Source organism: uncultured Tateyamaria sp., assembly GCF_947494755.1.
GTDB lineage: Bacteria > Pseudomonadota > Alphaproteobacteria > Rhodobacterales > Rhodobacteraceae > Tateyamaria.
In genome coordinates this window covers 112,534-158,387 of record NZ_CANLVZ010000010.1, presented here as the reverse complement: position 1 = coordinate 158,387, position 45,854 = coordinate 112,534, and the positions used below count along the sequence as shown (strand labels likewise).

At 60.8% G+C, this 45,854-nt stretch carries 43 protein-coding genes (1 of these 43 running past the window's edge); 16 read left to right on the top strand and 27 right to left on the bottom strand.

Annotated features, from left to right (window positions below; all coding sequences use genetic code 11):
* Nucleotides 1–363: 363 nt before the first annotated feature.
* The 3 genes from Q0908_RS13835 to Q0908_RS13825 all read right to left on the bottom strand — a co-directional run bounded on the left by Q0908_RS13835 (nt 364) and on the right by Q0908_RS13825 (nt 5,625).
* Complete coding sequence (locus Q0908_RS13835) at nt 364–2,136, bottom strand: ABC transporter ATP-binding protein (RefSeq protein ID WP_299285459.1); 1,773 nt, start codon at nt 2,134–2,136, stop codon at nt 364–366.
* A gap of 193 nt (nt 2,137–2,329) precedes the next feature.
* Nucleotides 2,330–4,810, bottom strand: coding sequence for an alginate lyase family protein (locus tag Q0908_RS13830; protein ID WP_299285456.1), 2,481 nt, complete (start codon nt 4,808–4,810; stop codon nt 2,330–2,332).
* Nucleotides 4,811–4,971: 161 nt separating this feature from the next.
* The gene (locus Q0908_RS13825; protein WP_299285454.1) at nt 4,972–5,625 is read right to left on the bottom strand and encodes a peroxiredoxin; all 654 of its coding nucleotides are present in this window, start codon (nt 5,623–5,625) and stop codon (nt 4,972–4,974) included.
* A 143-nt stretch (nt 5,626–5,768) separates the two neighbouring features.
* Between Q0908_RS13825 and Q0908_RS13820 the strand changes: the two genes are divergently transcribed.
* The gene (locus Q0908_RS13820; protein WP_299285452.1) at nt 5,769–7,208 is read left to right on the top strand and encodes an aldehyde dehydrogenase family protein; all 1,440 of its coding nucleotides are present in this window, start codon (nt 5,769–5,771) and stop codon (nt 7,206–7,208) included.
* Nucleotides 7,209–7,335: 127 nt separating this feature from the next.
* Here Q0908_RS13820 and Q0908_RS13815 read toward each other — a convergent pair whose 3' ends face one another.
* Nucleotides 7,336–7,983 carry a pseudouridine synthase gene (locus Q0908_RS13815; protein ID WP_299285449.1) on the bottom strand — a complete coding sequence of 216 codons (648 nt, stop codon included), beginning with the start codon at nt 7,981–7,983 and terminating at the stop codon, nt 7,336–7,338.
* Between the two features lie 106 nt (nt 7,984–8,089).
* Here Q0908_RS13815 and Q0908_RS13810 point away from each other — a divergent pair, with 106 nt between their 5' ends.
* Nucleotides 8,090–8,887: an alpha/beta fold hydrolase gene (locus Q0908_RS13810; protein ID WP_299285446.1), complete on the top strand. Its 798-nt coding sequence runs from the start codon at nt 8,090–8,092 to the stop codon at nt 8,885–8,887.
* Here Q0908_RS13810 and rarD read toward each other — a convergent pair.
* The 9 genes from rarD to Q0908_RS13765 all read right to left on the bottom strand — a co-directional run bounded on the left by rarD (nt 8,884) and on the right by Q0908_RS13765 (nt 19,019).
* Nucleotides 8,884–9,780, bottom strand: coding sequence for an EamA family transporter RarD (rarD, locus tag Q0908_RS13805; RefSeq protein WP_299285443.1), 897 nt, complete (start codon nt 9,778–9,780; stop codon nt 8,884–8,886). The genes Q0908_RS13810 and rarD overlap by 4 nt on opposite strands.
* A gap of 45 nt (nt 9,781–9,825) precedes the next feature.
* Nucleotides 9,826–12,273 (bottom strand): FAD-dependent oxidoreductase, encoded by a 2,448-nt coding sequence (locus tag Q0908_RS13800; protein WP_299285440.1) that lies wholly within the window; start codon nt 12,271–12,273, stop codon nt 9,826–9,828.
* A 12-nt stretch (nt 12,274–12,285) separates the two neighbouring features.
* Complete coding sequence (locus Q0908_RS13795) at nt 12,286–13,179, bottom strand: homocysteine S-methyltransferase family protein (RefSeq protein ID WP_299285438.1); 894 nt, start codon at nt 13,177–13,179, stop codon at nt 12,286–12,288.
* 66 nt (nt 13,180–13,245) lie between these two features.
* Nucleotides 13,246–15,693, bottom strand: coding sequence for an FAD-dependent oxidoreductase (locus Q0908_RS13790; RefSeq protein WP_299285435.1), 2,448 nt, complete (start codon nt 15,691–15,693; stop codon nt 13,246–13,248).
* A gap of 3 nt (nt 15,694–15,696) precedes the next feature.
* Nucleotides 15,697–16,068: a GFA family protein gene (locus Q0908_RS13785; RefSeq protein ID WP_299285432.1), complete on the bottom strand. Its 372-nt coding sequence runs from the start codon at nt 16,066–16,068 to the stop codon at nt 15,697–15,699.
* A 1-nt stretch (nt 16,069) separates the two neighbouring features.
* A complete protein-coding gene (locus Q0908_RS13780) occupies nt 16,070–16,690 on the bottom strand; it encodes a LysE family transporter (protein ID WP_299285429.1) in 621 nt (206 codons plus the stop codon).
* Nucleotides 16,690–17,262 (bottom strand): helix-turn-helix domain-containing protein, encoded by a 573-nt coding sequence (locus Q0908_RS13775; protein WP_299285427.1) that lies wholly within the window; start codon nt 17,260–17,262, stop codon nt 16,690–16,692. The genes Q0908_RS13780 and Q0908_RS13775 overlap by 1 nt, the downstream gene beginning before the upstream one ends.
* Nucleotides 17,263–17,328: 66 nt before the next feature.
* Nucleotides 17,329–17,781, bottom strand: coding sequence for a GAF domain-containing protein (locus tag Q0908_RS13770; RefSeq protein WP_299285425.1), 453 nt, complete (start codon nt 17,779–17,781; stop codon nt 17,329–17,331).
* A 65-nt stretch (nt 17,782–17,846) separates the two neighbouring features.
* On the bottom strand, nt 17,847–19,019 hold the full coding sequence (locus tag Q0908_RS13765; RefSeq protein WP_299285422.1) for an acetyl-CoA C-acyltransferase: 1,173 nt from the start codon (nt 19,017–19,019) through the stop codon (nt 17,847–17,849).
* 92 nt (nt 19,020–19,111) lie between these two features.
* Between Q0908_RS13765 and Q0908_RS13760 the strand changes: the two genes are divergently transcribed.
* The 3 genes from Q0908_RS13760 (at nt 19,112) to Q0908_RS13750 (ending at nt 21,806) form a co-directional block, all read left to right on the top strand.
* Nucleotides 19,112–19,450 carry an STAS domain-containing protein gene (locus Q0908_RS13760; RefSeq protein ID WP_299285419.1) on the top strand — a complete coding sequence of 113 codons (339 nt, stop codon included), beginning with the start codon at nt 19,112–19,114 and terminating at the stop codon, nt 19,448–19,450.
* Between the two features lie 28 nt (nt 19,451–19,478).
* Entirely contained in the window at nt 19,479–19,928 is a 450-nt protein-coding gene (locus Q0908_RS13755; protein WP_299285415.1) for an ATP-binding protein, read from the top strand.
* 303 nt (nt 19,929–20,231) lie between these two features.
* Nucleotides 20,232–21,806: a gamma-glutamyltransferase family protein gene (locus Q0908_RS13750; RefSeq protein ID WP_299285412.1), complete on the top strand. Its 1,575-nt coding sequence runs from the start codon at nt 20,232–20,234 to the stop codon at nt 21,804–21,806.
* Between the two features lie 30 nt (nt 21,807–21,836).
* Here Q0908_RS13750 and hspQ read toward each other — a convergent pair whose 3' ends face one another.
* Nucleotides 21,837–22,163: a heat shock protein HspQ gene (hspQ, locus tag Q0908_RS13745; protein WP_299147116.1), complete on the bottom strand. Its 327-nt coding sequence runs from the start codon at nt 22,161–22,163 to the stop codon at nt 21,837–21,839.
* 85 nt (nt 22,164–22,248) lie between these two features.
* On the opposite strand from hspQ, the gene Q0908_RS13740 reads away from it, so the two are divergent.
* The gene (locus tag Q0908_RS13740) at nt 22,249–23,130 is read left to right on the top strand and encodes an AEC family transporter (protein ID WP_299285408.1); all 882 of its coding nucleotides are present in this window, start codon (nt 22,249–22,251) and stop codon (nt 23,128–23,130) included.
* A gap of 69 nt (nt 23,131–23,199) precedes the next feature.
* Nucleotides 23,200–23,775 carry a lytic transglycosylase gene (locus Q0908_RS13735; RefSeq protein ID WP_299285405.1) on the top strand — a complete coding sequence of 192 codons (576 nt, stop codon included), beginning with the start codon at nt 23,200–23,202 and terminating at the stop codon, nt 23,773–23,775.
* A 6-nt stretch (nt 23,776–23,781) separates the two neighbouring features.
* Here Q0908_RS13735 and Q0908_RS13730 read toward each other — a convergent pair whose 3' ends face one another.
* The 4 genes from Q0908_RS13730 to Q0908_RS13715 all read right to left on the bottom strand — a co-directional run bounded on the left by Q0908_RS13730 (nt 23,782) and on the right by Q0908_RS13715 (nt 30,103).
* Nucleotides 23,782–24,369, bottom strand: coding sequence for an outer membrane lipoprotein carrier protein LolA (locus tag Q0908_RS13730; RefSeq protein ID WP_299285465.1), 588 nt, complete (start codon nt 24,367–24,369; stop codon nt 23,782–23,784).
* Between the two features lie 128 nt (nt 24,370–24,497).
* Nucleotides 24,498–27,365, bottom strand: a complete 2,868-nt coding sequence (locus tag Q0908_RS13725) for a DNA translocase FtsK (protein WP_299285402.1) — start codon at nt 27,363–27,365, stop codon at nt 24,498–24,500.
* Between the two features lie 13 nt (nt 27,366–27,378).
* The gene (locus Q0908_RS13720) at nt 27,379–28,560 is read right to left on the bottom strand and encodes an aminotransferase class I/II-fold pyridoxal phosphate-dependent enzyme (protein ID WP_299285400.1); all 1,182 of its coding nucleotides are present in this window, start codon (nt 28,558–28,560) and stop codon (nt 27,379–27,381) included.
* 214 nt (nt 28,561–28,774) lie between these two features.
* Nucleotides 28,775–30,103 (bottom strand): amidase family protein, encoded by a 1,329-nt coding sequence (locus Q0908_RS13715; RefSeq protein ID WP_299285397.1) that lies wholly within the window; start codon nt 30,101–30,103, stop codon nt 28,775–28,777.
* A gap of 80 nt (nt 30,104–30,183) precedes the next feature.
* On the opposite strand from Q0908_RS13715, the gene Q0908_RS13710 reads away from it, so the two are divergent.
* Nucleotides 30,184–31,410, top strand: a complete 1,227-nt coding sequence (locus tag Q0908_RS13710) for an FAD-dependent monooxygenase (RefSeq protein WP_299285394.1) — start codon at nt 30,184–30,186, stop codon at nt 31,408–31,410.
* Between the two features lie 34 nt (nt 31,411–31,444).
* On the opposite strand, the gene Q0908_RS13705 is transcribed toward Q0908_RS13710, so the two are convergent.
* The 4 genes from Q0908_RS13705 to Q0908_RS13690 are packed head-to-tail and all read right to left on the bottom strand — an operon-like array spanning nt 31,445 to nt 34,046.
* A complete protein-coding gene (locus Q0908_RS13705; protein WP_299285391.1) occupies nt 31,445–31,621 on the bottom strand; it encodes a Trm112 family protein in 177 nt (58 codons plus the stop codon).
* Nucleotides 31,618–32,259, bottom strand: a complete 642-nt coding sequence (locus tag Q0908_RS13700) for an LON peptidase substrate-binding domain-containing protein (RefSeq protein ID WP_299285388.1) — start codon at nt 32,257–32,259, stop codon at nt 31,618–31,620. The genes Q0908_RS13705 and Q0908_RS13700 overlap by 4 nt, the downstream gene beginning before the upstream one ends.
* A 27-nt stretch (nt 32,260–32,286) precedes the next feature.
* The gene (trxA, locus tag Q0908_RS13695) at nt 32,287–33,204 is read right to left on the bottom strand and encodes a thioredoxin (RefSeq protein WP_299285384.1); all 918 of its coding nucleotides are present in this window, start codon (nt 33,202–33,204) and stop codon (nt 32,287–32,289) included.
* Between the two features lie 53 nt (nt 33,205–33,257).
* Nucleotides 33,258–34,046, bottom strand: coding sequence for an exodeoxyribonuclease III (locus tag Q0908_RS13690; protein ID WP_299285380.1), 789 nt, complete (start codon nt 34,044–34,046; stop codon nt 33,258–33,260).
* A gap of 289 nt (nt 34,047–34,335) precedes the next feature.
* On the opposite strand from Q0908_RS13690, the gene Q0908_RS13685 reads away from it, so the two are divergent.
* On the top strand, nt 34,336–34,542 hold the full coding sequence (locus Q0908_RS13685; RefSeq protein WP_005851393.1) for a cold-shock protein: 207 nt from the start codon (nt 34,336–34,338) through the stop codon (nt 34,540–34,542).
* Between the two features lie 226 nt (nt 34,543–34,768).
* Here Q0908_RS13685 and Q0908_RS13680 read toward each other — a convergent pair whose 3' ends face one another.
* The gene (locus tag Q0908_RS13680) at nt 34,769–35,455 is read right to left on the bottom strand and encodes a response regulator transcription factor (protein ID WP_299285377.1); all 687 of its coding nucleotides are present in this window, start codon (nt 35,453–35,455) and stop codon (nt 34,769–34,771) included.
* Between the two features lie 188 nt (nt 35,456–35,643).
* Here Q0908_RS13680 and ribA point away from each other — a divergent pair, with 188 nt between their 5' ends.
* Both ribA and Q0908_RS13670 read left to right on the top strand, forming a co-directional pair.
* Nucleotides 35,644–36,732, top strand: coding sequence for a GTP cyclohydrolase II (gene ribA, locus Q0908_RS13675; protein ID WP_299285374.1), 1,089 nt, complete (start codon nt 35,644–35,646; stop codon nt 36,730–36,732).
* 34 nt (nt 36,733–36,766) lie between these two features.
* The gene (locus Q0908_RS13670) at nt 36,767–37,261 is read left to right on the top strand and encodes a L,D-transpeptidase family protein (protein ID WP_299285462.1); all 495 of its coding nucleotides are present in this window, start codon (nt 36,767–36,769) and stop codon (nt 37,259–37,261) included.
* On the opposite strand, the gene Q0908_RS13665 is transcribed toward Q0908_RS13670, so the two are convergent.
* Both Q0908_RS13665 and Q0908_RS13660 read right to left on the bottom strand, forming a co-directional pair.
* Nucleotides 37,262–37,918 (bottom strand): YggS family pyridoxal phosphate-dependent enzyme, encoded by a 657-nt coding sequence (locus tag Q0908_RS13665; RefSeq protein ID WP_299285371.1) that lies wholly within the window; start codon nt 37,916–37,918, stop codon nt 37,262–37,264.
* Between the two features lie 126 nt (nt 37,919–38,044).
* The gene (locus Q0908_RS13660) at nt 38,045–39,103 is read right to left on the bottom strand and encodes a porin (RefSeq protein WP_299285368.1); all 1,059 of its coding nucleotides are present in this window, start codon (nt 39,101–39,103) and stop codon (nt 38,045–38,047) included.
* A gap of 250 nt (nt 39,104–39,353) precedes the next feature.
* Here Q0908_RS13660 and Q0908_RS13655 point away from each other — a divergent pair, with 250 nt between their 5' ends.
* From Q0908_RS13655 to holA, 4 genes are all read left to right on the top strand, one after another.
* Nucleotides 39,354–39,854 carry a DUF3576 domain-containing protein gene (locus Q0908_RS13655; protein ID WP_299285365.1) on the top strand — a complete coding sequence of 167 codons (501 nt, stop codon included), beginning with the start codon at nt 39,354–39,356 and terminating at the stop codon, nt 39,852–39,854.
* Nucleotides 39,855–39,944: 90 nt separating this feature from the next.
* Nucleotides 39,945–42,482 (top strand): leucine--tRNA ligase, encoded by a 2,538-nt coding sequence (gene leuS / locus Q0908_RS13650; protein ID WP_299285362.1) that lies wholly within the window; start codon nt 39,945–39,947, stop codon nt 42,480–42,482.
* Between the two features lie 2 nt (nt 42,483–42,484).
* Complete coding sequence (lptE, locus tag Q0908_RS13645) at nt 42,485–42,952, top strand: LPS assembly lipoprotein LptE (protein ID WP_299285359.1); 468 nt, start codon at nt 42,485–42,487, stop codon at nt 42,950–42,952.
* Nucleotides 42,949–43,950, top strand: a complete 1,002-nt coding sequence (gene holA, locus Q0908_RS13640; protein ID WP_299285356.1) for a DNA polymerase III subunit delta — start codon at nt 42,949–42,951, stop codon at nt 43,948–43,950. The genes lptE and holA overlap by 4 nt, the downstream gene beginning before the upstream one ends.
* Nucleotides 43,951–44,039: 89 nt before the next feature.
* On the opposite strand, the gene Q0908_RS13635 is transcribed toward holA, so the two are convergent.
* Nucleotides 44,040–44,477 carry a GFA family protein gene (locus tag Q0908_RS13635; RefSeq protein ID WP_299285353.1) on the bottom strand — a complete coding sequence of 146 codons (438 nt, stop codon included), beginning with the start codon at nt 44,475–44,477 and terminating at the stop codon, nt 44,040–44,042.
* A gap of 138 nt (nt 44,478–44,615) precedes the next feature.
* On the opposite strand from Q0908_RS13635, the gene Q0908_RS13630 reads away from it, so the two are divergent.
* Nucleotides 44,616–45,206, top strand: coding sequence for a glutathione S-transferase family protein (locus Q0908_RS13630; RefSeq protein WP_299285350.1), 591 nt, complete (start codon nt 44,616–44,618; stop codon nt 45,204–45,206).
* Nucleotides 45,207–45,222: 16 nt separating this feature from the next.
* On the opposite strand, the gene Q0908_RS13625 is transcribed toward Q0908_RS13630, so the two are convergent.
* Nucleotides 45,223–45,854: the 3' portion of a TIGR03862 family flavoprotein gene (locus Q0908_RS13625; protein ID WP_299285347.1), read on the bottom strand. It continues 547 nt past the right edge of the window; 632 of the gene's 1,179 nt are visible here — the last part of the coding sequence; the start codon falls outside the window, past its right edge — the gene reads right to left on this strand; it ends in the stop codon at nt 45,223–45,225.

Below are 45,854 nucleotides of genomic sequence, written 5' to 3'. Positions count from 1 at the left end.
ACGCGCATCGGCCAAGGCCGCTACGCTGAGTACAGCGGTTCGATCCCGCTATGCTCCACCATTCTTGTTCGTTCCAGCATCAAGATCAGCACATTTCAGAACCCGTAGGCGCTGACTGACGCGCATCGGCCAAGGCCGCTACGCTGAGTACAGCGGTTCGATCCCGCTATGCTCCACCATTCTTGTTCGTTCCAGCATCAAGATCAGCACATTTCAGAACCCCTAGGCGCTGACTGACGCGCATCGGCGAATACCTACATCAACCCGCTCCCATCACGATCAGACCAACATACCGCTTGAAAGGTGAGGCCTGTGCAGAGGCTGCTGCATGACCTAATCAAAAGGTCAACAGGTCTGCACCCATCAGCTTCCCTTCATCGCAATATTTAGCAAGGCGCGGTACTGCTCACTTCCGCTTTCCAGCTCTTCCTTGGTGCCGATAGAGACCAGGCGCCCATCGTCCAGCAGCAAAATACGGTCGACATAGTCAAGCGTCGCCGGACGATGCGTGACAAACAGGACGGTCTTGTTTTCAAGCTCCTTAGTCACACTTTCCAAGACTTGCTGTTCGGTTTCGACGTCGAGGGCGCTGGTGGCCTCGTCAAAGACGCAAATGTCCGCATTCTTGACCAAGGCCCGCGCGATCCCGATCCGCTGTTTCTGACCACCTGACAGCGCCGAGCCATTCGGGCCAACGACGGTTTGCAGACCAGCGGGCATGTTGTCCAGTGTTTCGGTCAAGGCCGCGCGACGGGCGGCACGCTCCACATCCTCGTCAGAGGCACCGGCATTGCCGTCGCGGATGTTCTCAAGGATCGTACTGTCAAACAGAAAGACGTCCTGGCTGATCAGCGCCGTGGACGCGCGCATGGATTCGTTGGAGATGTCAGTCGCGTTGTATCCCCCGATGCGGATGGTACCGCTTGTTGGGTCATAAAACCGCAGTACAAGATCGATCAGCGTGCTTTTGCCAGAGCCGGAGCGTCCGATGATGGCAACTTTTTCCCCCGCCTTGATATCAACAGACACGTTCCGCAGGGCAGGCGCGCCCTTCTCGTATTCAAAGCTTACATCTTCAAACGAAATGGAGTTTTCGCCCGGTGCAAGAACCTCGGCACCGTTGGATTGCAGGGGGATGGGCCGATCCAATATCTTGTACATGCGACCGGTGTGTACCAGCGATTTCTGAATATCGACCCAGACTTTGGACAGCCGAGAGGCTGGCTGGTAGGCCATCAGGAAGGCTGTGATAAAGGCGGTGAATTCCCCCGGTGTCTTGCCAAAGGTCATCGTCTGCCACGCGGCATAGATCACGAAAAGACCAATCACGATCCCGCCCAGAAATTCCATCAGCGGGCTTGTCGCCGACGTAATCCGGGCGATCGACAGCATCCGGTCTTCCAGCGCCGTCACGGCCCCTTCGAAACGGCCGACCGATTTGCTTTCCAGACCATAGACCTTGACGGTCTTGATCCCTTCAAAGGTCTCGGCCCCCACGGCGAAATAGGCACCATCCAGCGCACGCTCCGCGCTTGCCAGCTCACGCACCCGACGGGACAACAAAGTCACCGTCAAAAAGATCACTGGCAGAATCATTGAGCATAACAGCGTCATCAGGGGGTCCTGAAAGAACATGACACCAAACAGGACGGTCACGGTCATGATGTCGGTGAACATCGTATTGGTTACCCCAACGACGGTCGATCCACACGCGTTCCCGAACAGCTTGAGCTGCGCCATCTGCATACTTGCATGAGTGTCCGCAAAGAACCGGGTTTCCTGCAATACCAGTCGCCGGAACGTCAGCTTTTGATAGTGCGATATGACGGATCGCTTGAACACGGTCTTGACGACCGCATTTGCATAGACCGAGAACGCCTTGCCAAAGGCCACGGCCACCACAAGCAAGGCGACCGAGTAAGCCGCCTTTGCGTCCCCCGCCACAAAGACGTCGTTCACGATAAGGCGGGTGGAATATGCGAGCGCGCCCGTGAACCCGGCAACGCCAAGCATGCAGATGACGGACAGTGCATACAGCTTCCAGCGTGGTGGCAGCGCCTCGCGGATCAGGCGGATGCCTGTCGCTGTGGTTTCCTGCCCCGTGATACCCTTGGAACTGCTTTCAGGTTCGATCATGTTGCACTCTGCATTCTGACTGGAGTTTGGGCGCTACGCATCGCACGAACTCAGGGCGATGGCTATGGCTGGAGGTTTGTATCGTTGATCTGATCCGACGACATCCGCTGTCCGCTTGCGCTATATATCAGCTTCCTGCCCCCTGACGTCAATGCGCGTGACCTCACGGAAGTCATAACCGCGGAACACGATGCTAAGGTAACGCCTTGGCTGTACCTTCGACTGCGTCCACGTGCTGAGGCGTGGCGGGCGTCCGACCCATGACTGAACCGGCACGGTCTGCACCCAACATCAGCGGCCAAAAGCCGGGAAGCCCGTCATGGGGGTGAAACCGGGGCTTTTGGCGCGCAATGTCGCTGTCGCCCGCCCGCACCGCCACTTCGATGCCAACGCCGCCTGCGAGCATCGCGAGTGCCGTGCATCGGTCCTCATCAAAATCCGAACCTTGAGCATGGGGCCACTCAGCCCCCCGATGCGACAGAAACCATGCCACCCCTTTGTGCAATCTTGCGAACTCCGGCTGATGTTCGAGTGCAAACCCACACGATTGGTACAAGCGGTAGAGGCTTAGCCATCCACCGAGGTTAAAGGCACAATGATGTTGCCCCCCCGGGCGCTGTAGTTCCTGAGGCTGCCCCCCCTCATCATCAAAATGCGTTTTCAGACGGGCGGTCGAGTTCAGATAGCAGTCCATCAGCGTATCGGCATCGTCAAGAAAGGCCGCGATTGAGCCAAGCTGAAGGTCATAGAAGACACCAAGGCTGTTCGCACTGCTGCGCGCGCCCTTGCCCTGCGCGCTGTTCAAAAGCCAGTCGCGATAGGGTCGCAGCCAGTCCGCCAAGTCCGCGCTCAGGTCCGGATCATCCAACATCCGCACCCCGTCCAGCAAATACCCGATATCCTTGAACGCGATGATCCCGGCTTTGTCGCCCGTGTTCCCGTTGTGCCCGCGGCGCACCTGAGCATAGCGCAGATGCGGCGTCATCGCGGTCTCCTGTTTCAGGAACCACGCCTTGATCAATTGGCGGGCATGATCGCGGTATTGCGGTGCGCCAGATACCGCCCATGCGAGACTGCACGCTGTTGCATCATCAAACACATGCTGCAGGCGGGTACGATCAAAGGCGTCACTTTCCGGAGCATAAAGGACCGTGTCTGGCAGTCGCTCTTCGGTGCGCCGGATATAGGGGGTACCATCCTTACGCTGCGAGTCGGGCCACCAATAAGGCGCAAGCTCCAGATAGTCAGCCTTGTCGCCACTCGGCGCAGTCTCGGTTTTGTCAAACACCGAAAACGGGCCACGGCCAAGCGCGGTATCGGCCGCCTCACGCAAACGCTTTCTATGATCTAAGGTCGGCTCCTGCCCAAGGCGCGCCAAAGTCTCCGTGTCGTAAAACACTGGAACTCGGGGATCGAAACCGCGACGCTCGATAACCTGGTGATCAAGCGACTTCAGTTGCGCAACAATTGCATCATTGCGGGCATAGGTTCGGTCTCTTTGCCCCTGAGCGCCGCCCACTTCCAATTGCGCCTGACCAGATGCAAGGCGGCGGACCATGCCAGCATTACCCACCAAATGAGAGCCAGGCACGAGCGGCGTGCTATCCAGGTCCCACGGGTCCATCCGCCCGGTGCTCCAAGGCCCCTTCACGCCGAGCCGAACCAACAGCTCGACTTTAGGACGGCGGCCATAGGGGAAACGCTCGTCAAACCGCTCTTTGGCATCGAAACGGAAGGCGATTTGGGGCTCTTCCGAGGCGTCTCTAGGGTCCCATGTGTCAAAGGCTTTCTTGTTCGATCCCAATCGGGCCATAGGAACAACGAAATACCGACACGCTTGCTGTTCTTGGATATCCTTTACAACGCTCGCCCAGTCCTCGACGGTGAGAAAGCAGTTTCCGTCCCAAGGCAAAACCCATTTCGCATTTTCACGCCCCCAATCCAGCGCAATGTTGCGTGACCCGTTGTTGTGCATCACGTGGATATTCTTGTGGCGATAGATGGACGCGATAGCCCGGTGCTTTTGCTCTTCTTCAAGTTGCTCAAATGCATCCGTGAAGATGTAGTCGGCTGACGGAAGCTTTGTCAGATCAAGTGGCACCTCTGCGTAGTCATCAAGAACAAAGGGTAGTCGCTTGTAGGCATGGCCCGCAGCCTCGAACGCGGCGATAAGACGACGTTCCTGATCCGCGTCGCGGATACGGTTGAGCACCCACATCTTTTGACAGTTTTCAAACTCCGGTTCGTTTTCCAGGATGAATTCAACGTTCTGTAATGACTGTCCCAGAGCATGCCGCGGAGGCAGGTCGTTGCCGACGATCCGGATCAAAGCATAGGTGTCAGGGAGCGCACGCGCAGCGTCCTCGGCAACCGGATCGATATCGGGTGCGGATGCTGTTGCACGTTTGACAAAATAAGGCGCATTGCCCCGATAGTAGTCCGGAAACAACCGGCTCAGCACAGCCTTTACCAGCATCTTTGCGATCAAGATTGGCAAGGCCACCGGCAAGAGCAAGACAAGCACCGCAATCCAGCCAATGCGCTCTACGCCCTGCTTTGATCGGACGTTGCGAAGAAGCTGATAGAAAAAGGTCTTGGCCTTGGACGCCATACACTTACCTCGGGTCACAGTATGACCCGGTCCATAGTCAATGTCGGGCCAAGGGTCCAGCATCGCCCGGCCCACAACATTAACATAGCTGTTTTTCAGAAAAGACTTCGGGACGGCCTCGGCAGTCGCTGGTCCATACCGGCAATTTCAGTTTTCGGACCACCAGAAGGGATGATCAAATGGGATGGGCGGTCCAAAGACGCGGACCGCCCCAGTCGATGTGATTAGCTCGGTGCCTTGGTCGTCCGCAAATAAGGCAGCACGGTTGTGAATTCGCCAAATTTCGCTTTGGCATCTTCATCCGACACAGTCGCGGGGATAATCACATCATCGCCCACATTCCAGTTGGCGGGCGTTGCGACGCCCTTGCCGGTCGACGTTTGCAAACCGTCAAGCGCGCGCAGCACCTCGGCAAAGTTGCGGCCAACCGTCATCGGATAGGTCATCGACAGCTTCAATTGCTTGTCAGGGCCAATGATGAATACGGACCGGACAGTCGCGCTATCAGCAGGTGTGCGGCCATCGGGCAGGTAGGCTTCGGCGGGCAACATGTCGAACGCCTTTGACACCTCAAGGCCGGAATCGGCGATGATCGGGAATCCCGCCGTGGTGCCAGCGACCTTTTCAATGTCACCTTTCCATTTCTTGTGATCCTCTACACCGTCCACCGAAACGCCGATGACCTTTGTGCCGCGCTTGTCCCACTCATCAGCCAGTTGCGCGACCGCGCCGAATTCGGTTGTGCAGACCGGAGTGAAATCCTTGGGATGCGAAAACAGGATCGCCCAGCTGTCCCCGATCCAGTCATGCAGCGAAATCGTCCCGTGGTCTGTTTCGACCGTCAAATCCGGGATCGTGTCGTTAATGCGCAAACCCATGGTGTCCTCCGTCGGGAATGGTTGATGTTGCGAAGTATCCTAAGACATCGCGTCGGCGTTTTCATCCCCTGATGTGTGGGCCCACTTGTGGGCGCGTCCCAGCGGTGTCAGAGTTTCGCCAAACGTCAACGAAAGGCACAGCCATGCTCGAGAAACGCGATTTTTACATCAACGGCCAATGGGTCGCTCCGCAAAACGGCAAGGACCATCACGTGATTGACCCCTCGACCGAGGAACCAGCGGCCGTGATCTCGCTTGGGGGTGCCGAAGATGCAGAGGCTGCGATTGCGGCGGCCAAGGCGGCGTTTCCTGCATGGATGGCGACCCCTGTTGCCGAGCGAATCGCATTGGTCGAAAAACTGATCAGCGTGTACGAAGCCCGCGCCGAGGACCTGGCAGGCGCAATGTCCGCCGAAATGGGCGCGCCGATAGACATGTCGCGCAGCCAGCAGGTCGGCGCAGGCACATGGCACCTGAAGAACTTTATTGATGCGGCCAAGGGGTTCGACTTCAACCATGCTTTGGGCGATCACGCCCCCAACGACCGGATCATCCACGAACCGGTGGGGGTTGCGGCCCTCATCACGCCTTGGAACTGGCCGATGAACCAGATCACCCTCAAGGTCGGGGCAGCCGCCATTGCGGGATGCACGATGGTTCTGAAGCCAAGCGAAGAGTCGCCGCTGAATGCCATCATCTTTGCCGAGATGATGCACGAGGCGGGCTTTCCGCCGGGTGTCTTCAATATGGTGAACGGTGATGGCCCCGGTGTGGGCACCACCCTGTCGGGTCACCCGGATGTCGACATGGTCAGCTTTACCGGTTCGTCCCGTGCGGGCCGCCTGATTTCCAAGAACGCGGCTGAGACACTGAAACGCGTCCACCTCGAATTGGGGGGCAAAGGGGCCAACCTGATTTTCGAGGATGCGGACGAAAAGGCCGTCAAACGCGGTGTGCTCCATATCATGAACAATACCGGGCAATCCTGTAACGCGCCCTCGCGGATGCTGGTGCAACGCGCCAAATATGAGGCGGCGGTGCAGGAGGCCGCGGAGGTGGCAGGCAAGGTCACTGTCGGCCCCGCGAGTGAGGCGGGCCGCCACATTGGGCCTGTCGTGAACGAAGTGCAATGGAACAAGATCCAGGATCTGATCCAGAAAGGCATTGATGAGGGGGCCAAGCTTGTCGCCGGTGGCACGGGCCGCCCCGAGGGCTTCAACAAGGGGTTCTATGTGCGCCCCACAGTGTTCGCGGACGTCAACAACGACATGACCATCGCGCGCGAAGAGATTTTTGGGCCCGTCCTGTCCATCATCCCCTTTGATACCGAAGAAGAGGCTGTCGAAATCGCCAATGACACGCCCTACGGCCTGACCAACTATGTCCAGACACAAGATGGGGCACGACTGAACCGGATGGCCACGCGGTTGCGGTCCGGCATGGTGGAAATGAACGGCACCTCCCGCGCGGCCGGATCGCCGTTCGGTGGGATGAAGCAATCGGGCAACGGGCGCGAAGGCGGCATTTGGGGGATCGAAGATTTCCTCGAAGTGAAGTCCGTATCGGGTTGGTCGACAGACTGACGGGATAAGGGGGCGCTGCCCCCGCCCTGCGGGCCCCCCGAGGTATTTTTGGCGAAAGGAAGGGGCGGACGATGCTTTCGTCTGCTCCGGCCTGCCAAGGTGGGGTGATTGCGCAAGTGGTGGCGGGTCAGAACGGTGCGGATTGTCGGAACCGCATCATCTTGCCGCTGTCGGGATGTTTGATCCGCAACTCTTCGGAATGCAGCATCAGCCGCTCGAAGGCCAACGCCTCTCCTGTGGCGTAGAACGGGTCGCCCAGGATCGGGTGCCCCAGTGCGAGCATGTGGACCCGCAACTGATGACTCCGTCCGGTCTTGGGCATCAGCCGCACGCGGCTTTCGCGCGCGCTGTCGCGCAGCACCCGCCAATCGGTGATCGCTGCTTTGCCCGTCTCGTGGTTCACATGCTGTCTTGGCCGGTTTTCCCAGTCCACGATCAGGGGTAAATCGACACGGCCCGTCTTGGGCGTCAGCCGCCCCCACACCCGCGCCACATAGGTTTTCTTGGCGGCCCGCAGTTCAAATTGCTTGGACAGGAACCGCTGCGCGTGGGGCGTGAGCCCGAACACCATGACCCCGCTGGTGTCCCGGTCCAGCCGATGCACCAGCAGCGCCTGCGGCCACACCGCCTGCACCCGCGCGATCAGACAATCGGCCAGATCCGCACCCTTGCCCGGCACCGACAACAGCCCCGAAGGTTTGTCGACCACGAGCATCTCGGCGTCATCATGCAGCACCACCAATGGGTCCTGCGGCGGGGTATAGGCGTCATCCATGCCGTTCGCCTGTCAAATGTGCGCCCCTAGCGCAAGAGCCTTCACAATTCAGCGACATCTGCGCGCTGTGCCTGTCAACGGTTGCGCACATGTGCACTGTGCATCCATGCGTTACATTATTGCCCTGTTATCCGTCCTTCCCTCCCTGTCCCATGCGGCCTGTGGGCCAGATGCTCCGTGCGAGATTGCGGGCGGGTCCTATCACATGCTTGTGCCTGACGATGTGGCAGAGGATGCACCCGCGCTTGTGTTCTTTCACGGGCACAATGCGACCGGGCAGATGATCTTTCGCGGCGGTTTGCGGTCCGAGTTTGCGGGTGCGGGGTACGTGCTGATTGCGCCGAATGGCACCCCGATTGAGGGGCGCAGTACTCGTCGGTGGGCGGGCCGCGAGGGCAGCAGTCGCGATGATGTGGCCTTTACCCTTGATGTGATTGCCGATGCGGCGGCGCGCGCCTCGATTGATCTGGACCGGGTCTATGTCGCGGGTTTTTCGGCTGGTGGCTCAATGGCCTGGCTGATGGCGTGCAAGGCCGCAGGGCAGTTTGCGGGGTTTGCATCCGTCTCAGGCGCGTTGCGCCAACCCAATGACACCACCGACTGCCCCTCTGCGCCTGTCAACTTCCTCCAAATCCATGGCTTTGCGGACAATCAGGTCCCCTTCGAGGGGCGCGCCATTCGTGACTGGCATCAGGGCAGCCTGTGGGACAGCCTGTCCCTTGCCCGCGCCGCCAATGAGTGTCGCAGCCATCCTGACGCCATCACGATCGATGATCAGTTCCGGTGCCGCACATGGGATGACAGTTGCGGCGCAGGTGCGATCCGGTTTTGCGAGCATGATGGCGGTCATGGCCTGCCGCGCGGTTGGACGACCCTGGCCCGCGACTGGTTCGAAACCCGCTAGGCGCGTGCCGCGCGCATCTGGCGGACCATCGATACTGAATAGATGACAAGCGCCGTCCAGATCATCGGGAATGCGATCATGCGCGCCTGCCCGAAGGGTTCCTTGAACACGATCACGGCACAGAGGAAAATCATCGTCGGCGCGATGTATTGCAGGATCGCAATGGTGGTCAGACGCAACCCTTTGGCTCCGTTCGCATAGAGGATCAGCGGAATGGCCGTGACCGCACCGCACCCCAGCAAGAGCCAGTTCGTTTCGGCATCTCCAGACAGAAACACCCCCTGCTCCTTCCACCCGAGCCAAGCGACATAGGCCAGCGCCGGGATCAGGAGGATCAGGACCTCAAGCAGAAACCCCTGGTTCGGTCCGATCGGCAGTTGTTTCTTGGCGAGCGCATAGAACCCCCATGACACCGTCAGCCCGATGGCCGCCCATGGTACCGACCCGGCAGAGATCGCAAGGACCGCGACCGCACAGGCCGCAAGCGCGATGGCCACCAGTTGTGCGCCGGTCAGCCGCTCGCGCAGCAAGAGCGCCCCCAACGCCACCGAAAACAGCGGATTGATGTAATAGCCAAGCGCCGCATCAAGGGTGCGGTCCGACGTGATCGCCCACACGTATATGCCCCAGTTCACAGTGATCAGCGCCGCTGTCACGCAGCCCATCGCCAGCGTGCGCGGGCTGGAAAACGCAGCGCGCAGATCGCCCGTCCGCCGCAATGCAATCAGCAGAGCCCCTGCCAAAGGCACCGACCAGATAACGCGGTGCGCAACCACCTCGGCCGGGCCGACATGGCTGAGCAACTTCATGTAAAGTGGAAGGAACCCCCAGAGGACATAAGCCCCAAGCGCAAAGCCAAGGCCCTGCGGTGTATCACCAGATGTCTGCGTCATGGGAGGGTCCTTTCGCCCCCTGACTAGCACCCCGTCACAGGGTCGTCACGCTTTCACCCGTTCGGATTTGGGATCATACATCGGCTTCAGCGATGCCTCCGCCTTGACGCGCGTGCCCGCCACGTCGATCTCGTAGGACGACGCAAGAACGTCCGCTGCCGTCTCGCCTTTGCACGGCACATAGCCAAGGCCCATGGCCCCACCGAGGTGGTGCCCATACGCCCCTGAACTGAGATAGCCGACAATCTCGCCGTCCCGCACAATCGGCTCGTTGTGATAGAGCAGCGGCTCGGGGTCGGTCAGCCTGAACTGCACAAGGCGGCTCGCCAGTCCCTCATCCTTCTTGCGCAGCACCGCGTCCCGTCCGATGAACGACCGCTTGTCGGTCTTGACCGCAAAGCCAAGGCCCGCCTCGAGCACGTGATCCTCGCAGGTGATATCGTGGCCGAAATGGCGAAAGCCCTTTTCGATGCGGCAGGTGTCCATCATGTGCATCCCGCACAGCTTTGCGCCCATCCCCTCGCCAGCCGCGTGCAGGGTTTCGAACACGTGCCCGCACTGATCCGCGCTGACATAGACCTCCCAACCCAGTTCGCCCACGTAGGTGACGCGGTGGATGCGGGCGAGGCCCATGCCGATCTCGATCTCCTGCGCGGTGCCGAAAGGGTTCACGGCATTGGACAGGTCCGCCGGGCTGACCGCGTTCAGCAACTTGCGCGCGTTGGGGCCCATCACCGCCAGCACACCCTCGCCTGCCGTCACGTCCGTGATCACCACGTTGAACTCGCCCACATGGCGCTGCATCCAAGTCTGATCCGCCAGCCGTGTCGCGGCAGGGGTGACCACCAGATAGGCGGTTTCGCTCAACCGGGTGACGGTCACGTCCGCCTCGATCCCGGCGCGCTCGTTCAGGAATTGGGTATAGACGATTTTGCCATTGGGCACCGAATAGTTGCCCCCGCCCACAAAGTTCATGAACGCCTCGGCGTCGCGCCCCTCGACCCGGATTTTGCCAAAGGATGACATGTCATACATGCCCACATTCTCGCGCACCGCCTGGTGTTCGGCGGCCACGTTCTCAAAGAAGTTCTGCCGTTTCCATGAATACGCATAGGCCGCCTCCTGATCCTCCCGCGCAAACCAGTTGGCGCGTTCCCAGCCCGCAAGCTCGCCCATCACCGCGCCGTTTTGCAGCAGGTGGTGATGGAACGGGGTGCGCCGCACCCCCCGCGCCGTCGCCTTTTGGCGGAACGGAAAGTGGTCGGCATAGAGCAGGCCCAAGGTCTCGGTCGAGCGTTCCGCCAGGTAGGTCTTGTTGCCCATGAACGGCTGCATCCGGGAAATGTCCACGTCGCCCAGATCAAAGGGTTTTGCGCCATCCTCCATCCATTGCGCCAGCGCCATGCCTGCACCGCCTGCCGACTGGATACCAATGGAGTTGAACCCGCAGGCCACCCACACATTGTCCATCTCAGGAGCAAGACCGAGGTGATAGGCGTCATCGGGCGTGAAACTTTCGGGGCCGTTGAAGAAAGTGTGAATGCCCGCCTCGGCCAGCATCGGCATCCGGTTCACCGCCGCCTCGAGGATCGGTTCAAAGTGGTCGAAATCCTCGGGCAGCTGGTCGAATTCAAAGTCGCGCGGGATGCCCTTCACCGCCCAGGGTTTTGCATTCGGCTCAAACGCGCCCAGTAGCATTTTGCCCGCGTCTTCCTTATAATAGGCGCACTCGTCCGGCACGCGCAGCACGGGGAGTTGCTGCAAATCCTTGATCGCTTCGGTCACGATATAGAAGTGTTCGCAGGCTTGCAGTGGGACGTTCACGCCTGCCATACGCCCGACCTCGTGGCCCCACATGCCCGCACAGTTGACCACATGGTCGCAGGTGATGTGACCCTCAGTCCCATCCTCGCCAGTCCAATCGACGCCCGTGACCCGTCGCCCCTCGTGGGCTATCCGCGTCACGGCCACCCGTTCCTGCACCTTGGCACCGCGTTGCCGTGCGCCCTTGGCCAAGGCCAGCGCGATATTGGCCGGATCGCCCTGCCCGTCGAGGGGCAGGTAAACGCCGCCCGTCACATCATCAATGTTGAGGTGTTCGTATTTCGCCTTCACTTCCGCGGGCGAGATTTCCTCGACCTCGACCCCAAAGGCGCGCGCCATGCCCGCCTGGCGGCGCAACTCCTCAAGCCGTTCATCCGTCAGAGCCGCCGTGATGGACCCCACCCGTTTAAAGCCCGTGGCAACCCCGGTTTCCGCTTCCAGATCGCCATAAAGTTCCTGCGAATAGCGGGCCAGTTTGGTCATGTTCGCCGTGGCGCGCAGTTGCGCGATCAGCCCTGCCGCATGCCATGTCGTACCACTGGTCAACTGCTTGCGCTCCAACAGCACCACATCTTTCCAGCCCAGCTTGGTCAGGTGATAGGCCACAGAACAGCCAATAACGCCCCCACCGATAATGACGACGCGTGCAGAGTTGGGAAGGTCGGGCATTGGTGTGGTTCCTCAGACGATGGTGTGGCCCGCGTCGCGCAGACGACGGGCGATTTCAGCGATATGGGCTGGGCTGACTTCGCAGCATCCCCCCACGATGGTGGCCCCCGCTGCGACCCAAGTCATGACCTGATCGGCGTAAAGCTCGGGGGTGAAGTCGCGGCGCAGCGTCAGGCTATCCACGGTAGGTTTGTCCTCAAGAAAGCCGTCAGCGATCTGTTCAAATCCATTGGCATAGGCCCCGAATGGCAGCGAGGTGTGGGCGACGGAGGCCAGCGCCGCCGGGATCACTTCCGGCGTCGAGCAGTTCACCAGCAGCGCAGTTGCACCCGCTTCGGCGATAGGGACCACATCCGCAATCGGCTCACCCGAGCGCAGTTTTGTGCCGTCGCGGTCATCCACTGTCATCGCCAACCACACGGGGATGGCCGCGTCTGCACAGCCCGCAAGAATGTCACGCGCATGGTCGATGGAGGCCACCGTTTCGCAGATCAGCAAGTCGCACGCAGGAGCAAGCAGGGCCGTGACCTCGGCAAACAAGGGCACCGCTACATCCGAGGCAGGATGCAGGTCAGGCCGATAGCTGGCCACAAGCGGCCCAATCGCACCGGCAATTCGTCCCGTTCCATGCTCGCGCCGCGCGGTCCGCGCCTCAAACAATGCGCTTTGGTGCAAGGCCGTGAACGCACCCTCGACCGGTGTGCCCGCCAGACGGTCGTGATGAATCGCGTAGCTATTGGTTGTCGCTACCGTCGCTCCGGCTGCAAAGAAATCCGCGTGGACGCTGGTGACCATGCCGGGGTGATCCAGCATGATCTGGGTCGACCACAGCGGGGTCAGCTTGTCGCCTGCCCGGTGGACCAGTTCTTGTCCCATGCCCCCGTCCAGAAGGGTGATGTCAGCCATAGCGTTTCTCCTTGCGCGCACAGGCACCGGCGCAGTGCCCGTTTCGTTTCCCGTGTCGGAAAACGATCACGCCCGCAAGCGTTCGTTGGCAGGGTCCCACAAAGGTTGATCGGGTTGCACGGTCGCCTTGTAGCGTTGGCCAAAGATTTCGACCTCAACGTCGGTGCCCGGCTCGGCCAAGTCGGTGCGCACGACACCCAACGCGATCGAGGCATCAATCCGGTATCCCCAGTCACCCGACGTGGTTTCGCCCACAACCTCATCCCCGCTCCAGATGGTCGACATATAGGGCGCGTCCTGATCGCCCGCGTCCACCAGCATCGTCACGAACCGCTTCTTCGACCCTTGCTGCTTTTCGTTCTGCAGCGCGGCCTTGCCGGGGAAGTCCTGCGGTTTGTCGAGCTTGATGAACCGGTCCAGCCCGCCCTCGAACAAGGTGTAGTCGGTGCTGAGGTCACCTTTCCACGCCCGATACCCTTTTTCCATCCGCATGGAGTTCAGCGCGTACATCCCAAAGGGCGTCGCCCCTGCCCCGATGATCGCATCATAAAGGGCGGGAATGTCGGCCATCGGCGCGTGCACCTCCCAGCCCAATTCGCCCGCAAAGGACACCCGCAGCAACCGACATTTCACTCCGGCGACAACGGCGTCCTGATGGGTCAACCAGCCAAGCGACAGGTCCGCTTCGGTGCTGAGACTTTCGAACAATGCACGCGATTTCGGCCCGCTCACGATCAGCGTCGACAGTTCGGTCGTGTGATCCGAGAGGCTCAGCCCCTCGGGCAGCGCGTCGTTCAGCACATCCCAATCGTGCCATTGCGCGGTCGCGGCGGTGATGAGCGTAAAGTGATCCTCGGCGTGCCGGACCAGCGACATTTCCGTCAGGATGCGCCCCCGGCTGTCGGGGAAATAACCAAGCGTCATGCGGCCCGCCTTGGGTAAGGCACCTGCGATGCGGCCCCGCAGCCATTCCGCAGCACCCTCGCCGCTCAACTCAAAGCGCGAGAAGCCCGGCAGGTCCAGCACGCCGACCCCGTCGCGCACGGCCTCGACCTCGGCCTTGACGCGCGGAGCCCATGGGCCGCTGCGATCCCATGTGTGCGTCGCGTCCTCAGACGTGTCGTCGCCGTCCTTGGCGAACCAGTTGGCCCGTTCCCATCCGTTATAGGCACCCATCTGCCCCCCCGCGGCCCGGATGCGGTCGTCGATCGGCGAGAGTTTCTTGTCGCGTCCCGCAGGCCATTCGTGATGCGGGAAATGCATCGCGTATTCGTGCCCATAGGTCTCAAGCGCCTTGGCCAGGGAATAGTCGTGATCGGCATAGTCGGTGTAGCGGCGCGGGTCAGTCGCCCACATGTCCCACTCGGTTTCGCCGTGCATAATCCATTCTGACAGAACCTTGCCCGCCCCGCCGCCTTGGGCGATGCCGAAGGTGAACGAATGGCCCTCGAACGCGTTTTTGACGCCCGGCATTGGGCCGATCATCGGCAAGCCATCGGGCGCATAGGGGATGGGGCCGTTGATGTTGCGCCCGACCCCGGCAGTGCCAAGCGCGGGCACCCGCTCCATCGCGTCTTCAATATAGAATTCAAGCCGTTCGAGATCGTCGGGATAAAGCTGGAACGAGAAGTCCTCGGGCATCGGATCGGAGGGTGTCACCCAATGCGCCTTGCAGTTGCGCTCGTACGGACCAAGGTTCAGCCCGTTCTTGTCCTGGCGCAGATAATAGCTGATGTCGACGTCGCGGATGATGGGAAGCTTGTGCCCCTTCTCCTTGGTCCATGCGGCGACTTCGGCGATCTCGTCGGTCAGGAAATACTGGTGGGACATGACGACCATCGGCACGGTGCGTCCGCCGAAGGGTTTGAACATCTCGCCCACACGCTGCGCATAATAGCCTGCGCAGTTGGCGACATACTGGCAGCGGATGTCGCCCTTGTCGGTCTTCACGACCCATTCGTCGCCGTCCCGCTCGATCCCCGTCGCAGGGCAGAACCGTTCGATATGTGCGCCAGCGTCCCGCGCGCCCTTGGCCAAGGCTTGCGTCAACTGGGCGGGGTCGATGTCACCGTCCAGCGGATCCCACATGCCGCCCGCAAGGTCGTGGGTTTCCATGAACGGGTGGTAGTCCTGCATCTCGGCAGGCGTCATGATTGGCATCTCGAGCCCCTGATAGCGGCCCATGCCCGACACCCGCTCGAATTCCTGCATCCGTTCCTTGGAATGGGCGAGACGCAGCGATCCGGTGACGTGGTAGTTCATCGGATAGTTCACATCGTCCGCGAGGGTGCGATACATTTCCAGCCCGTAGCGCTGCATGTTCATCACAGCCCAGGACCCCGAGAAGTTGGGGCAGTTGCCCGCCGCGTGCCAGGTGGACCCGGCCGTCAACTCGTTCTTTTCCAGCAGCACGCAGTCGGTCCAGCCGGCCTTGGCCAGATGATACAGCGTCGAGGTGCCCACCACGCCGCCGCCGATGATGACCACGCGGGCCGTCGTTGGAAAATCGCTCATCCCTTAGTCCTTTCGTTGCGGCACGTTGTCCGCGATGTCGTAGTAGTCGCCCTTGTCGGCGGTAAAGATATGTCGGTCGAGGCGCAGGCCCGTTGCCCCATCGATGGTCCCAAGCGAGAAGCTGATCTTGGCCTCGCCTTCCATTTTCCAGAACAGGAAGCAGCCGCAGGTCGGGCAAAAGCCGCGCTTGGCGGTTCGGCTTGAGGCGAACCAGGTGACTGGCCCCGTGATGGTCACATCGCTGTCATGGGCAAGGCCCGACGCCCAGTGGTGCCCCGACTGCTTGCGGCACTGCCCGCAATGGCACGCGCTGGCGCGGATGGTATTGGCCACTTCGAAGGTGATGGCTTTGCAGTTGCACGATCCAGTCAGCATATCAGGCCCTCGCCGGTGCAGTAGACGCGCCCAAAAGCACACCGTAGATAACAAAGCACACGGCCATCACGCGACGCACCCAGATGTTGAACACCGCGCCCAAGGCCGCCCGTCCGATCCCTGCCCCAAGGGCGGTGAACCCGGTATAGCTGAGCGCGGTGATCGTCAGTGCCGTGGGCATGATCACCCACATCTGATCCCAGCCGGGCATGCCCGGCTGGATGAACTGCGAAAAGGCGGCCAGGTAGCCCGCCACGCTTTTGGGATTGATCGTCGCGATCGCAAAGGCGCGCAGATAGATGGATCGGCCTGTCTGATCGGCGACCTCAGGCGGTATGCCAGCCCGCATCCAGCCGCGTACGCCGAGATAGATCAGGACCCCGGCTCCGATCAGTTTGGCGATCCAGAAGGCGGTAGGTGAAGCGGCGATCAGGGCCGTAACGCCCAAGGCTGACAGGATCAGAAACAGGGTCGCTTGGGTCAGGATCGCCAGCACACCCGGCATCGCGCGACGCATCCCCAATGTCATTCCGTTTGAGATGCAATTCACCGCATTCGGGCCCGGTGTGGTCACGAACACCACCCAGAACAGCGCGAATATGATCCACCCTTCAAACGGCATCAGTAGACCGGCGGCGCGATGACCCAGATCGCCACGGCAGGCTGATCATAGGGGTTTTTCCAACGGAACGGCTCGCCCCGCACCCGAAAGCTGTCGCCGGGCCCAATCGAAAAGGTCTGGCCCGAAATCTCAAGGTCCAGCCTGCCCGAGATCAGATAGCCCACCTCTTGCGTGGGGCGCGTGACGGCATCACTGATTTCGCTATGCGCCTCAAAGGTCGAGTGGACCATTTCGAAATCATCGGTGAGATCAGGGGATAGCAGTTCTTCGACCAGCCCGGCGGCGCGGGATCCGATGGGACGGCGGGCACCATGGCGCACCACGTAACCCTCTTCGGAGGCAGGCGCAGCCCCGCGGCGAAACAGGGTGGACACCGCGATATCCAGCGTGGCCGCGATATGGCGCAAGTCCGTGATCGAAGGTTCGGAAAGGTCCCGCTCCACCTGGCTAAGCCACCCAACCGAGCGCCCCAGCACATCCGCCATATCCTGCAAGGTCAGCCCCCGCGCTTTGCGCAGCGCACGCAGGTCTGCGCCAAGGCTGTGTGCGGTGGTTGGGCTGGTCTGTAGCATGGTTCGTGAAAAATCCCGTTCGAATTTCACGTAAATCCAAGCCGCGTGAAAAATCAAGCCCGATTTTCAGAGCCGCCCGAAAACGCCCGTCAGAATTGCGTCCAATTGTTCTGCATCGTGCTCAGTGAATGCGCTCGGTTGATCGCTGTCGATATCGAAGACGGCGATCAGCTCCCCCGCCCCGTTTCGTACCGGTATCACCAGTTCGGATCGTGTGGATGTCGCGCAGGCGATGTGGCCCGGAAAGGCGTCTACGTCAGCCACCAATTGCGTCTGCCCCGTGCGGGCCGCCGCCCCGCAAACCCCACGCGAAAACGGGATGTGCAGGCATCCATGCCCACCCTGATAGGGTCCGATCTTGAGCATTTCAGGGCCGGTGACGCGGTAGAATCCGGTCCAGTCGAAGCGGGCATCGCTGTGGTGCACTTCGCAGGCAACGGTGGCCATCAGCGCGATCACGTCATCCTCGCCGTCGGTCAGGCTTTGGACTGTTTGGGACAGGGTGGAATAGGCGGGCATGCGTCACTCGATGTTGCAGCGGTGGTGGTATTTTCAAACAGACCGGTGTTCTTTTGGGGGAAGGATCAGACCCGCTCAATCGCGATGGCCGTGCCTTCGCCGCCACCGATGCAAATCGCCGCCACCCCTCGTTTGAGGTTTCGCGCCTCGAGGGCGTGCAGCAACGTGACCATGATCCGCGCGCCTGATGCGCCGATTGGATGGCCCAAAGCGCAGGCACCACCGTTCACGTTCACGATCTCATGGCTCAACCCCATTTCATGCATGAATGCGAGGGGCACGACGGCAAAGGCTTCGTTCACCTCCCACAGGTCGACGTCCTCTTTGCGCCACCCGATCCGGTCCAGCAGTTTTTGCGCCGCAGGGATGGGGGCCGTTGTGAACAATCCGGGGGCCTGCGCGTGGCTCGCATGGCCCACAATATGCGCGCGGATGTTCAGGTTTTGCGCCTTTGCGGCATCTTCGCTGGCCAACAGCAAGGCCGCCGCCCCGTCCGAGATCGACGAAGAGTTGGCGGCCGTAACCGTGCCGCCCTCGCGGAAAGCTGGTTTGAGATGCGGGATTTTATCAGGGCGTGCGGTGCCTGGCTGTTCATCCTGATCGACGGTTACGGATCCTTTGCGTGACGTGATGCCGACGGGTGCGACTTCGGCCGCGAACGCGCCAGTTTCAATCGCAGCCTGCGCCCGCGCGAGCGAGGCCAGCGCATAATTGTCCTGAATGTCGCGGGTGAACTGGTAGGTTTCGGCGCAATCCTCGGCGAAAGTGCCCATCAGACGGCCCTTGTCATAGGCATCCTCAAGCCCATCAAGGAACATGTGGTCGATGACCTGCCCATGACCCAGCCGCGCCCCACCCCGCATTTTGGGCAGGACATAGGGCGCATTTGTCATGCTCTCCATACCGCCGGCGATCATCGTATCCGCCTGGCCCAAGGCGATCTGATCATAGGCGAACATCGCCGCCTTCATGCCCGATCCGCACATCTTGTTAAGGGTGGTGGCTGGCACCTCTTCGCCCAGACCTGCGGCGAACCCGGCCTGCCGCGCAGGGGCCTGCCCTTGGCCCGCAGGCAAGACGCAACCCATCAGCACCTCATCCGCCGTGTCGGTTCCTGCGCCATCCAATGCGTGTTTGATCGCGATACCGCCAAGGTCGGAGGCTGTCATGTTGGACAAAGCACCCTGAAAACCGCCCATGGGCGTACGGGCCGCACCCGCTATCACGACTGGTTTCATGCTCTGACCTCCGATCTTGGCGAATAGAAACTGATTGGTAACGATTGGAGCCTACACACGCAATGTAACCAGACAATTGCAAGAGGGCATACATGGATCTTCGCAGCCGATCAGAGGATAACCTGCAAGTGGTGTCGGTGCATGATGCGCGCATTGATGCAGCCGTTGCGATTGAATTCAAGGACGCCATGCGCGCCTCGACGGATGGGGGCAGTGAGACCGTCATTCTGGATCTGAGCGAGGTGCAGTTTATCGATTCAAGCGGGCTTGGCGCGATTGTCGCCGCGATGAAGAATATGGGACAGGCCCGCACCCTCGCACTGGCCGGTCTGACGCCGACGGTCGACAAGGTATTTCGCCTGACCCGCATGGACAGCGTGTTCCCCGTATTTCCCACTCTCGACGGTGCCCTGACCGAATTGAGAGCCTGATGTGTCGATCCTGATGAAAGAAAGCGTTATGTCATTCGTTTCACAGATGCCCGATATCCGAGTGTGCGTTCAAAGTAGCGAGTTGGCGGTGCGTGCAGCACTCAAAGAGCTTTTGGCGGGGCTTGGGCCACTCGACCTGGATGTGGAAGAAATCGGAACAGTCGAACTGGTCATGGCCGAAGCGTTGAACAACATTGTCGAGCATGCCTATCCCGAAGGCGATCCTGCAGGTCCGATCAATATCGCATGCAAACACGCAACCGACGGCCTGCACCTGACCGTCATTGACGAAGGCCGCGGCATGCCAAATGGGCGCACACCGCTAGGGCAAGCTGCGAATCTGGACGTGGATTTTTGTGACATCCCCGAAGGCGGGTTTGGCTGGTTCCTGATCAAGGATCTGGCCAAGGACGTGACCTATCAACGGATCGCGCCGCAGAACCGCCTGACATTGCGGCTTGCGGTGGCGATGGCCTAAGTAAGCAGGATACCAAGCCTGATACCTAGCAAAACGGCGACAGTTGGCCCATTGGGCCAAGCCGCAGCAGCACATTCTCGCCACTTGCAAAAACTTCGCAAAACGGCCCCGCCCTGATCACATTTCTGCCCTGATTTACGGCGATACATCTCAGTGTAGCTGCATATAGCTTCCCTCGGTGCCGCGTGTAATAGCCCCCACCCAGTGCGCGGCACCGAGGAACTTTCTTTTCCGACATTCGAGTAGACAACAGACGCCCCTCGAGTAGGGTGCCCGCGTCTACCATCGCCGGAGAGGTCTTTCATGCGCGATTTCCACTTGCCGGGCCGTTCGCCTGTCCTTGCGACGTCAGGGATGTGCGCAACATCGCATCCGCTGGCCGCACAAACCGCAATCGAAATCCTGAAATCAGGCGGCAACGCTATGGATGCCGCAATCGCGGGGGCCGTTCTGCTTGGCATATGCGAGCCGCAAATGACCGGCATTGGTGGCGATTGCTTTGTCTTGTGGTCCGGGCCGGACGGTCAGATCAAGTCGATGAACGGGTCGGGGCGCGCGCCCGCGGCACTGGATGCCGCAGATTTGCGCAGTCGCGGTGACACGGTGGTCCCCCCCTACAGCGCGGACGCCGTGACCATTCCCGGTGCCATCGACGCCTTTTGCACTCTGGCAGATACAGTTGGCACACTTGGCCTTGATGCGATTCTGGCACCAGCGATCCACTATGCCGAAACCGGAGTGCCGGTGGCCCCCCGCGTTGCCTTCGACTGGGCCAAGGACGCAACCGTCCTGCAGGGTGCCGCCCGCCTGCATTATTCGATCAATGGCAAAATCCCTGCGGTGGGCCAGGTATTTGCAGCCCCCGGTCAGGCCGAGGTACTGCGCCGTATCGCAAAAGACGGGCGGGATGCATTCTACGCTGGCGAAGTCGCGGACGATATGCTCGCCGCGCTCAGCGCCCTTGGGGGCAAGCACAGCGCACGGGACTTTGCGGATCACACCAGCACGCCAACCACCCCGATCAGCGCGGCATACAAAGACGTCGATATGGTCGAACATCCGCCAAACGGGCAAGGGGCCACTGGCAATCTGATGCTGAACATCCTTGCGCAATTTGACATCGCAGGCATGAACCCTTGGGGCAGCCAGCGCGCCCATATCGAGGCCGAGGCCGCCAAACTCGCCTATGATGCGCGCAATCGATTCCTCGCGGATGCGGATTACACCAACCGGCTCGACCACATGCTTGCGCCGGAAACGGCGTCTCAATTGGCCGCATTGATCGATCCGCGCAAAGCGATGACCGCAGCCGCTCCGATCAGCGAACAGGTCCACAAGGATACGATTTATATCACCGTGGTGGACCGCGACGGGATGGCCGTGTCCCTGATCTATTCGATCTTTCACGGTTTTGGCTCCGGCATTGCGTCTGAAAAATTCGGTATCCTCCTGCAAAATCGCGGGGCCGGGTTCACGCTGGAAGAAGGGCACCCGAACGAGCTCAAGGGCGATAAGCGGCCGATGCACACGATCATTCCGGGCATGCTGGCCAAAAACGGCAAGCCGTTCATGCCGTTTGGCGTGATGGGCGGGGCCTACCAGCCCAACGGTCATGCGCGTCTTGTGTCCAATCTGGTGGACTTTGGACTTGATCCGCAGGGCGCGATCGATGCACCGCGCGCGTTTTCCGATCAGGGCGATATGAAGGTCGAGCGAGGGTATTCGGATGCTGTACGCGCCGAGTTAAGCGATCTTGGCCACAAGGTCAGCATCCCTGACACCGCGATTGGCGGGGCGCAAGCGATCCTGATGCGGGATGATGGCGTGCTGGAAGGTGCAAGTGATCCGCGCAAGGATGGCTGCGCGCTTGGGTACTGAGGCGTAAGGCGGGCGTGTCGCCCGCCACCGTCAGTTCAGCTGGAAGTGCAACGGATAGGTGCCGTCCTCGAACGGGCCGAACAGATCCGGAATGTCCGGGTGATCCACAGGCTCGCCGGAATAGTCCGCAACAAGGTTCTGCTCGGACACGTAGGCCACGTAATAGCTTTGATCGTTCTCGGCGAGCAGGTGGTAAAACGGCTGCGCCTTCTTGGGGCGGCTGTCTTCGGGGATCGCTTCGTACCACTCGTCCGTGTTCGAAAACTCGGGGTCCACGTCAAAGACCACCCCGCGAAAGGGGTGTTTCTTATGCCGCACGATCTGGCCCAGATGATATTTTGCGCGTGTTCTCAGCATAGCGTTGCGCCCCCTATCGACCGTGACTACACGTTGCAAGGGACAGTTGTCCAATAATTGAGCACATTTTTGCTGGAAACAGTCTGTGAACCTTATCTTAACAGTGCTGGAAATCGTCGCGCCCGTCTTCCTTTTGGCGGGGATCGGCTTTGCGTGGGTCAAGGCGGGTCTTGAGTACCGCATCCAGTTCGTGACGCAACTGGCGATGACCCTGTCATTGCCCTGCCTGATCTTCGTGTCGCTGATGCGGACCCAGATCGACCCCGCCGCCCTGAGGGCGCTTTCGCTGGCGTCGGTGGTATCCTACGTCGCTGTAACGGTGGTGTTTCTCGTCCTCGTCAAGGCCCTGCGCCTGCAAACGCGCACCTACACCGCGCCGCTGATCTTTGGAAACACGGGCAATTTGGGCCTGCCCCTGGCCCTTTTCGCGTTTGGAGAGATCGGGCTCAGCTATGCGATCATCGTCTTCGCGATCATGGCGCTGTGGTCCTACACCTTCGGGATCTGGCTGGTTGCGGGTGCCGGATCCTTTAGCAAGGTGCTGCGTGAGCCGCTGGTCTGGGGCACGGTGCTGGGCGCGCTGTTCTTGTGGCAAGGCTGGCAAATCCCGCCATTCCTGACGAACACGCTGACCCTTGTGGGGCAAATGGCGATTCCGATGATGCTGATCACCCTTGGCGTTGCCGTCGCACGACTGTCGGGGCGGGGTCTTGCGTTCGCCGCTCTTTTGTCGGCGATCAAGCTGGCCTTGTGTGTCGCGATTGCCTGGGTCGTCGGACGCCATTTTGCGCTCGATCCCATCGCCTTCGGCGTGCTGGTCCTCCAGGTGGCGACCCCGGTGGCGGTGACCTCGTATCTGCTGGCCGAGAAATACGGGGCCGATGCGCAATCGGTGGCGGGGCTGGTGGTCGCCTCGACGTTGATGTCCGTCGGCGCGCTGCCGCTGCTTTTGGCGGCCGTTCTCTAGAAAACGTGATTCCCACCCGTCGATTTTTTCGCTACACTTCAAAAAAACATAAAAAAGCGAGTGAGGCAGATGAGCAAACTCTTTCGCGCTTTGGCATTGGTATTGTTGGCGGCCAGTTGCGGCGGCGGGTCGGGTACGGCCCCCAATCAGCTGGACAACGCATGTTCCATTGTCCGCGAGCGCCCGGAATATCTGAGGGCCTTCAAGGCCACCGAACGCAAATACGGCGTACCCGTCCACGTGCAGATGGCGACCATCTATCAGGAAAGTAAGTTCATTTCCGACGCACGCACCCCAAACCGCTATGCCGCCGGGGTGATCCCGATTGGCCGTCAGTCCAGCGCCTTCGGCTATAGCCAGGCGCTTGACGGCACGTGGGAGGAATATCAGCGCGAGACCGGCAAACGGTCATCCCGCCGGGATCGGATCGGCGATGCGACGGATTTCATGGGCTGGTACATGACCAAAACCTATGAAGGACTGGGCGTGCCGTTGACCGATACGCGCAACCAGTACCTTGCCTATCACGAGGGGCGGACGGGCTTTGCCCGAGGCAGCTATAATTCGAAGCCGTGGCTGTTGCGTGTCGCGGGCGAAGTGGACGCCCGCTCGGACATGTATGCGATGCAGCTGCGGTCCTGCTGAGCGGGATCAGTTGCTGCGCCCGCGTGGTGCATCAAACAGGCGGTTCGACAGTGAGCCGCCTGTACTCAACTCACCCAGTACGACTGTAGTTTGCCCGCCACCGCTGTCATTCACGACCCATTGGCGCAGCTGCACCGGGCTGTCGGTGAACTTCATCTGGATGTTGCCGTATTCGGGGTTTTCGGGATCCTGCGCCGTCACAATCGTCGCCGTCCCGTCAAAGCTGTGCCCCGTGACCATGTTGGCTCGGCCCAGGTTTACATTGCGCGCCAAAATCAGCGACAGCGGCGTGCGCCGCAACGGATAGGTTTCGGGCGGCTGGTTCGATTTGGAATCTGCAATATACACCGCGTTGGCACTGGCCACGACCAGCGATGTGTTGGGGGCGTTGTACTCAAACCGCATCTTGCCCGGGCGCTTGATATAGACCGTGCCGGTATCAATCGTCCCATCATCATTGATCTGGGTAAAGCTGCCTTGGGCCGTCTTCAGGTCATTGAGATAGCTTGAAATGCTGTTAAGAGGCAGTTTGTCTGCCCATGCCGTTTGTGCCGTCAGGGCCGCAATGGCCATTGCTGCGATCCGTGTCATCATCTTCATATCGCGCACCTTTCCTGGTCGTCGCCTGTTGTCCCGGATATAGGGCGCGGGCGGGTGTTATGCGATAGCAACGGTGATCAAGGCCCGGCAGTTCCCTGCCGGGCCCGATTATTTCAGCGGGCTCAACCTTGCTCAGGCACCAGGATGTCGCGCTTGCCCACGTGGTTGGCCGGGCTCACCACGCCCTCGTCCTCCATCTGCTCGACAAGGCGCGCAGCCTTGTTGTAGCCAATGGCCAGCTTGCGCTGGATATAGCTGGTCGAGCACTTGCGATCCTTGATTACGATGGCGACGGCAGTGTCATAAAGCGCATCTTCGCCATCCGTGTTCCCGCCAAGACCAAGCACCGCGTCGATGTTGTTTTCCTTGTCCTCATCCGGCCCTTCCACCACGCCGCTAACATAGTCCGGCGCGCCAAAGGCCTTGAGGTGGTTCACGATCTCCTCGACCTCTTCGTCCGAAACGAACGGCCCGTGGCAACGGGTGATCTTGGCCCCACCGGCCATATAGAGCATGTCGCCCATGCCGAGGAGTTGTTCGGCCCCCATCTCGCCCAGAATCGTCCGGCTGTCGATTTTGGAGGTCACCTGGAAACTGATCCGCGTGGGGAAGTTTGCCTTGATCGTGCCGGTGATCACATCGACTGACGGGCGCTGTGTGGCCATGATCAAATGAATGCCCGAGGCCCGCGCCATCTGCGCAAGACGCTGGATGCACGCCTCGATTTCCTTGCCCGCAACCATCATCAGGTCGGCCATCTCGTCCACGATCACGACGATATAGGGCATCGCTTCGGGCGCGAATTCCTCGGTCTCAAAGATTGGCTCGCCCGAGTCATCGTCAAAGCCGGTCTGCACGGTGCGACTGAACATTTCGTCCTTGGCCAGCGCCTCTTTGACCCGGCCATTATAGCCGTCGATGTTGCGCACGCCCATCTTGGACATCTTGCGATAGCGTTCTTCCATTTCACCCACGACCCATTTGAGGGCCACAACCGCCTTCTTGGGGTCTGTCACAACGGGCGACAGCAGATGTGGGATGCCGTCATAGACGCTCAATTCCAGCATCTTGGGGTCGATCATGATCAACCGGCATTCCTCGGGCGTCAGCTTGTAAAGCAGGCTGAGGATCATCGTATTGATTGCGACCGACTTACCCGACCCGGTCGTCCCCGCAATCAGCAGGTGAGGCATCTTGGCAAGGTTGGCGACAACAGGATCACCGCCAATGTCTTTCCCTAGGGCAAGGGGTAGCTTCTGGTTGCCGTCGCCGAAATCACGCGTCGACAGGATTTCGCGCAGCACCACCTTTTCGCGGTTCTCATTTGGCAGTTCGATTCCGATCACAGACCGGCCGGGCACGGTCGACACGCGCGCCGACAGCGCCGCCATGGACCGCGCGATATCATCCGCCAGACCGATTACGCGGCTGGCTTTCAGACCCGGTGCCGGTTCCAGTTCATACATCGTAACCACAGGCCCGGGACGCACGGCGACGATCTCGCCCTTGACGCCGTAGTCATCCAGCACGTTTTCCAGCATCCGCGCATTTTCTTCGAGGGCCTCGTCACTTAGATGATGGCGCTGCACTTCGATCGGATTTTCAAGCAGGTTTAGCGGCGGCAGTTCAAAGCCGGGATGCGTGTCTTCGAATTTCAGCGCAGGTTGCGCCTCGGCCTGGGCGCGGCTGCTCGGTTGCACGGGTTTGCGCGCAGGCTGCTGCACCACTTTGCGCGGTTCGGCTACTGGAATTGCAGGCGCTGCGGCCAAGGGTGAGGGCACGTCCGGTTCCTTCGGCGTATCGTCAAACTCAACCACTTGATCGACGTCCGCGTATGCAGGCGCGGATGGCGACGACAGAGGGGGCTCAATCCGGCGCAAGGACGCCGCAGCCGTCAGCGGAGGTTCGGGCGGCAACGTCGTGTGCGGCGTCGTGTTCAAGACCAGCGGATCCGGGCCGCGACCCCGCCCTTTGGTCAGGGGTGCCACCGATTCTGCTTGCACCGCCGGGTTCGACCGCACGCGCGATTTGATCACATCGGTGATCTTGTTCTTGATGCGATCCGCGCCCGGCGCTTCGACCCCATCGACATCGTGATAGGGCTGCACAAGCTCCATTTCCGGCAGCTCTTGCGAGGTCGGCTCAGGGCGCTTGATCAATGCGGGCATCCGCGCGAGCAAGCCGGTTTTGACAGGCTCTTCGTAGTTCGCTTCTTCATATTCCGGGATCGGGGGCACGCTGACCGCATAGGCCTCGGCCTCCGCCGCAAGGGCGGCACGCTCAGCCTTGCGCGCGTTCTGGCGGTCCTGCATGGCGCGGGCGGCTTGCACGGCCCCACTCGCCCCGCGACCCAGAACCGTCATGATACCTGCATAGGCCATCACCAGACCGACCAGCATGAACCGAATGCAGCGCGCGATTTCGGGCCGGGTAAAGCCCAGCACAAAGGCCCCGAATACCACGATGCCTGCCGCCATGATCAGCGACATCAGCTTGACCGTGAATGTCGACCCGACCGGCAGCGCCGTCAGGATAAAGGCCATGACCGTATCGCCAAACAGCCCGCCCAGGCCAAAGCCGTGGGTGGCCTGCCATGCGGCCTCGGGTTGCAGCGTGGCGGCGTAGATCGAGCCGAATGCAATGGCGATGGGGGCAAAGATCAGGCGGCCAAGTGCGCGTTCTGTCCCGCGATGCAGGACAAACCGCGCGCCCCAGACCAGCAGGACAATCGCAATCCCGAACACGCCCCAACCCGCAATCATGAACATCGGGGCCGCCAGCGACGCGCCCGTACGCCCCATCCAGTTCTGCACAGGTGCGTCCGTCGAAGCCATCCAGTTGGGATCATCCGGCGTATAGCTCAGCATCATGGCCGCCGCCATAAGGCCCACCACAAACAGTCCGATCCCGATCAGCTCGCGGCTGCGTTTTTCAATCGCCGCCTGCATCGTGTGGTCAAAAAGCGGATCACGCCGTGTCTGATATGCCATGCTTCGTCCCTCGTTATTGCGCGGCATAGAGCGTATCGCGAATAGCCGTCAGCCCCCGCTCCGTCTGTGCCTTTGGGGCGACCAGTGCCGCCCGGATATATGTGTCACCGGGGTTCACCCCGTCGATTGCGCGCGCCAGATACGCGCCGGGTAGAACCCGAACCCCCGTGGCCTGCCACAGCTTCAGCGCCGCCGCCTCGCCATCCTCGACCGGCAGCCAAAGGAAGAACCCGGCCTCGGGCGCGCTGTATCCGGGCACATGCCCAAGGATGCGATCGGCCATGTCGTATTTCTCGTGGTACTGCGCGCGGTTGTCGATCACATGATCCTCGTCCGCCCAGACCGCAGCGGCCGCATGTTGCAAGGGGGTGGGCAAGGGCGTGCCCGCATAGGTGCGCAACTGCTTGGCCTCGGCAATGGTGGCAGGCCCGCCAACAATGAAACCAGACCGCAAGCCCGGCAGGTTCGACCGTTTGGACAGCGAATGAAAGGCCACCACCCGCTCGGGGTCCGCATCGCCGATACATTCCAGAACGCCCACAGGCGGGACATCGCGGTAAATCTCGGAATAGCACTCATCGGCGAAAATCTGGAAATCATAACGCTCGGCCAGTGCAATCAGGTCGCGCCAATACTCAGCACCCGCAACAGCGCCTTGCGGATTGGCAGGCGAGCACATGTAACAGGCAACGGTGCGGTTCAAAATCTCGGGGTCGACAGAGGCGTAATCCGGCAGATGCCCCGTCGCGGCTGTGGCGGGCACCAGCACAGGCTCCGCCCCTGCCGAAATCGCGGCCAGCATATAGACCTGATAAAACGGATTGGGCATCAGCACCGCGGGGCGCTGGCCGTTCTTGACCTCAGGACACAAGGCCATGCCCGCATTATAAAGCCCCTCGCGGGTCCCGTTCAGCGGCATCACGTTTGCATCCGGGTCCATCTCAATGCCGTAGCGTCGGTCAAGCCAGTCACAAAACGCCAGGCGCAACTCCGAAATGCCTTCATTGGGGGGGTAGTTGTTGAACCCTGCCGCATGCTCGGCAATCACATCCGTCACCCAGGCCGGAAAGGCATGCTTGGGCTCGCCAATGGTCATATGAACGACATCACCACCGGCTGCGTGCACATCCAACAATTCGCGCAAACGCGGGAACGCATAAGCCGGAAGGTTCGAAAACCGCTCGGGAAACTTCATAAAACTGCCTCAGGTTCGGGATCATTTACGCCCCGGTTGTCCAATCCTACCCCAAGGCCCTGACTCTCGTCCAGAAAAACCACGCCAAATGCGCAGCTTGTGGCAAATCCGCCAGCACGCAGCTTTCATTGTTCAAAAAAAATGCCGGGGGGGAGTCCGCAAGGACGGGGGGCTGGCCCCCTTAAACATCGCGTCGCGGCACGCGTCCTTGGGATTACGCCAGTGCAGCCTCTGCCGCGACACCGACGCGCAGCAATGCCTCTTCGCAGTCAGGCGCACCCATCAGCATGATGCCGCAACTGGGCGTCCCCGTCGGCAAAGTCAGCGCGCAGATGCCCATCAGGTTGCCAATTCGGGTGTTGCGCAGAGCCAGCAGGTTCTCGGTCTTGTAATACGCGCTATCGGTGTTCAACCGCTCGAGGTTCGGAGGCAGGATCGGTGCCGTCGGCGCAAGGATGGCGTCAAACCCTGTGGCGGCGGCGTCCCAAGCGGCGCGCGCACCATCCAATTGCGCCCAAGCTGCATTATAATCCGGCGCGCTGAAAGCCCCTCCAAGGCGGAAGCGTTCCAGAATTTCGGAATACATCGCATCCGGATTGGCCTCGATCACATCGCGCCACAGCCCATAGACTTCACCGGGCAGCAAGGGGCCCGCGTTCTCCATCGCGCCGATAACTTCAGGCACTTCAAGGGGTTCGATGGTCGCCCCCGCCGCCTGCAACCGCTCAAGCGCGGAGTGATAGGCTGCCATTGGCGCGTCTCGGATATCCTCCAGAACCACCGTCTGAAGCGCCGCAAACCGCTTGCCACGCAGATCGGCACCGCGCAAATCAGCGGCACGCCCCCCTTCCAGAATGGCAAGCAGTGCGGCGGCATCCTCAACAGTACGGGTCAACGGGCCTACCGTGTCGAATTTGAGGCTCAGCGGCACACAGCCTTCTATCGAGATGCGACCAGCCGTCGTCTTCAACCCCACCATGTCATTCCAGGCCGCCGGAATGCGTACGGACCCACCCGTGTCAGACCCAATCGCCGCCGGGGCCAGCCCGAAGGCGACCGAAGCCGCCGCACCGGAGGATGACCCCCCAGGCACCGCCGCGTCATCATTCACGCAAGGCGGTGTCGCAGTTGAGGGGTTATAGCCCAACCCCGAAAACGCCAGCTCGCTCATGTGCGTTTTGCCCAGACAGACCAATCCCATAGCCGTGGCATTGCGCAAGGCAACCGCGTCCGTATCCGGCACGCGGCCCGCCAACAGCTTTGATCCCGCTTCGGTCCCGACCCCTGCGGTGTCAAACAGATCCTTCCAACTCACCGGCACTCCGTCAAGCGGCGACAAACGCGCGCACGCCTTTGCGCGGTCAGAAGCTGCCAGCGCTTCGGCCATGGCGCGATCTTCGGTCACCCGCGCATAGATGCGGTCGCGTAACGGATGGGCGTTGATGCGTTCGAAAAACGCATGCGCAAGGTTCACCGGATCAACCTCGCCCGCGCCAATGGCCCGCCCCAGATCACTTGCGCTTTTGCTCAACCACTCTTGCATCATATCCTCCGTCATTCAGGGTGACGGTAGCGACGTCGCAACGCATGGACAATCCTTGGGACACGGCCATATTGCGGAGCATGAGATATGACAGCGACATCCTGATCATCGGCGGCGGTCTTTCGGGGCCGATCCTTGCCATCGCGCTGGCTCAGACGGGGCACGACGTGACGGTGATTGACGCGCTTGACGAAAAGGTGCGCAAAAACGCTGCCTTTGACGGGCGCAGCTACGCGGTGGCGCTGACCTCGCAGCGCCTGCTCGACGGGATCGGCGTGTGGGACAGTATCGCAGAGCGGACCCAGCCCATCCTTGAAATCAAAGTGTCCGACGGGCGCGCGGGCCAAGGGCCTTCCCCCTTTTTCATGCACTTTGATCACGCCGAAATCGAAGAAGGGCCCATGGGTCACATGGTGCAGGACCGCCATCTGCGGCGCGCCTTGCTTGACGCCATGTCGGAAACGCCAGGTGTCACGCATCTGGCAGGTGAAACGGTGACCAGCCAGCACATCGGCGCAGGCGGCGCATCCGTGACGTTGGCCTCTGGCAAGACGTTGACCGGGCGGATGGTTGTCGGCGCCGATGGGCGTGGCAGCGGCACCGCCACGCGCGCGGGCATCAAGCGCACCGGGTGGGGATATGAACAAACCGCACTGGTTTGTGCCATCGCCCATGAACAGCCGCATCACGGCGTTGCGCACCAATTCTTCATGCCCTCCGGCCCGCTTGCGATCCTGCCCTTGCCCGGCAATGTGAGTTCCATTGTCTGGAGCGAAACGGCCCAGAATGCTACCGCTTTCGAGGCGCTGCCGGACGATGATTATCTGACCATGCTGCGCCCCCGCTTCGGCGATTTTCTGGGTGAGATCAGCCTTGCCGGGAAGCGCTTCAGCTATCCACTGTCCTTATCACTGGCCACCCATCTGGTGGCCGAGCGCGTGGCGCTGATCGGGGATGCGGCCCACGGCGTCCACCCCATCGCAGGTCAGGGTCTGAATGCAGGGATGCGCGATATTGCGGCACTGGCCGAAGTGATCACCGATGCCACCCGGCGCGGCGAAGACCTTGGCAGCGCGGCCGTTCTGGCCCGTTACGAGCAATGGCGGCGATTTGACAATACGGCACTCGCTGTCGCGACAGATAGCTTTAACAAGCTGTTTTCGAACGACAACGCGCTGGTGCGCGGTGTGCGTGACATTGGTATGGGGGTCATCAACGCCCTGCCAGGCCTGCGGCGCAGTTTTATCCGCGAAGCGGCAGGTTTGACAGGCGATTTGCCCCGTCTGATGAAAGGCCAATCCTTGTAGGCAGGGCGGACGACACGTCCGCCTTACGGGCGCGTCAGTCGATCTTGCGCGCTTCATCCACCAGCATGACCGGTATTCCGTTTCGGATCGGATAGGCCAGATGCGCACTGTCCGAGATCAACTCCTGCGCCGCCGCGTCATAGCGCAATGTCGCATGGGTCTGTGGGCAAATCAGCGCCTCCAGCATCCGGCGGTCCACATCTGTCGTCATTGCATCATATCCCCTTCACCGCCGCGCATCTCGAATTCGATCAGTGTCACCAACGTCTCGCGGCGCGTGCTGAGCGAGGGTGCTTCGAGCAGCGCCTGTTTGTCCTCAGGGTCGAAATCCAGCATCATCGAGAGCGAATTGATCAGCAATTCGTCGTCCGCTTCCTTGAGCGTTTCCCAATCGGCAGAGAGGGAGCGGGCGTCGAAGTATCGCCCCAACAAATCAAGGAACACGGGCCGATCAAAGCTGGTATCCTGTTCGGTGTTGCCCCGGTCCCGGTCAAACCCGTCCCAGTTCACGTCGCACTTGCGATAGGGCGTGAAGCCTTCGATTTCGTTCACCACCCGGAACCGGGAAATCCCCGATAGTGTGATCAGGTAACGATTGTCCTCGGTCTCGGAAAACTGCGTGATCCGGCCCGCACAGCCGATGGTGTGCAGTCCCGACCCGGACCGCCCTGCGACCTCGTTGGGTTGCACCATCCCGATCAGTCGCCCCGGCGTCTTGAGGGCGTCATCCATCATCTGCAAATAGCGCGGTTCAAAAATGTGGAGGGGCAACCGGGATCGCGGCAAAAGCAGCGCACCCGGCAGAGGAAATACCGGGATCGCTCCGGGAAGGTCATTCACCTTGATCATATAATGCGAGCTAGCCCGACAAGTGGCTCAGGCAAATATCATCGAGCTTAAACGCCGCCGCCCGTTCAATACGATCGGATCGTTGGGCTTGAGCGCATCAAACACGGTGAACAGTTGCGCCTTGGCTGCCCCGTCATTCCATTCCTTGTCCTTGCCAAAGATCGTCAGCAATTCCTCGACCGCTGCTTCGGCATCTCCACTTGCGTGCAGGGCCTGGGCCAGATCGAAACGCGCTTGCAGATCGTCCGGCGATGCCTCAACCGCCGCGCGCAATTCGGCTACCGGACCTGCATCCGCGGCCTGGCGCGCCAGTTGCAACTGGGCGTGCGCGGCCTCCAATTCAGGCGCGGTCGAGATTTCGGCAGGTGCCCCGTTCAGGATCGCCTCGGCCTGATCCAGATCGTCCATCGCGATATGGGCGCGCACGAGGCCACCATAGGCCCCGGCATGGGCCGGGTCTTCACCAAGGATCGCAGCAAAGGTTTGTGCGGCATCAACCGCCGCCCCTTCGGTCAACATTTCCTCAGCCGCCTCGACCGCGTCGTTCAGGCTGTCGCCGGGGGCCTCGCCGCCGGATGTCTTGATAACCCTGGCGATGAAAGCGGTGATTTCCGACCCGGGCTGCGCGCCTTGAAACCCATCGACCGGCTGCCCTTTCCAGAAGGCATAAACCGTGGGAATTGATTGCACCTGCAATTGGCCCGCGATCATCTGGGCCTCGTCCACGTTGATCTTGACCATCTTGACCGCGCCCTTAGCCGCCTTGACGGCATCCTCGAGCATTGGGCCCAACGTCTTGCACGGTCCGCACCAAGGGGCCCAGAAATCCACGATCACGGGCACGGTCTGGCTCATCTCGACGACATCGGCCATGAAGGTGGCCTCTGATCCATCCTTGATCAGGTCGGCATCAGCGGGCCCACTGGACAGTCCCAAATCAATCATCGTCTTATCCTCATTCTTGGCTTGGGGGTTATATGGCCCCCTGCGCCCCGGAATCAAAGGTCAAAGGTGGCAAAGACCGGGGCGTGATCGCTTGGCTTTTCCCAACCGCGCACATCGCGCAACACCCGGCTGGAGTGGGCGGCACCGGCAATGTCAGAGGTTGCCCACACGTGATCCAGGCGGCGCCCCTTGTCAGCGGCATCCCAATCCTTGGCGCGGTAGGACCACCAAGAGTAAAGCAAGCCTTCGGGGATATCCTTGCGGGTGATGTCGACCCAATCGCCCGCATCCTGCACCGCGTTCAGATGGTCCACTTCGATGGGCGTGTGGCTGACGATCTTGAGGAGCTGCTTGTGGCTCCAGACGTCATCATCGCGCGGGGCAATGTTGAGATCGCCGACGAGAATGGATTTCTCGGGCTTCGTGCTGCTGAAATGGTCGCGCATTTCAGTCAGGTAGTCGAGTTTTTGGCCAAACTTGATGTTCTTTTCTCGGTCAGGAATGTCGCCGCCTGCAGGAACATAGAAGTTGTGGATGGTGACCCCGTTTTCCAGACGGCCTGCGATGTGGCGGGCATGACCGAGGGATGCGAAGTCTTCGGCCCCCGCCTCTTCCATCGGCAGTTTGGACAGGATCGCGACGCCATTATAACCTTTGTCACCGCGCGCGACCATGTGGGTATAGCCAAGGGCGTTGAACCCGTCGCGCGGGATCTTGTCGACCGGGCTCTTGCACTCTTGAAGGCACAGAACGTCCGGCGCTTGTTCCTCAAGCAGCTTGAGGACAATCGGTTCGCGCAGGCGGACAGAATTGATGTTCCAGGTGGCGAGGGTGAAAGGCATAGGGGCAGGCTCCGGTCCGGGTAGGGCGGGCCGACCCTAGCCCGGCCCATGGGGCGGCACCAGCCCGAATGCGGCGCTTGGTGACGTGGTTTGGCATTGGCGGGAATGCGCCGCTTGCAATCGGGGGCGTACGTCACCCTTGCTATTGTAGGGCGCGGGGCCTATGTGGGCGGTGCGACGTTACCACTATCGACCTCACTGCTCCTTTCATCGGCTCAGTCTTGCGATCTTGTTCTGACTTTGCCGACCTGCCGCATCCTGCGGGCAGTACTTGAAAAGGAAAAATGACATGGCCACTGGTACAGTCAAATGGTTCAACACAACTAAAGGCTTCGGCTTCATCGCGCCCGACGGCGGCAGCAAGGACGTGTTCGTGCACATCTCTGCGGTTGAGCGCGCCGGCCTCACAGGTCTGGCAGACAACCAAAAAGTGACATTCGACATCGAAGCGGGCCGTGATGGTCGCGAAAGCGCGTCGAACATCGCATTGGCATAAGCCAAAGCTGGCCCAACACGGGCCACCAGGAACTCCAGAAAGGCGCATCCAACCGGGTGCGCCTTTTTCCGTATCCAGTGATCGGGCAAAAAAAGACCCGGGCACGCGGCCCGGGCAAGTCCAACAGGGAGGTGCATGTTCTGCCGCAGCGCGGCCCCGACATGCGCGGGTGTCTGGATATGAACATGGATCGGCGCAAAAGGTTCCGCACTGATCCAGATCAATGTCAGGCCATCAAACGATACCCACCGGATTCGGTCACAAGAAGGCGGGCGTTTGACGGATCTGGTTCAATTTTCTGGCGCAAACGGTAGATATGGGTCTCGAGCGTGTGCGTCGTCACACCCGCATTATAGCCCCACACTTCGTGCAAAAGCACGTCGCGCGCCACAACGCCTTCGGTCGAGCGATAGAGGAACTTGAGGATGTTCGTCTCTTTCTCGGTCAGGCGGATTTTCTTGTCGTCCTCGGTGATCAGCATCTTGACCGACGGCTTGAAGGTGTATGGCCCAAGGGTGAACACCGCGTCCTCGGATTGCTCGTGCTGGCGCAGTTGCGCGCGGATACGGGCCAGAAGGACGGGGAATTTGAAGGGCTTGCTGACATAGTCATTCGCACCGGCATCAAGGCCCAGAATGGTATCGGCGTCGGTGTCGTGCCCGGTCAGCATGAGAATCGGGGATTTAACACCCTGCTTGCGCATCACCCGGCACAATTCGCGACCGTCCGTATCAGGCAGACCGACATCAAGGATCACGAGATCATAGATCGCTTCCTTGGACTTGACCAACGCGTCCTGACCGTTGCCCGCTTCAAAGACATCAAAGTCCTCGGTCATGATAAGTTGTTCGCTCAGCGCCTCGCGCAGATCTTCGTCATCATCGACCAGCAGAATCTTCTTCAGTTGTGCCATCGGTCCCGTCTCCCTCTCATGTCGGAGACGCGGTCCCCGGCTTCGTGTTGAGGAATAGATGAGGGTTAGCAACGGTTTGGGCAAGTTTTCACGGTTTGTCTCACGTCCATGTGTGGCCATCACGGCAATTGTTTCAATTCCGGGGGGTTTTGCGTATGTCGGGTGTAACGGATCTTGGATTTTGTAACATGGGCCTCGCTCCCGACATCATCGAAACGCTCGCGCGCGCACGTGCTGACCTACGCATGGGTGTGCCCGTGGTGCTTTTGGGCACGCCAAGCGTCGTGGTGGTTCCCGTCGAAACACTGTCAGCACAGCGGTTGGCCGCACTGCGTGCGCTGGACGGGGACAGCGTTCTGGCCCTGAGCGGGCGGCGTGCCGAGACGCTGAAGGCGCGTGCCTATGACGGTGAGGTCGCCCGGATCGCGCTGCCGGGGGATGCTACATTGGCTTGGTTGCAGGCGCTCGCAGACCCGGCAGATGATCTCAATACGCCGATGAAAGGCCCGCTCAACAGTGTGCGCGGCGGTGATGCGACCCCCCATAGAACGGCCATCCAATTGTGCAAATCGGCCCGATTGCTGCCTGCGGCCCTGTGCGCACAGGTGACGGATGGTCTTGGGGTGGCAATGGAATACGGGCTGACGGCGGTATCGCTCGCGCTTGTGGTGCCGTTGATGACGACCGGGAGCCCGTTGCATCCGGTTGTGCATGCTCGCCTGCCGATTGAGGCGTCCGAGGCCGGACGGCTGCATGTGTTCCGCCCGGAGGATGGCGGCGAGGAACATTACGCTATCGAGATCGGGCGCCCCGACAGACGTATGCCCGTGCTGGCCCGTCTGCATTCGGCCTGCTTCACCGGCGATGTGATGGGCAGCCTCAAATGCGACTGTGGTCCGCAATTGCGCGGTGCCTTGGCCCAGATGGGCGCGGAAGGCACCGGCGTGCTGTTATACCTCAACCAAGAGGGGCGGGGCATCGGTCTGGCCAACAAAATGCGAGCCTATGCGTTGCAGAACCAGGGCTTTGATACGGTCGAGGCCAATCATCGGCTTGGATTTGAAGATGATGAGCGCGACTTTCGCCTCGGCTCCGATATTCTGACGTCACTGGGGTTTTCCGCCGTCCGCCTGCTGACCAACAACCCCGCCAAGGTGGCCATGATGGAGGCGAGCGGCCTGCAAGTGGCCGAGCGCGTTCCTTTGAAAGTGGGCGAAAACCGGTTTAACCACGATTATCTGGCGACCAAAGCCGCCAAGTCCGGGCACTTGCTGTGACAGGGGCGCACGACATGTGCGCCTTACGTGCTCTGTGACCCCTTACGATCTGATCTTGTGCCCGCGTGGTCTGCGGTTTGCTGGCCGTCTGTTTCCCTGCACCATCGGACGCGGCGGCATCTCTGCGCGCAAGCAAGAGGGCGACGGGGCGACACCGACTGGCGCCCACCGGATCGTCGGGATGATCTTTCGCCCGGATCGGATCGCGCGCCCGACAGATTGGGCAGTTCCGATACGGCCCGGCGATCTGTGGTCTGATGATCCACAAGCCGAGAACTACAACCACATGGTCCGGGCACCTTATGCGCACAGCCATGAAAAACTGCGGCGCGCGGACCCTCTGTATGATCTGGTGATCCTGACCGATTGGAACTGGCCTTATGCGGTGCCGGGGCGCGGTTCCGCCATCTTTATCCATCGCTGGCGGCGTCCCGGATACCCGACCGAAGGGTGCATCGGCCTTGATCCACAGCATTTGGCCTGGATTGCACCACGGATCACTTATCAGACACGGCTGATCGTGCGCTGATCAGCCCTGCGGCTGGCGCGCTCCGAATATGGCAGACCCGACCCGCACATGCGTCGCCCCAAGCGCAATGGCTGAGGCAAAATCCGAACTCATCCCCATCGACAGCCCCGACAGACCATTGCGCGCTGCGATCTTGGCAAGCAGCGCAAAATGCAGCGATGGCTCTTCGTCGACGGGGGGGATGCACATCAAACCCTGCACAGGCAGATCAAGGGCGCGGCACTCGGCCACAAACGCATCGGCTTCGCGGGGCGGGACGCCTGCCTTTTGGTCTTCTTCCCCGGTGTTGACCTGAATGAACAGATCGGGGCATTGGCCCATTTCCTGCGCCAAACGGGCAATTGTCTTGGCGAGTTTGGGGCGATCAACGGCGTGGATGGCCTGACACAGTTCCATCGCTTGACGGACCTTGTTGGATTGCAGCGGGCCGATCAGGTGGACGTCAATATCGCCATAGGTCTCGCGAAACTCCGGCCACTTGCCAGCGGCCTCCTGCACCTTGTTTTCACCAAAGACGCGGTGGCCCTGATCCAGAACAGCGGCCACGCGGTCATTGGGCTGTACCTTGCTGACAGCGATCAAAGTGACAGAACCGGGGGCCCGCCCCGCTTTGGCCTCGGCGTCGGCAATGTGCTGGGTGATTTCGCTGAGAGACATGGCGGGCACCTTTGACTGTCGTAAGCTGTGGCACCGAGTTAGCACCCCACTTCAGCGGACAAAAGGGGCGCAAACGAAAAGGGGCGAGCCAAAGGCCCGCCCCAAAACTTCAGATGTGTTCAACTATTAGAAGTTGAAGACCACACCGAGGTCAGCGATTGTGTCGCCGTCTGTCGCTTGGCCGACACCGCCGCGCAGGGACACGCCGCCACCCAGACCGTGCTGGAAGCCGATTGCGTAGACTTCGTCGTCACCGTCAACACCGTTGTCAGCAAAAGCGAAACGGATGTCTGTGGCGGCGCCAACGTCGTACTTGACCGAGAAACCGTACGATGTGTCGTCGTTTTTCTCGTAGTCAGCGATCAGGATCGAGAAGGCAAATGCGCCCAGCTCACCGTCGAAGGACACAGCCCAGAAGTCAAAGTCTTCGTTGGTGTTGACTGTCGATGTCAGAACGCCGTCAACAACGGAGCTCGCGACAACGTCGCCGTCTTCGTTACCGTAAGCCACACCAACCGAGTAGTTGCCGAAGCTGTAGCCGACACCGATTTGGTACTCGTCACGCGATGTTGTTGTGGTGTTCTCCAGCGTACCACCGGCAGCAACGATTGTGCCGTCGGATGCAAGCAATTCACCGTCGCTGATGGCCGCAGATGTTGCCGAGATTTCGGAGTCATCTGTGATCGAAGCCGACACAGTGAAGTCACCCATTTGGTAACGCAGTTTCACTGTTGGTGCGACTTCTGTGTCATCCGAGGATGTACCGAAGCCGGAAGCTGGCAGACCGAAGCCCGACGACTGTTCAGCGAACGATGTCAGACCAACGCCGTAACCGTAGTAGTTCACAACGTCACCGGAGTCGATCACGTCGGAGACTTGGCCCACGTCCAAGCGGAAGCCACCTGTCGAAACAGCAAAACCAGCTGCCGACCGGTTGGCCAGGCCGGAAGCGCCATTGACGTTGTCGTCTGTCTGGAAACGGATACGACCTTCGAATTCCAGGCCGTTGTCCGACGTGGTTGTGCCGGTTGCTGTCAGACGGAAACGCTGTTCCACCCGTACATCTTCATCCGCACCATCATCATAGAACAAGCCAAAACGACCGAAGCCGCCAAAGCTGATTTCCGCTGCTGCCATGCCGGTTGTGGCGATCAGAGCGGTTGTAGCAAAGAGAACTTTTTTCATGAGTTTTCCCTCGGTTTTCAATTCACACGCCCTAACCGGGGAATCCGGTGAGGGGATGAGTGGTGTTTCACTCATTTGACCGCACACCTCAAGCAGCGCATGAACCCGCACCTTAATTCCACCATGGTTGGTGCAGCTTTGCCACAGTCTGTTTGACGCTCTCTATAGGCACCCATCGCGTCTGCGCCTTGCGGGGTTAAATCAACTTGTCTATCACAGGCGCAAAGAATTGACGTTGTGGGGCAGTTTCATGGGTATTTTCAAGTCTACAGGGCGCTTTACGCGGCACGCGCTGCTTTTGACTGCCGTGGGTGCAATGGCGGGATGCGGGCAACCCATCACATCTCGGGGCTCGACCGATATCGACACCGACAGTGATATTGCCCTCAGTCGGCAGGGTGCGGGCGGCACGACCCTGGGCGAGGCGCTGCGCGCGCGCCGGAATCAGGAAGCAGTCGTCAGCGTCAACAAATACATCTGGTCCGCTTCGATCCAGGTTTTGGACTTTCTGCCCATCCAGACGGTCGATCCGTTTACCGGCGTGATCGTGACTGGATTCGGAACACCACCCGGTGGTGGACGCGCATATCGCGCCACGGTGCTGATCAGTGACCCCGCCCTTGATGCCCGGTCGCTGAACGTCGCCCTACAAACCCGCAACGGCCCGGCCAGCGCCGCCGCTGTGCGCGCCGTCGAGGATGCGATCCTGACCCGCGCCCGTCAGTTGCGCATTGCCGACAACCGGCTCTAGCCCCTTTTCGCGCCTTCTATTCCACACTATGACAAGCGCCGGGCCCACCAGCCCGGCGTTTTCATGTCCAAGATCAGGATCAGTTCTCACATGCCCACCTATTCCCCGTCCGAGATCGAAGCCCACTGGCAAAAGGCGTGGGACGAGGCCGATGTGTTCAAGGCCCGCCGCAGCGCGGACAAGCCGAAATACTACGTCCTCGAGATGTTTCCCTATCCGTCGGGGCGCATACACATGGGACACGTGCGCAACTACACGATGGGCGACGTGATCGCACGCTACAAGCTTGCCACGGGCCACAACGTCCTGCACCCGATGGGCTGGGATGCCTTTGGAATGCCTGCCGAAAATGCGGCCATGGCCATCGGCGGTCACCCCAAGACCTGGACCTATGATAATATCGCCGACATGCGCGGCCAGATGAAGCCTTTGGGCCTGTCCATCGACTGGTCGCGCGAATTCGCGACCTGTGACCCTGAATATTACGGCCAGCAGCAATCGCTGTTCCTCGACTTCCTTGAGGCCGGTCTTGTCTATCGAAAGAACGCGCAGGTGAACTGGGATCCGGTCGATATGACCGTGCTCGCTAATGAGCAGGTGATCGACGGCAAAGGCTGGCGTTCGGGTGCGGAGGTTGAGCGGCGCGAGCTGACCCAGTGGTTCTTCAAGATTTCGGACATGGCGGGCGAGTTGAAATCCGCCCTTGACGGGCTCGACAATTGGCCCGCCAAGGTGCGGCTGATGCAGGAAAACTGGATCGGTGAGAGCCGCGGGATCGACATCCCCTTTGTGCGCACCGATGGCGCAGGTACGATCCGCTGCTATTCCACGCGCCCCGACACCATGCGCGGCGCGTCCTTCATCGCAGTGTCACCCGATCATCCTGTGGCCAAGGCACTTGAGGCGGACAACCCCGACCTTGCCGCATTTATCGATGAGTGCCGCAAGATGGACACGACCGAAGCGGCTATGGAAAAGGCCGAAAAGAAGGGGATCGACACCGGCCTGCGCGTCAAACACCCCGTCTATGACGGCGTGGAGCTGCCCGTCTGGATCGGCAACTTCGTGTTGATGGACTATGGCACCGGTGCGGTCTTTGGCTGTCCGGCCCATGATCAGCGCGATCTGGACTTTGCCCGCAAATACGGCCTGCCCGTGCGCAACGCCTTTCACATGCCCGGCAATCCGGTTGAGGTTGAAGCCGAAGTACTTGTGCCCGCCAAGACCGAAACCGTTGTCTATATCGACCACTTCGCGGGTATCACCGAAACCACCAGCCAGCATGGCATCGACGCGACCATCGACTATTTCGAGGCGCACGAACTGGGCGTGGGTCAGACCCAATATCGCCTGCGCGACTGGGGTCTGTCGCGCCAACGCTATTGGGGCTGCCCCATTCCCGTCGTGCATTGCGACGACTGCGGCGTAGTCTCCGAGAAGAAAGAGAACCTGCCGGTTGAGTTGCCTGACGATGTGACCTTTGACGTGCCCGGTAACCCGCTGGACCGCCACCCCACATGGCGCGACACGTCCTGCCCGTCCTGCGGCAAACAAGCCAAGCGTGAGACGGACACGATGGACACCTTCGTGGACAGTTCGTGGTATTTCGCCCGCTTCACAGCGCCTCGTGCCGACACACCCACGATCAAGGAAGACGCCGAATACTGGATGAATGTGGACCAATATATCGGTGGGATCGAGCACGCGATTCTGCACCTGCTCTATTCCCGCTTCTTTGCACGCGCGATGGAGATCACCGGCCACCTGCCCAAATCCGCAGTTGAACCGTTCGATGCGCTGTTCACCCAAGGCATGGTCACGCATGAGATTTATCAGACGAGGGACGCTAAGGGGCGCCCCGTTTATCACCTGCCCGATGATGTCACCGACGGCAAACTCAGCGATGGCACCGAGGTCGAAATCATCCCCTCTGCCAAAATGTCCAAGTCGAAAAAGAACGTGGTCGACCCGCTTGGGATTATCGCAAGCTACGGCGCTGACACCGCGCGCTGGTTCGTGCTGTCCGACAGCCCGCCCGAACGGGATGTGGAATGGACAGCCTCGGGGGCCGAGGCTGCCTACAAACACCTCGCGCGCGTCTGGAACATCTGCGACCGGATCAGCGCGATGGACACCGACGCCTCAGGGACAGGCGATGACGACCTGCTGCGCGCCATGCACAAGACGATCAATGACGTCACGCTCGGGGTCGAATCCTTTGGGTTCAACGCCGCCATTGCCAAGCTCTATGGCTTTACCGCGACCTTGCAGAAATCCAAGGCCAGCCACGCAGCTCAACGCGAGGCGATTATGACGCTCGCGCAACTCATGGCCCCTATGACACCGCACCTCGCCGAAGATATCTGGGCCCACCAAGGCGGCGAGGGTCTGGTCACGACCGCACCCTGGCCTGTGGCGGACGAAAAAATGCTGGTCTCCGACACTGTGACCCTGCCGATCCAGATCAACGGCAAACGGCGCGGCGAACTGACAGTGGCCGCAGACCTCGACAAAGCAGAGGTTGAAAAGCAGGCGCTCGCGACCCAAGCTGTGCAAAAGGCGCTTGATGGCGGCACCCCCAAGAAGGTGATCGTCGTGCCCGGGCGCATCGTCAACGTGGTGATCTGAACATGCACTGGCTCAAAACCGTTCTGCTTTGCCTGACGCTCGCGGCCTGCGGGTTTGAACCGGTCTATGGGCCTGGCGGGGCGGGCACGGCCTTGCAAAATCGGGTTCAGATTGACCCGCCCAATGACCGCGAGGGGTTCTTGCTGGTCCAGCGGCTTGAAGAACGGTTGGGGCGCGCGGGCGATCCGGCCTATCGGCTGGCGGTCAACCTGTCGGCGGGGCTGCAATCGCGGGCCATCGACCCTGATGGGGATGTGCGGCGGTTTCACCTGATCGGCGCTGCAGCCTACACGCTTACCGATTCGGGCACAGGGGCCGTGATACGCTCGGATCAGGTGAACAGTTTCGTCGGCTATTCCGCAACGGGCACCAACGTCGCAACCGTGGCTGCACAACGCGACGCCACACAACGGCTCATGACGATCCTCGCGGACCAGATCGTGTTGCAACTGCAAGCCAGCGATCTGTGAAACTCTCGGCCGGACAATCCGCCAGCTACTTTGCCAAACCTGATGCTGAGGCAGCGGGTCTGTTGATCTTTGGCGCGGACGGGATGCGTATCGCGCTCAAGCGGCAGCAAGTCGTCGCCGCTCTGATCGGCCCACGGGGTGAAGAAGAGATGCGGCTGACCAGGATGGCTGCCAGCGAGGTACGCAAGGACCCCGCGCTCTTGCTGGATGCGGTCAAGGCCATCGGATTTTTTCCCGGCCCGCGCGTGGCGCTGATCGAGGACGTGAACGAAATCACAGGGCCCATCGTCATCGACGCCCTGGCCGCGTGGGCACCGGGTGACGCGCAGATCATCGCGACCGCCGGCAACCTCAAACCCACCTCGAAACTGCGCAAGGCGTTTGAGGGACACGCGTCCGCCTATGCGGTCGGCATCTACGACAATCCTCCGACCCGGGACGAGATTGAGCGTGACCTCAAGGCCGCGGGCATCACTGACGCCCCGCAGGACGCGATGCATCTACTCATGGATTTGGCGCGTGACCTCGAACCAGGGGATTTTCGCCAGACGCTGACCAAGATCGGGCTCTACAAGCTCAACGACAACACCCCGCTTAATGCCGATGACATCGCCGCCTGCGCGCCGGTCTCAATCGAGGCGGACGTGGACGATGTGCTGCTGGTCGTGGCGGATGGGCAGGCCGCGGCCATCGGCCCCGTCATGCAGCGCCTGCAAGCGCAAGGGGTGAACGCCGTCACCTTATGCATCGGGGCAATGCGACACTTTCGAACATTGCACCGCGCAGCGACAGATACCTCAGGGCGGCCCCAGATTTGGGGGCCGAACCGGGACAAGATGATGGCGCAGGCCCGCGCGTGGGGTCCGATCAAGCTGGAAACAGCCCTGACCGAGCTGACAGACACAGATTTGCAACTACGCTCGGCAGGCCAACATGCGCCCGCCCTGGCGCTGGTGGAACGGACATTCATCCGGTTGGCGATGCTGGCCCGGCGCTGAGACCCGCAAATTTCTTTTGACCAAAAATACCTTGGGGGAGGCCGCGGGCAGGGGGCAAAGCCCCCCAAAAGGTTTCCTCTGGGCTTTGATCAGTCAGGCACAACTCCACCAAAGAGGTCCACCACCTGCGCTTCGGTCATCAGCGTCCGCCCCTCGCCCGCAAAGGCGTAAGCCTCCGGTTTGCGGTCGATATAGATCTCGCTGTTAAAGGTCAGATCAGACACATCATCCAACGTCCCCAACCCCACATGCATCTCGCCCTTCATGGGACCATCGGCGGTCACCCGATAAAACACGCTCGACCCGCACAGCTTGCAAAACACCCGCTCGGCCCATGGGGACGAGGCATAGGCCGTCAGGTTCTCGGCACCCTTTATGTCCAGCCCGCCTTCGGGCACGGCCACGCTCATGAACACGCCCCCTGACCACTTGCGACACATCCCGCAATGGCACGCACCCGTTTCCGATAGGGGCGCGGTGACGTTGAAGGACACCGCACCACACATGCACGAACCAGAATGAGGCATAGCGAACTCCCGAAAAACCGCTCTGTTGTCTGAGCCTATACAATAGCGCGCAATGGTGACAGCTTCTGTCATCGGCTTGCGTCCGGCACGCCACACTGCAATCGTGCGCATCACAGCCCTCAGCCGAAAGGACACCCCATGTACCGCGTCATCGGAACCGTCAAAAGCCGTGCCTTTCGGGTCATGTGGATGCTCGACGAACTGGGTCAGGACTACGAGGTCACGCCAGCCGCCCCCCGCTCGGACGAGGCGCGCGAGTATAATCCGTTGGGAAAGATCCCGGCCTTGGTCGATGGCGACAACGTGCTGACCGACAGTGTCGCGATCATGACCTACCTAGCGGACAAACACGGCAAACTGACCGCCCCTGCTGGCACCCCCGAACGCGCACGGCAGGATGCGATGACCCTGTGGCTCATCGACGAAATGGATGCCATCCTCTGGACCTATGCGAAACACAGCTTTGTTCTGCCCGAGAAACTGCGCGCGGCAGAAGTCAAACCTACTCTGAAAAAGGAATTCGCGCGCACCGCCGACACCTTCGCCGCATCGCTCGATGCTGCGGGCGAATTTATCATGGGCGATCAGATCACGCTGCCGGATCTTCTGGCGGTCCATTGTTTCGGATGGGCGTTCGGAGCGGGCTTCCCGCCAATCCCCGAGACGGTCAAGGCCTATACGAAACGCTTGCGTGCCCGCCCCGCATTTCGCGCAGCCGCCGCACACTGATGCCGTAAGGCGGTCCTTAGCCCGCCAACCAGTCCACCACCCCGCGCCCCGCGTGACGGCCCGTCGCAAGGCACGCGGTCAGCAGATAGCCGCCCGTCGGGGCCTCCCAATCCAGCATTTCACCGGCGCAAAATACCCCCGGCACGGCCCGTAGCATCAAATCAGGGCCAAGCGCATTTGCATGCACACCCCCTGCGGTCGAGATCGCCTCGTCCAGCGGGCGCAAGCCCACATGGGTCACAACCAGCTTTTTCAGCCGCCGCGCCGTCGCCACATCCCCTTCGGGCCATGGACGCCCCCACTCCTGCGCCAGCGCGATCTTGAGCGGATCGAGCTTCAGCACCTTGCGCAGATGGTTGGCAAAACTCGTCTTGCCACGCGGGCGCGCGAGACGCGCGGCAACCTCGTCCACGCTGAGATCCGGCAGCAAGTCGACAAACAGCCGCGCGCCCTCGCGCACACCACGTGACACCGAATAAAGACCACCGCCTTCAAGCCCACGCCGCGACACGACGCCTTCGCCCCGACTGCGATAATCGCCTGCTCGCCAAGTCACACCTTTGAGAGGCTTGCCCAAATGGCTGTCCATATGCGGCGACCACTCAACCCAAATGGCTGCATTGGCGGGGGCAAACGGGCTGAGGTTCA

Excerpts from the sequence above, each read along its gene's own strand:
- Q0908_RS13835 (WP_299285459.1), bottom strand. The coding sequence starts at position 2,136 with ATGATCGAACCTGAAAGCAGTTCCAAGGGTATCACGGGGCAGGAAACC.
- Q0908_RS13830 (WP_299285456.1), bottom strand. The coding sequence starts at position 4,810 with ATGCTGGACCCTTGGCCCGACATTGACTATGGACCGGGTCATACTGTG.
- Q0908_RS13825 (WP_299285454.1), bottom strand. The coding sequence starts at position 5,625 with ATGGGTTTGCGCATTAACGACACGATCCCGGATTTGACGGTCGAAACA.
- Q0908_RS13820 (WP_299285452.1), top strand. The coding sequence starts at position 5,769 with ATGCTCGAGAAACGCGATTTTTACATCAACGGCCAATGGGTCGCTCCG.
- Q0908_RS13815 (WP_299285449.1), bottom strand. The coding sequence starts at position 7,983 with ATGGATGACGCCTATACCCCGCCGCAGGACCCATTGGTGGTGCTGCAT.
- Q0908_RS13810 (WP_299285446.1), top strand. The coding sequence starts at position 8,090 with ATGCGTTACATTATTGCCCTGTTATCCGTCCTTCCCTCCCTGTCCCAT.
- rarD (WP_299285443.1), bottom strand. The coding sequence starts at position 9,780 with ATGACGCAGACATCTGGTGATACACCGCAGGGCCTTGGCTTTGCGCTT.
- Q0908_RS13800 (WP_299285440.1), bottom strand. The coding sequence starts at position 12,273 with ATGCCCGACCTTCCCAACTCTGCACGCGTCGTCATTATCGGTGGGGGC.
- Q0908_RS13795 (WP_299285438.1), bottom strand. The coding sequence starts at position 13,179 with ATGGCTGACATCACCCTTCTGGACGGGGGCATGGGACAAGAACTGGTC.
- Q0908_RS13790 (WP_299285435.1), bottom strand. The coding sequence starts at position 15,693 with ATGAGCGATTTTCCAACGACGGCCCGCGTGGTCATCATCGGCGGCGGC.
- Q0908_RS13785 (WP_299285432.1), bottom strand. The coding sequence starts at position 16,068 with ATGCTGACTGGATCGTGCAACTGCAAAGCCATCACCTTCGAAGTGGCC.
- Q0908_RS13780 (WP_299285429.1), bottom strand. The coding sequence starts at position 16,690 with ATGCCGTTTGAAGGGTGGATCATATTCGCGCTGTTCTGGGTGGTGTTC.
- Q0908_RS13775 (WP_299285427.1), bottom strand. The coding sequence starts at position 17,262 with ATGCTACAGACCAGCCCAACCACCGCACACAGCCTTGGCGCAGACCTG.
- Q0908_RS13770 (WP_299285425.1), bottom strand. The coding sequence starts at position 17,781 with ATGCCCGCCTATTCCACCCTGTCCCAAACAGTCCAAAGCCTGACCGAC.
- Q0908_RS13765 (WP_299285422.1), bottom strand. The coding sequence starts at position 19,019 with ATGAAACCAGTCGTGATAGCGGGTGCGGCCCGTACGCCCATGGGCGGT.
- Q0908_RS13760 (WP_299285419.1), top strand. The coding sequence starts at position 19,112 with ATGGATCTTCGCAGCCGATCAGAGGATAACCTGCAAGTGGTGTCGGTG.
- Q0908_RS13755 (WP_299285415.1), top strand. The coding sequence starts at position 19,479 with ATGTCATTCGTTTCACAGATGCCCGATATCCGAGTGTGCGTTCAAAGT.
- Q0908_RS13750 (WP_299285412.1), top strand. The coding sequence starts at position 20,232 with ATGCGCGATTTCCACTTGCCGGGCCGTTCGCCTGTCCTTGCGACGTCA.
- hspQ (WP_299147116.1), bottom strand. The coding sequence starts at position 22,163 with ATGCTGAGAACACGCGCAAAATATCATCTGGGCCAGATCGTGCGGCAT.
- Q0908_RS13735 (WP_299285405.1), top strand. The coding sequence starts at position 23,200 with ATGAGCAAACTCTTTCGCGCTTTGGCATTGGTATTGTTGGCGGCCAGT.
- Q0908_RS13730 (WP_299285465.1), bottom strand. The coding sequence starts at position 24,369 with ATGATGACACGGATCGCAGCAATGGCCATTGCGGCCCTGACGGCACAA.
- Q0908_RS13725 (WP_299285402.1), bottom strand. The coding sequence starts at position 27,365 with ATGGCATATCAGACACGGCGTGATCCGCTTTTTGACCACACGATGCAG.
- Q0908_RS13720 (WP_299285400.1), bottom strand. The coding sequence starts at position 28,560 with ATGAAGTTTCCCGAGCGGTTTTCGAACCTTCCGGCTTATGCGTTCCCG.
- Q0908_RS13715 (WP_299285397.1), bottom strand. The coding sequence starts at position 30,103 with ATGCAAGAGTGGTTGAGCAAAAGCGCAAGTGATCTGGGGCGGGCCATT.
- Q0908_RS13710 (WP_299285394.1), top strand. The coding sequence starts at position 30,184 with ATGAGATATGACAGCGACATCCTGATCATCGGCGGCGGTCTTTCGGGG.
- Q0908_RS13705 (WP_299285391.1), bottom strand. The coding sequence starts at position 31,621 with ATGACGACAGATGTGGACCGCCGGATGCTGGAGGCGCTGATTTGCCCA.
- Q0908_RS13700 (WP_299285388.1), bottom strand. The coding sequence starts at position 32,259 with ATGATCAAGGTGAATGACCTTCCCGGAGCGATCCCGGTATTTCCTCTG.
- trxA (WP_299285384.1), bottom strand. The coding sequence starts at position 33,204 with ATGATTGATTTGGGACTGTCCAGTGGGCCCGCTGATGCCGACCTGATC.
- Q0908_RS13690 (WP_299285380.1), bottom strand. The coding sequence starts at position 34,046 with ATGCCTTTCACCCTCGCCACCTGGAACATCAATTCTGTCCGCCTGCGC.
- Q0908_RS13685 (WP_005851393.1), top strand. The coding sequence starts at position 34,336 with ATGGCCACTGGTACAGTCAAATGGTTCAACACAACTAAAGGCTTCGGC.
- Q0908_RS13680 (WP_299285377.1), bottom strand. The coding sequence starts at position 35,455 with ATGGCACAACTGAAGAAGATTCTGCTGGTCGATGATGACGAAGATCTG.
- ribA (WP_299285374.1), top strand. The coding sequence starts at position 35,644 with ATGGGCCTCGCTCCCGACATCATCGAAACGCTCGCGCGCGCACGTGCT.
- Q0908_RS13665 (WP_299285371.1), bottom strand. The coding sequence starts at position 37,918 with ATGTCTCTCAGCGAAATCACCCAGCACATTGCCGACGCCGAGGCCAAA.
- Q0908_RS13660 (WP_299285368.1), bottom strand. The coding sequence starts at position 39,103 with ATGAAAAAAGTTCTCTTTGCTACAACCGCTCTGATCGCCACAACCGGC.
- Q0908_RS13655 (WP_299285365.1), top strand. The coding sequence starts at position 39,354 with ATGGGTATTTTCAAGTCTACAGGGCGCTTTACGCGGCACGCGCTGCTT.
- leuS (WP_299285362.1), top strand. The coding sequence starts at position 39,945 with ATGCCCACCTATTCCCCGTCCGAGATCGAAGCCCACTGGCAAAAGGCG.
- lptE (WP_299285359.1), top strand. The coding sequence starts at position 42,485 with ATGCACTGGCTCAAAACCGTTCTGCTTTGCCTGACGCTCGCGGCCTGC.
- Q0908_RS13635 (WP_299285353.1), bottom strand. The coding sequence starts at position 44,477 with ATGCCTCATTCTGGTTCGTGCATGTGTGGTGCGGTGTCCTTCAACGTC.
- Q0908_RS13630 (WP_299285350.1), top strand. The coding sequence starts at position 44,616 with ATGTACCGCGTCATCGGAACCGTCAAAAGCCGTGCCTTTCGGGTCATG.